Origin of the sequence: Abyssibius alkaniclasticus, from assembly GCF_020447305.1 — a bacterium.
GTDB lineage: Bacteria > Pseudomonadota > Alphaproteobacteria > Rhodobacterales > Rhodobacteraceae > Abyssibius > Abyssibius alkaniclasticus.
In genome coordinates this window covers 1702744-1757757 of sequence record NZ_CP095732.1, presented here as the reverse complement: position 1 = coordinate 1757757, position 55014 = coordinate 1702744, and the positions used below count along the sequence as shown (strand labels likewise).

At 60.6% G+C, this 55014-nt stretch carries 57 protein-coding genes and 3 tRNA genes (2 of these 60 cut by a window edge); 33 read left to right on the top strand and 27 right to left on the bottom strand.

Features of this window, described 5'->3' with window-relative positions; translation table 11 throughout:
- The 4 genes in view from LGT41_RS08765 to LGT41_RS08750 are tightly spaced (at most 39 nt apart) and all read left to right on the top strand, a layout consistent with a single transcriptional unit that may run on beyond the window.
- Positions 1-562: the 3' portion of a ceramidase domain-containing protein gene (locus LGT41_RS08765; protein WP_274126492.1), read on the top strand. The gene continues 95 nt to the left of window position 1, outside the view; the window shows 562 of its 657 coding nt (coding positions 96-657); its start codon lies off the left edge, out of view; it ends in the stop codon at positions 560-562.
- A 39-nt stretch (positions 563-601) separates the two neighbouring features.
- Entirely contained in the window at positions 602-889 is a 288-nt protein-coding gene (gene gatC / locus LGT41_RS08760; protein ID WP_274126491.1) for an Asp-tRNA(Asn)/Glu-tRNA(Gln) amidotransferase subunit GatC, read from the top strand.
- On the top strand, positions 889-2376 hold the full coding sequence (gene gatA / locus LGT41_RS08755) for an Asp-tRNA(Asn)/Glu-tRNA(Gln) amidotransferase subunit GatA (RefSeq protein ID WP_274126490.1): 1488 nt from the start codon (positions 889-891) through the stop codon (positions 2374-2376). Before gatC ends, gatA begins: the two co-directional genes overlap by 1 nt.
- A gap of 10 nt (positions 2377-2386) precedes the next feature.
- A complete protein-coding gene (locus LGT41_RS08750) occupies positions 2387-3022 on the top strand; it encodes a hypothetical protein (protein WP_274126489.1) in 636 nt (211 codons plus the stop codon).
- Positions 3023-3058: 36 nt separating this feature from the next.
- On the opposite strand, the gene LGT41_RS08745 is transcribed toward LGT41_RS08750, so the two are convergent.
- Positions 3059-3262, bottom strand: a complete 204-nt coding sequence (locus tag LGT41_RS08745) for a cold-shock protein (protein WP_274126488.1) — start codon at positions 3260-3262, stop codon at positions 3059-3061.
- Positions 3263-3484: 222 nt separating this feature from the next.
- Between LGT41_RS08745 and LGT41_RS08740 the strand changes: the two genes are divergently transcribed.
- The 7 genes from LGT41_RS08740 to LGT41_RS08710 all read left to right on the top strand — a co-directional run bounded on the left by LGT41_RS08740 (position 3485) and on the right by LGT41_RS08710 (position 9942).
- Positions 3485-4288: a TerC family protein gene (locus tag LGT41_RS08740; protein WP_274126487.1), complete on the top strand. Its 804-nt coding sequence runs from the start codon at positions 3485-3487 to the stop codon at positions 4286-4288.
- Between the two features lie 59 nt (positions 4289-4347).
- The gene (locus tag LGT41_RS08735) at positions 4348-4473 is read left to right on the top strand and encodes a hypothetical protein (protein WP_274126486.1); all 126 of its coding nucleotides are present in this window, start codon (positions 4348-4350) and stop codon (positions 4471-4473) included.
- Positions 4473-5372 carry a 5-bromo-4-chloroindolyl phosphate hydrolysis family protein gene (locus LGT41_RS08730; protein WP_274126485.1) on the top strand — a complete coding sequence of 300 codons (900 nt, stop codon included), beginning with the start codon at positions 4473-4475 and terminating at the stop codon, positions 5370-5372. The genes LGT41_RS08735 and LGT41_RS08730 overlap by 1 nt, the downstream gene beginning before the upstream one ends.
- A gap of 15 nt (positions 5373-5387) precedes the next feature.
- Positions 5388-6575 carry a toxic anion resistance protein gene (locus LGT41_RS08725; protein ID WP_274126484.1) on the top strand — a complete coding sequence of 396 codons (1188 nt, stop codon included), beginning with the start codon at positions 5388-5390 and terminating at the stop codon, positions 6573-6575.
- A 110-nt stretch (positions 6576-6685) separates the two neighbouring features.
- The gene (locus LGT41_RS08720; protein ID WP_274126483.1) at positions 6686-7630 is read left to right on the top strand and encodes a hypothetical protein; all 945 of its coding nucleotides are present in this window, start codon (positions 6686-6688) and stop codon (positions 7628-7630) included.
- Between the two features lie 77 nt (positions 7631-7707).
- Positions 7708-8847: an SPFH domain-containing protein gene (locus tag LGT41_RS08715; protein ID WP_274126482.1), complete on the top strand. Its 1140-nt coding sequence runs from the start codon at positions 7708-7710 to the stop codon at positions 8845-8847.
- A 12-nt stretch (positions 8848-8859) separates the two neighbouring features.
- Positions 8860-9942, top strand: a complete 1083-nt coding sequence (locus LGT41_RS08710) for a TFIIB-type zinc ribbon-containing protein (RefSeq protein ID WP_274126481.1) — start codon at positions 8860-8862, stop codon at positions 9940-9942.
- 216 nt (positions 9943-10158) lie between these two features.
- On the opposite strand, the gene LGT41_RS08705 is transcribed toward LGT41_RS08710, so the two are convergent.
- The 4 genes from LGT41_RS08705 to LGT41_RS08690 all read right to left on the bottom strand — a co-directional run bounded on the left by LGT41_RS08705 (position 10159) and on the right by LGT41_RS08690 (position 14317).
- The gene (locus tag LGT41_RS08705) at positions 10159-10860 is read right to left on the bottom strand and encodes an SOS response-associated peptidase (RefSeq protein ID WP_274126480.1); all 702 of its coding nucleotides are present in this window, start codon (positions 10858-10860) and stop codon (positions 10159-10161) included.
- A 9-nt stretch (positions 10861-10869) separates the two neighbouring features.
- Positions 10870-12090, bottom strand: coding sequence for an MFS transporter (locus LGT41_RS08700; RefSeq protein WP_274126479.1), 1221 nt, complete (start codon positions 12088-12090; stop codon positions 10870-10872).
- 78 nt (positions 12091-12168) lie between these two features.
- A complete protein-coding gene (locus tag LGT41_RS08695) occupies positions 12169-12594 on the bottom strand; it encodes a DUF5983 family protein (protein ID WP_274126478.1) in 426 nt (141 codons plus the stop codon).
- Between the two features lie 145 nt (positions 12595-12739).
- Positions 12740-14317, bottom strand: coding sequence for a bifunctional metallophosphatase/5'-nucleotidase (locus tag LGT41_RS08690; RefSeq protein ID WP_274126477.1), 1578 nt, complete (start codon positions 14315-14317; stop codon positions 12740-12742).
- 204 nt (positions 14318-14521) lie between these two features.
- On the opposite strand from LGT41_RS08690, the gene LGT41_RS08685 reads away from it, so the two are divergent.
- Genes LGT41_RS08685 through LGT41_RS08675 form a run of 3 tightly spaced genes read left to right on the top strand, consistent with a single transcriptional unit; the run spans position 14522 to position 16933 of the window.
- Positions 14522-15439 (top strand): DMT family transporter, encoded by a 918-nt coding sequence (locus LGT41_RS08685; protein ID WP_274126476.1) that lies wholly within the window; start codon positions 14522-14524, stop codon positions 15437-15439.
- A gap of 37 nt (positions 15440-15476) precedes the next feature.
- Complete coding sequence (locus LGT41_RS08680) at positions 15477-15815, top strand: DUF952 domain-containing protein (RefSeq protein ID WP_274126475.1); 339 nt, start codon at positions 15477-15479, stop codon at positions 15813-15815.
- Positions 15812-16933 carry a quinone-dependent dihydroorotate dehydrogenase gene (locus tag LGT41_RS08675; RefSeq protein WP_274126474.1) on the top strand — a complete coding sequence of 374 codons (1122 nt, stop codon included), beginning with the start codon at positions 15812-15814 and terminating at the stop codon, positions 16931-16933. The genes LGT41_RS08680 and LGT41_RS08675 overlap by 4 nt, the downstream gene beginning before the upstream one ends.
- Here LGT41_RS08675 and LGT41_RS08670 read toward each other — a convergent pair.
- Genes LGT41_RS08670 through LGT41_RS08660 form a run of 3 tightly spaced genes read right to left on the bottom strand, consistent with a single transcriptional unit; the run spans position 16858 to position 19165 of the window.
- Complete coding sequence (locus tag LGT41_RS08670) at positions 16858-18213, bottom strand: MATE family efflux transporter (protein ID WP_274126473.1); 1356 nt, start codon at positions 18211-18213, stop codon at positions 16858-16860. The genes LGT41_RS08675 and LGT41_RS08670 overlap by 76 nt on opposite strands.
- Positions 18210-18725, bottom strand: a complete 516-nt coding sequence (locus tag LGT41_RS08665; protein WP_274126472.1) for a PaaI family thioesterase — start codon at positions 18723-18725, stop codon at positions 18210-18212. The genes LGT41_RS08670 and LGT41_RS08665 overlap by 4 nt, the downstream gene beginning before the upstream one ends.
- Positions 18725-19165 (bottom strand): PaaI family thioesterase, encoded by a 441-nt coding sequence (locus LGT41_RS08660; protein WP_274126471.1) that lies wholly within the window; start codon positions 19163-19165, stop codon positions 18725-18727. Before LGT41_RS08660 ends, LGT41_RS08665 begins: the two co-directional genes overlap by 1 nt.
- Positions 19166-19362: 197 nt before the next feature.
- Here LGT41_RS08660 and LGT41_RS08655 point away from each other — a divergent pair, with 197 nt between their 5' ends.
- The 7 genes from LGT41_RS08655 to LGT41_RS08625 all read left to right on the top strand — a co-directional run bounded on the left by LGT41_RS08655 (position 19363) and on the right by LGT41_RS08625 (position 26348).
- Complete coding sequence (locus LGT41_RS08655) at positions 19363-19710, top strand: MerR family transcriptional regulator (protein WP_420720177.1); 348 nt, start codon at positions 19363-19365, stop codon at positions 19708-19710.
- A gap of 141 nt (positions 19711-19851) precedes the next feature.
- Entirely contained in the window at positions 19852-20247 is a 396-nt protein-coding gene (locus tag LGT41_RS08650) for a MerR family transcriptional regulator (protein WP_274126469.1), read from the top strand.
- Positions 20248-20257: 10 nt separating this feature from the next.
- Entirely contained in the window at positions 20258-22036 is a 1779-nt protein-coding gene (locus LGT41_RS08645) for an acyl-CoA dehydrogenase C-terminal domain-containing protein (RefSeq protein WP_274126468.1), read from the top strand.
- On the top strand, positions 22036-22272 hold the full coding sequence (locus LGT41_RS08640; protein ID WP_274126467.1) for a hypothetical protein: 237 nt from the start codon (positions 22036-22038) through the stop codon (positions 22270-22272). Before LGT41_RS08645 ends, LGT41_RS08640 begins: the two co-directional genes overlap by 1 nt.
- Positions 22265-22906 carry a glutathione S-transferase family protein gene (locus LGT41_RS08635; protein WP_274126466.1) on the top strand — a complete coding sequence of 214 codons (642 nt, stop codon included), beginning with the start codon at positions 22265-22267 and terminating at the stop codon, positions 22904-22906. Before LGT41_RS08640 ends, LGT41_RS08635 begins: the two co-directional genes overlap by 8 nt.
- An 11-nt stretch (positions 22907-22917) precedes the next feature.
- Complete coding sequence (locus tag LGT41_RS08630; protein WP_274126465.1) at positions 22918-24129, top strand: acetyl-CoA C-acetyltransferase; 1212 nt, start codon at positions 22918-22920, stop codon at positions 24127-24129.
- Between the two features lie 17 nt (positions 24130-24146).
- Positions 24147-26348 (top strand): 3-hydroxyacyl-CoA dehydrogenase NAD-binding domain-containing protein, encoded by a 2202-nt coding sequence (locus LGT41_RS08625; protein ID WP_274126464.1) that lies wholly within the window; start codon positions 24147-24149, stop codon positions 26346-26348.
- On the opposite strand, the gene LGT41_RS08620 is transcribed toward LGT41_RS08625, so the two are convergent.
- Both LGT41_RS08620 and LGT41_RS08615 read right to left on the bottom strand, forming a co-directional pair.
- The gene (locus LGT41_RS08620) at positions 26315-26977 is read right to left on the bottom strand and encodes a Type II secretory pathway, pullulanase PulA (RefSeq protein WP_274126463.1); all 663 of its coding nucleotides are present in this window, start codon (positions 26975-26977) and stop codon (positions 26315-26317) included. The two genes, LGT41_RS08625 and LGT41_RS08620, sit on opposite strands and share 34 nt — an antisense overlap.
- A complete protein-coding gene (locus LGT41_RS08615) occupies positions 26974-27891 on the bottom strand; it encodes a DMT family transporter (protein WP_274126462.1) in 918 nt (305 codons plus the stop codon). The genes LGT41_RS08620 and LGT41_RS08615 overlap by 4 nt, the downstream gene beginning before the upstream one ends.
- Before the next feature lie 131 nt (positions 27892-28022).
- On the opposite strand from LGT41_RS08615, the gene LGT41_RS08610 reads away from it, so the two are divergent.
- The gene (locus LGT41_RS08610) at positions 28023-28970 is read left to right on the top strand and encodes a hypothetical protein (RefSeq protein WP_274126461.1); all 948 of its coding nucleotides are present in this window, start codon (positions 28023-28025) and stop codon (positions 28968-28970) included.
- Here LGT41_RS08610 and betA read toward each other — a convergent pair.
- The 4 genes from betA to betI all read right to left on the bottom strand — a co-directional run bounded on the left by betA (position 28967) and on the right by betI (position 34299).
- Positions 28967-30628, bottom strand: a complete 1662-nt coding sequence (betA, locus tag LGT41_RS08605) for a choline dehydrogenase (protein WP_274126460.1) — start codon at positions 30626-30628, stop codon at positions 28967-28969. The two genes, LGT41_RS08610 and betA, sit on opposite strands and share 4 nt — an antisense overlap.
- 133 nt (positions 30629-30761) lie before the next feature.
- Positions 30762-32225, bottom strand: a complete 1464-nt coding sequence (gene betB, locus LGT41_RS08600) for a betaine-aldehyde dehydrogenase (RefSeq protein WP_274126459.1) — start codon at positions 32223-32225, stop codon at positions 30762-30764.
- Complete coding sequence (gene betC, locus LGT41_RS08595; protein WP_274126458.1) at positions 32225-33721, bottom strand: choline-sulfatase; 1497 nt, start codon at positions 33719-33721, stop codon at positions 32225-32227. The genes betB and betC overlap by 1 nt, the downstream gene beginning before the upstream one ends.
- A complete protein-coding gene (gene betI, locus LGT41_RS08590) occupies positions 33718-34299 on the bottom strand; it encodes a transcriptional regulator BetI (protein WP_274126457.1) in 582 nt (193 codons plus the stop codon). Before betI ends, betC begins: the two co-directional genes overlap by 4 nt.
- Positions 34300-34432: 133 nt before the next feature.
- On the opposite strand from betI, the gene choX reads away from it, so the two are divergent.
- The 3 genes from choX to choV all read left to right on the top strand — a co-directional run bounded on the left by choX (position 34433) and on the right by choV (position 37296).
- Positions 34433-35353 (top strand): choline ABC transporter substrate-binding protein, encoded by a 921-nt coding sequence (gene choX / locus LGT41_RS08585; RefSeq protein WP_274126456.1) that lies wholly within the window; start codon positions 34433-34435, stop codon positions 35351-35353.
- 72 nt (positions 35354-35425) lie between these two features.
- Positions 35426-36271, top strand: a complete 846-nt coding sequence (gene choW / locus LGT41_RS08580) for a choline ABC transporter permease subunit (protein ID WP_274126455.1) — start codon at positions 35426-35428, stop codon at positions 36269-36271.
- 2 nt (positions 36272-36273) lie between these two features.
- Positions 36274-37296: a choline ABC transporter ATP-binding protein gene (gene choV, locus LGT41_RS08575; RefSeq protein ID WP_274126454.1), complete on the top strand. Its 1023-nt coding sequence runs from the start codon at positions 36274-36276 to the stop codon at positions 37294-37296.
- A gap of 36 nt (positions 37297-37332) precedes the next feature.
- Here choV and LGT41_RS08570 read toward each other — a convergent pair.
- The 6 genes from LGT41_RS08570 to tgt form a co-directional block, all read right to left on the bottom strand.
- A tRNA-Asp gene (locus LGT41_RS08570) sits at positions 37333-37409 on the bottom strand.
- Between the two features lie 22 nt (positions 37410-37431).
- A tRNA-Asp gene (locus LGT41_RS08565) sits at positions 37432-37508 on the bottom strand.
- 101 nt (positions 37509-37609) lie between these two features.
- On the bottom strand, positions 37610-38194 hold the full coding sequence (locus LGT41_RS08560; protein WP_274126453.1) for a histidine phosphatase family protein: 585 nt from the start codon (positions 38192-38194) through the stop codon (positions 37610-37612).
- 17 nt (positions 38195-38211) lie between these two features.
- Positions 38212-38287 (bottom strand) — tRNA-Val (locus LGT41_RS08555).
- 191 nt (positions 38288-38478) lie between these two features.
- On the bottom strand, positions 38479-40875 hold the full coding sequence (gene lon, locus LGT41_RS08550; protein ID WP_420720211.1) for an endopeptidase La: 2397 nt from the start codon (positions 40873-40875) through the stop codon (positions 38479-38481).
- A gap of 130 nt (positions 40876-41005) precedes the next feature.
- A complete protein-coding gene (tgt, locus tag LGT41_RS08545; protein WP_274126451.1) occupies positions 41006-42151 on the bottom strand; it encodes a tRNA guanosine(34) transglycosylase Tgt in 1146 nt (381 codons plus the stop codon).
- Between the two features lie 73 nt (positions 42152-42224).
- Here tgt and LGT41_RS08540 point away from each other — a divergent pair, with 73 nt between their 5' ends.
- The 5 genes from LGT41_RS08540 to tpiA are packed head-to-tail and all read left to right on the top strand — an operon-like array spanning position 42225 to position 44442.
- Positions 42225-42590 carry an SUF system Fe-S cluster assembly protein gene (locus LGT41_RS08540; protein ID WP_274126450.1) on the top strand — a complete coding sequence of 122 codons (366 nt, stop codon included), beginning with the start codon at positions 42225-42227 and terminating at the stop codon, positions 42588-42590.
- The gene (locus LGT41_RS08535; protein ID WP_274126449.1) at positions 42590-42967 is read left to right on the top strand and encodes a hypothetical protein; all 378 of its coding nucleotides are present in this window, start codon (positions 42590-42592) and stop codon (positions 42965-42967) included. The genes LGT41_RS08540 and LGT41_RS08535 overlap by 1 nt, the downstream gene beginning before the upstream one ends.
- 1 nt (position 42968) lies before the next feature.
- A complete protein-coding gene (locus tag LGT41_RS08530) occupies positions 42969-43319 on the top strand; it encodes a HesB/IscA family protein (RefSeq protein WP_274126448.1) in 351 nt (116 codons plus the stop codon).
- The gene (locus LGT41_RS08525; RefSeq protein ID WP_274126447.1) at positions 43319-43642 is read left to right on the top strand and encodes a TfoX/Sxy family protein; all 324 of its coding nucleotides are present in this window, start codon (positions 43319-43321) and stop codon (positions 43640-43642) included. The genes LGT41_RS08530 and LGT41_RS08525 overlap by 1 nt, the downstream gene beginning before the upstream one ends.
- 56 nt (positions 43643-43698) lie before the next feature.
- Positions 43699-44442, top strand: a complete 744-nt coding sequence (gene tpiA / locus LGT41_RS08520; RefSeq protein WP_274126446.1) for a triose-phosphate isomerase — start codon at positions 43699-43701, stop codon at positions 44440-44442.
- Positions 44443-44507: 65 nt separating this feature from the next.
- Here tpiA and LGT41_RS08515 read toward each other — a convergent pair whose 3' ends face one another.
- The gene (locus LGT41_RS08515) at positions 44508-45581 is read right to left on the bottom strand and encodes a DUF6456 domain-containing protein (RefSeq protein ID WP_274126445.1); all 1074 of its coding nucleotides are present in this window, start codon (positions 45579-45581) and stop codon (positions 44508-44510) included.
- 258 nt (positions 45582-45839) lie between these two features.
- Here LGT41_RS08515 and LGT41_RS08510 point away from each other — a divergent pair, with 258 nt between their 5' ends.
- Positions 45840-46121 carry a DUF6477 family protein gene (locus LGT41_RS08510; RefSeq protein ID WP_274126444.1) on the top strand — a complete coding sequence of 94 codons (282 nt, stop codon included), beginning with the start codon at positions 45840-45842 and terminating at the stop codon, positions 46119-46121.
- Here the strand turns inward: LGT41_RS08510 and LGT41_RS08505 are convergent.
- The 4 genes from LGT41_RS08505 to guaA form a co-directional block, all read right to left on the bottom strand.
- Complete coding sequence (locus LGT41_RS08505) at positions 46099-46980, bottom strand: DMT family transporter (protein WP_274126443.1); 882 nt, start codon at positions 46978-46980, stop codon at positions 46099-46101. The two genes, LGT41_RS08510 and LGT41_RS08505, sit on opposite strands and share 23 nt — an antisense overlap.
- 2 nt (positions 46981-46982) lie before the next feature.
- On the bottom strand, positions 46983-47264 hold the full coding sequence (locus LGT41_RS08500; protein WP_274126442.1) for a putative quinol monooxygenase: 282 nt from the start codon (positions 47262-47264) through the stop codon (positions 46983-46985).
- 105 nt (positions 47265-47369) lie between these two features.
- The gene (locus tag LGT41_RS08495) at positions 47370-48491 is read right to left on the bottom strand and encodes an OmpP1/FadL family transporter (RefSeq protein WP_274126441.1); all 1122 of its coding nucleotides are present in this window, start codon (positions 48489-48491) and stop codon (positions 47370-47372) included.
- Positions 48492-48691: 200 nt separating this feature from the next.
- Positions 48692-50254 carry a glutamine-hydrolyzing GMP synthase gene (gene guaA / locus LGT41_RS08490; RefSeq protein WP_274126440.1) on the bottom strand — a complete coding sequence of 521 codons (1563 nt, stop codon included), beginning with the start codon at positions 50252-50254 and terminating at the stop codon, positions 48692-48694.
- Between the two features lie 156 nt (positions 50255-50410).
- Here guaA and LGT41_RS08485 point away from each other — a divergent pair, with 156 nt between their 5' ends.
- A complete protein-coding gene (locus tag LGT41_RS08485) occupies positions 50411-51967 on the top strand; it encodes a trimethylamine methyltransferase family protein (RefSeq protein WP_274126439.1) in 1557 nt (518 codons plus the stop codon).
- Between the two features lie 24 nt (positions 51968-51991).
- On the opposite strand, the gene ygfZ is transcribed toward LGT41_RS08485, so the two are convergent.
- Positions 51992-52756, bottom strand: coding sequence for a CAF17-like 4Fe-4S cluster assembly/insertion protein YgfZ (ygfZ, locus tag LGT41_RS08480; protein ID WP_274126438.1), 765 nt, complete (start codon positions 52754-52756; stop codon positions 51992-51994).
- 56 nt (positions 52757-52812) lie between these two features.
- On the opposite strand from ygfZ, the gene LGT41_RS08475 reads away from it, so the two are divergent.
- Positions 52813-53514 carry a TIGR04283 family arsenosugar biosynthesis glycosyltransferase gene (locus LGT41_RS08475; RefSeq protein ID WP_274126437.1) on the top strand — a complete coding sequence of 234 codons (702 nt, stop codon included), beginning with the start codon at positions 52813-52815 and terminating at the stop codon, positions 53512-53514.
- Here the strand turns inward: LGT41_RS08475 and LGT41_RS08470 are convergent.
- Positions 53484-55014 carry the 3' portion of an ABC transporter ATP-binding protein gene (locus LGT41_RS08470; RefSeq protein ID WP_274126436.1) on the bottom strand. 194 nt of this gene lie beyond the right edge of the window, so 1531 of the gene's 1725 nt are visible here — the last part of the coding sequence; its start codon lies off the right edge, out of view; its stop codon occupies positions 53484-53486. The genes LGT41_RS08475 and LGT41_RS08470 overlap by 31 nt on opposite strands.

Genomic DNA, 55014 nt, shown 5'->3' with positions numbered 1-55014 from the left:
GCTGGCCGCAGCACTGGTCTGGCGGCGCACAAGGCCCGATGGCCTGGCGCGCGCACTGGCGCTGATCCTGTTCATCATCGGCCTTGGCTCGCTGGCCTTTCACGGTTTTGCCCAACGCTGGGCGGCGCTGGCCGATGTTCTGCCCATCCTTGCCTTCATTCTGGTCTATATATATGCCGCCACAACGCGGTATCTGCACCAGACCTGGTGGCTGGGGCTGGTGGTGACGCTGGCCTTCATCCCCTTCGCAATGCTGCTTGGCCGTGGCATGGCGGCGCTGTTCGGCCCGCTCAACGGCTCGGTCAGCTATATGCCGGTGCTGGCCATGATCCTTGCCTATGCCGCATTGCTGGCGCGCAAAGCCCCCGCCACGGCACGCGGTCTGGCCATTGGCGCGGGCATACTGGCCCTGTCGCTGACATTCCGCACGCTCGATGCGCCGCTTTGCGCCGCTGCGCCGATCGGGCTGCATTTCATGTGGCATATCCTCAACGCCATCATGCTTGGCTGGATGATCCTTGTGCTGTTGCGCCATCCGCGTCTTGCACCCTTGGCGCGCTAAGGCTAAACCACGTCAAAACCCACGCCGACAGGAAACCGCATGTCAATCGACGAAAAAACAGCGCGCCGCGTGGCGCATCTGGCCCGGATCGAGGTGAGCGACGCACAGCTTGCCCCGCTGGCTGCCGAGCTTTCCGGCATTCTGAACTTCATGGAACAGCTCAACGAGGTGGATGTTGCGGGCGTAGAGCCGATGACCTCGGTCACGCCAATGGCGCTGAAACGCCGCGCCGACATGGTGGATGACGGCGAGAAGCGCGATGATGTTCTGGCCAATGCCCCCGATGCCCGCGAAGGGTTTTTCGCTGTGCCAAAGGTGGTTGAATAATGGCCGAATTGAACAAATTGACGATTACCGCCGCGCGCGACGGGTTGCGCAAGGGCGAGTTTACCGCTGTTGAACTGACCAGCGCCTGCCTTGACGCCGCCAAAGCCGCCGCCCCGCTGAACGCTTGGACCGTGCTGTGCGAAGAGGCCGCACAGGAACGCGCCAAACTGGCCGATGCCGCATTGGCCAAGGGCGACGCCCCGGCGATGACCGGCATTCCGCTGGGCATCAAGGATTTGTTTGCCACCAAAGGCGTTCAAACGCAGGCGGCCTCCAACATTCTGGCGGGCTTCCAGCCGCCCTATGAATCCACCGTCACGCAAAACCTGTGGGACAATGGCGCCGTGATGATCGGCAAGCTGAACATGGACGAGTTTGCGATGGGCAGCTCGAACGAAACCTCGGCCTATGGCCCTGTCACCAGCCCCTGGCGGCGCAGCGGCAGCAATCTTGCCCTGACACCGGGCGGCAGTTCGGGCGGCTCCGCAGCGGCGGTGGCGGCCGATAGCTGCCTTGCGGCAACCGGCACCGATACCGGCGGCTCCATCCGCCAGCCAGCCGCCTTTGTGGGCATTACCGGCGTCAAGCCAACCTATGGCCGCTGTTCGCGTTGGGGTGTCGTCGCCTTCGCCTCCAGCCTCGATCAGGCCGGCCCGATGACCAAATCGGTGCGCGATGCCGCCATCATGCTGGGCGCGATGGCAGGTCATGATGCGAAAGACAGCACCAGCGCCGATTTGCCCGTGCCCGATTTTGAAGCCGCGCTGACCGGCGATATCCGTGGCAAGAAAATCGGCATTCCGCGTGAATACCGACTGGATGGAATGCCCGCGGAGATTGACAAGCTGTGGGATGAGGGCCGCGCCATGCTGCGCGATGCGGGGGCAGAGATTGTCGATATCTCGCTGCCGCACACCAAATACGCGCTGCCCGCCTATTACGTGATTGCGCCCGCCGAAGCCTCGTCCAACCTTGCGCGCTATGATGGGGTGCGCTACGGCCATCGCGCCAAAATCAAGGCGGGCGAAGGCATTACCGAAATGTATGAGCGCACGCGCGCCGAAGGTTTTGGCCGCGAAGTGCAGCGCCGCGTGATGATCGGCTCTTATGTGCTTTCGGCCGGGTTTTACGATGCCTATTACCTGCGCGCCCAAAAGGTGCGCACGCTGATCAAGCAAGACTTCGAGACAGCGTTTGACGATGGGATTGACGCTATCCTGACCCCGGCCACACCCTCGGCCGCTTTCGGGCTGGGTGAGATGGCCGATGTCGACCCGATCCAGATGTATCTGAACGATGTGTTCACCGTCACGGTCAACCTGGCTGGCCTGCCCGGCATTGCCATTCCCGCCGGTCAAAGCCGCGAAAACCTGCCGCTTGGCCTGCAAATCATTGGCCGCCCCTGGGATGAAGGCGGCATGATGAATGTTGCCTATACGATGGAAAAAGCCATAGGCTATGCGGCGAAACCCGAAAAATGGTGGTAGGAACATGGCATTGACCCGGAAAATCTTTACAGCCGCGCTGCTGGTCGGGCTTGCGGGCGGCATATCTGCCTGTCGGCAGGAAGCCGGGTTCAACGCCGATTTTCCGGCAATCGGCCTGCCAAGCGCCTATCCGCCCGATGGCAACCGCGCCAACCAGTTGCCGCCAGCCAGTTTTGAACAGGTGGAAGATTTCGCCGCCGATGACAGCATTGATGAAAGCCGGCTCGAACCAATTCCCGGCGAAACACCCGGTGCCGCCGCCACTGTGGAAGCCGAGGTTGCAGCCGCCCCAGCCGCGCAACCAGCACCCGCGCCCGCCCCTGCACCAGCACCGGTGGCGGCTCCCGCGCCTGCCCCGGTAGCGGCCCCGGCCCCAGCCCCGGCTGCACCGGCAAATGTGAATGTCAACCGCGATGTGCTGGCCACCTATGCGCGTGCCACGGGCAACAATGTCGGCGAAAAGCTCTACCGTCGCTTGCAGATCTCGCGTGAGGATGCGCGGCGCGCATGTGCGCAATACGCCAATGCAGATGCGGCGCAATCGCTGTTCTTGCAGCGTGGCGGCCCGGCGGAAGACCCGCTGAACCTTGACAGCGACGGCGATGGTTTTGCCTGCGCCTGGTCGCCCGTTCCCTTTCGGAATTGATAAAGCGCCTGGGCGGCGCTTTACCCTGCTGCGGGCCTAAACCTTCAAATCTCCGGCGCTTTTGCGCCCGTCGCGCCCGTCGGTCAGCTCATATTCAATCGGCTGATTTTCCTTCAACGTGGTCAATCCGGCCTGCTGCACGGCAGTGACATGCACAAATATGTCATTCCCGCCATCCTCCGGCTGAATAAAGCCATAGCCTTTTTCAGTGTTGAACCACTTAACTGTACCTTTTGCCATTCCTGACAATCCCCAATAGATGGCCGGTGCAGGTTGCCCCGGCTTCTGCGTTGCCGAGCATTCAAGACACGCAGACCGTAAAGCACAGCGGGTTATTGACCTCGAAAACAGGCCGATATTACATGAATCAGGCCGCCATTTCAACGAAAACGGGCTGATTGCCGGGTTGCGCGCCAACCCCCTAGGCAGGTAAGGCTTGCAAAACAAAACGGGAGACGCGCAATGGACGAGCTACTGACACTGGCCAATCTGGGAAACCTGGCGGTTTTGATATTTTTGCAGGCCGTGCTGGGCTTTGACAATCTGCTCTATATCTCGATTGAGAGCCAACGCGCCCCGCTGGAAAGCCAGAAATCCGTGCGCCGCTGGGGCATTCTGATTGCGGTGGCCGCGCGCATTATTCTGCTTTTCGTCATGGTCAACCTGATCGAGGCGCTGCAAGCACCGTTTTTCAGCATCAACCTGCCCGGTTTCATCGAGGGTGAGTTCACCTTTGCCGTGCTGGTGTTCTTGTTTGGCGGTGTGTTCATCATGTATACGGCCATGAAAGAGATCGGCCATATGATGGCGATCGAGCATCTGGGCACCGATATTGAAGACAAGGGCCGGAAATCGGCCGCGCAGGTGGTGGCCACGATCGTGTTGATGAATCTGATATTCAGCTTTGATTCCGTCTTGTCGGCGCTGGCCATTACCAAGGTGTTTGCCTTGCTGGCGCTGGCAATCATACTGTCGGGCGTGGCCATGCTGGTGCTGGCCGATGGCGTGACGGAGTTCTTGAAGAAAAACCGCATGTATGAGGTGCTTGGCCTGTTCATCCTGCTGATCGTGGGCGTCGTTCTGCTGGGCGAAGGCGGGCATCTGGCGCAGTTGAAACTGTTTGGCTACAGCGTCGATGCGATGAGCAAAACCACCTTCTATTTCTCTGTTGTGGTGCTGGTGCTGGTGGAGCTTGTGCAAAGCCGCTACCAGCGCAAACTGGCGGCGGAACGCAAGGCGGTTGCAGGCAACAAGGTTGCGCACTAGCGCAACTGCCCGCACCCACCTATATTACCCCCGAGTTAACGGATAGGATTGCAGGCCAGATGTTCGGAAAAACCAGCCAGAATTTTGCCTATATGATACTGTTGGCGCTGATTGCGACCACGGGCTTCGGGGCCTGGTTCGGGGGCTGGGGCAGCGTTGATCTGGCCGGGCTGGGGGCATTCTGATGGCGCAGCGTTTTGGCGGCGAGCATAGCCCAAAGCCCAACCCCGCAACCACGCAGCCCCGCGCGCGCGCCTTTGCAGGCCGAGCCGCGCAACCTTCGCGCATTCGCGTTACGCTCATTTATATAGCCGCCATGCCGTTGCTGCTTGCCGCGCTGTTTCGCATGTTTGGCGGCAACGCCTTTGCCATGCTGGGCGATCTTGCGGGCTTTGCGCTAGTCGTTGGGGGTGCTGCGCTTTTGGGCGAAGGTATTAGGGCCGAAGCCGCCTATAACGCCCGCAAAATGGCGCGCCCCCCTGCCATTCCGCGCAAAGTGTTTGGCAGCATTTCCATTGGCCTTGGCATTTGCGTTGCGGCGCTGTTTGGCTGGGGTCTTGGCGTGTTCAGCGCACTTGCATTTGGCGGGGTTGCCTTTGGCGCAAGCCTGCTTAGCTTCGGGTTCGATCCGATGCGCAAAAAGGGCATGGCCGGGGTGGATGATTTTACCGTAAACCGCGTGGCCACGGCTGTTGAGCAGGCCGAAGTGACCGTGCGCCAGATGATTGAGGCTGCCGCGCGCATTCCCGACCGGGTGCTGGAGGGCCGCATCGATGCGCTGGCCGTGGCCGCGCGCGAAATGTTCCGTGTGGTGGAAGATGACCCGCGTGATTTGTCGGCCGCGCGCAAATTCATGACCGTCTATCTGGCGGGCGCGCGCGATGCCACGCTCAAATATGCCGATCTTGCGCGCCGGGGCAGCAATGCCAGCGCGCGCGCCGATTTTGAAGCCCTGCTTGGCGACCTTGAACAAAGTTTTGAAGCCCAGCGCGAAAAGCTGCTAGAAGATAACCGCAGCGATTTGGACGTTGAAATAGAAGTATTACGCGAAAGATTGCAACGAGAGGGCGTTAACGCCCAATAAAACAGGGGGATTACCATGTCCGAAGATATCCGCGCCAAGGCCGAAACCGCATTGGCCGAGGTCGAAAAAGTGACCAAGGTGCTTTTGCCCGAACCCAAGGGCGAATTGATCGTCATCGATCAGGCATCGGATGATGAAAAGGCCGCCATTGCCAAACGCATTGCCGAACTGGACATGAGCAACACGCAATCCATCATCGCCTTTGGTTCGGCCGCGCAAAGCGAATTGCAGGTCATATCGCAAGAAATGCTGGCCGGGGTGCGCAACAAGGATGTGGGCCCGGCGGGGGCATCTTTGCGCGAAATGGTCACAAGTCTGCGCGGCTTTTCGGTCGATGAACTGGACCCGAACCGCAAGCTGAGCTGGTGGGAACGCCTGCTTGGCCGCGCCAAGCCCGTGGCCGAGTTCATGGCGCGCTATGAAACCGTGCAGGGCCAGATCGACAATATCACCAACCGCCTGCTGGAGCATGAACACGGGCTGCTGAAAGACATCAAATCGCTCGACAAGCTCTATGAAAAGACCCTCGATTTTTATGACGAGCTGGCGCTTTACATCGCGGCTGGCGAGGAAAAGCTGAAAACCCTTGACGAGACGGACATCCCCGCCAAGGAAAAAGAGGTCGAGGCCGCGCCCGAAGATGATGGCGTGATCCGCGCCCAGGAGTTGCGCGATTTGCGCGCCGCGCGTGATGATCTGGAGCGCCGCGTGCATGACCTGAAACTCACCCGTCAGGTGACGATGCAATCGCTCCCCTCGATCCGGCTGGTGCAGGAAAACGACAAATCGCTGGTCACCAAAATCAACAGCACATTGGTGAATACCGTGCCACTGTGGGAAACCCAGCTTGCCCAGGCCATCACCATCCAGCGTTCGCGCGATGCGGCCAAGGTCGTGCGCGAGGCCAATGACCTGACCAACGAGCTGCTCACCAAAAACGCCGAAAACCTGAAAATGGCCAACCGCGAAGTGCGCGCGGAAATGGAGCGCGGGATTTTCGATATCGAGGCCATCAAGAAGGCCAATGCCGACCTGATTGAAACGATCGAGGACAGCCTGCGCATTGCCGATGAAGGCAAGGCCAAGCGCGCCGAAGCCGAAAAAGAGCTGCAGGTCATGGAGTCCGAGCTGAAAAACACGCTCGCCGCGGCCAAGGCCAAAGGCAGCGCCTCGGGTTATAATATCGGCGAAGCTGCCGGCTGAATTTGCAAGCTTGATGCGATGGCCCCGTCGGTTTTCCAATCGACGGGGCTATTGTTTGCGCGATGACTTTGTGCCAGCATCCGCCATATTTCAATTCAGGGGGAAATTTCATGGCCAAGGAAATAGATAAGTTCAACAAGGATGCCGCTCCGCTTCTCAAGGCGGCCACAAAAATTGCCACCGATTATACGCGCCAGACAACCAACGCCCAGCACCATCGTGACATGTTGTGGGAAGCCGCCGCCGAAATTGGGCGTGAAGTGCAAAAATCAAAAGACAATGGCGTTGTCGGCACGGACCTTAAAGATTTTCTCAAAGAAGCCGGCGTATTGAGCGTTATGAAAGCCGTGCAAACCACATTGGGGGCGACCGCCAAAGAGGAATCCGTTCTTACCAAGATCAAGTCGGACAGCGAGTCTACGCTGGCAGATATTGATAAACTTGTGGCCAAGATCGGCAAGGAAATCGACGATCGCAAAAAGAAGAAAGACCGCAAATTGCTGGCGGTTGATTCCAAATCACTTCCGGAAATGGAAAAACTTCTGGCTTCACTTCAAAAGGCGCGCACGGCGCTGTTTGACAATGTCATCACCGATATCAAGGGCACGAAATGGTCGCTTGCCAGTGTGCGCAGATCGTTTGACACCCAGGTCGCCAAGGAAATTTCCAAAACCAAGGCCGACCGCAAGGCAGGTGACCAGGCCGCAAACGACAACCGGGCGCTGGACCTGCGGCTTGTCAAAAAAGCCTATGACATAACGGTCAAGAACCTGACCGAGGCGCGCGACTCTCTGGCCAAGGCGGAAAAGCATTTCAAGAATCGCCAATTGACGGAAGCAGATAGCTGCATTTCAGATGCGATGGCGAATTTGACCAATATGAAAAAAGCCCACGCGCCATATGCCCGCGAAATCGGCAAAACCAACGCGCATGACCTGAAAACCATGCAAGGCAGCAAAGATGGCAAGTATATCCTGACCTCGGTTGAACAAATGGGCAAAGCCATCGAAGGCCTGACAAAGCTGATCAAGAAAACCGCGCGCGCCAGCGTTTAGCCTGAAAAATTAAACGCGGCCCTAGCAACGGGCCGCGCAACCCCTTACATTCCTGCAAAAGATGCAGGGAGTTCCAGATGGGTATTTTTGATTTTCTCGCCGGCCAGTTTATCGACGTCATTCACTGGACCGACGACACGCGTGACACGCTGGTATGGCGGTTCGAGCGCGAAGGCCACGAAATCAAATACGGTGCAAAGCTGACGGTGCGCGAAGGCCAGGTCGCCGCCTTTGTGCATGAAGGCCAGATGGCCGATGTGTTCACACCCGGGCTTTACATGCTCGAAACCAACAACATGCCGATCATGACATCGCTGCAAAACTGGGATCACGGGTTCCAGTCGCCGTTCAAATCGGAAATCTACTTCATCAACACCACCCGTTTCCAGGATTTGAAATGGGGCACGAAAAACCCGATCATCTGCCGCGATCCGGAATTTGGCGCCGTGCGGCTGCGCGCCTTTGGCACCTATACGATTCGTGTCAAGGATGCCGCCAAGTTCATGACAGAGATTGTTGGCACCGATGGTGAATTCACCACCGATGAAATTACCATGCAGATCCGCAATATCATCGTAGCGCGGTTTTCGGCGGCGATTGCGGGCAGCGGCATTCCGGTGCTGGATATGGCCGCCAATACCGAAGACCTTGGCAAGCTGATTGCCGACAAGGTCAGCCCGGAACTGGCCAATTTCGGGCTGGAAATGCCTTCGTTCTACATCGAGAATATTTCACTGCCGCCCGAGGTTGAAGGGATGCTGGACAAGCGCACCTCGATGGGGATTGTCGGCGATCTGAACAAATTCGCGCAGTTTTCGGCAGCCGAAGCAATGGGCACCGCTGCTGCCAACCCCGGCGGTGCCGGCGCTGGCATGGGCGCCGGGCTTGGCATGGGTATGGGCATGGCAATGGCCGGTGCAGCCGGCCCCTGGGGTTCGGCCCCTGCCGCCGCCCCGGCCCCGGCCCCAGCTGCGGCGCAACCCGCCCCACCACCGCCGCCCCCGGCCGAACATGTGTGGCATATTGCCGAAAATGGCGAAACGCGCGGCCCGTTTTCCAAGGCGGCGCTGGGGCGCATGGCCGGGGCTGGCAGTTTCGCGCGCACAACGCTTGTCTGGACCGCCGGACAGGATGGCTGGAAGCCCGCCAATGAGGTGGCCGAACTTGCGCAACTGTTTACAGTCATGCCACCGCCCCCACCCCCGCCCGCAGCCTGACGGGCTATCAGGATGAGCGAACAAGAGGCTGAACACCGCTTTCCTTGCGTGGAATGCGGATCGGATTTGCGGTTCAACCCCAGCCGTGGCGCGCTGACATGCGACTATTGCGGCGCAGAAGCCCCGCTTGAGCCGCTGCTCAGCCTTGAAGACTCGCGCGAGGAGCTGAGCTATTCGGCAGCCATTTCAGCCGAAATTCCGGAATCCGAAATTGAAGTGACCCGCATTGTAAAATGCGAAAGTTGCGGCGCGCAGGTCGAGCTTGGCGGCCAGGACCATGCCGCCGAATGCCCGTTCTGTGCCAGCCCCATTGTGGTTGGCACCGGCACCAACCGCCATTTGAAGCCCCGCGCCGTGCTGCCCTTTCACGTGGCCGAAGATACCGCGCGCGACAGTGTGGGCGCATGGCTTGGCCGGCTTTGGTTTGCGCCAAACGGGCTTAAGACCTATGCCCGCAAGGGGCGCCGCCTGCAGGGTATCTATGTGCCCTATTGGACCTATGATTCAGAAACCGACAGCCGCTATACCGGCGAGCGTGGCGACCATTATTATGTAACCGTAACCGTAAACGGCAAAACCCAGCGCCAGCGCCGCACCCGCTGGAGCCGCCGCAGCGGCGAGGTTTCGCGAAGATTTGACGATGTGCTTGTATTGGCCAGCCAAAGCCTGCCCAAACGCTATGCCGACAATCTGGCCCCCTGGAACCTGGGCGCGCTGGAGCCCTATGCCCCGGCCTATCTGGCAGGGTTTCGGGCCGAAGCCTATGCTGTGGATGTCGAGCAGGGTTTTGGCGAAGCGCAAGACATTATGGATGCCGTAATTCGCGGCGATGTGCGGCGCGATATTGGCGGCGATGTGCAGCGCATCCATTCGCTTGATACCACGCATCGCAACGTCACCTTCAAGCATATTCTGCTGCCGATATGGCTTGCAGCATACAAGTATCGTGGCAATACCTATCGGCTTGTCGTGAACGGGCTTACCGGCAAGGTGCAGGGCGAACGACCCTATTCGGCCTGGAAGATTGCCTTTGCGGTTGTTTTGGGGCTGATTGTGGCGGGCGGGCTGGCCTATGTCTACAGCCAGGGCCGCTAGCGATGCGGGCGCGGGGCGAAACCCTACTCAGGCACAAAACGCTGCCCCGCGCGCATCATATTCTCGAATACTCTTTAATAAATGGTGCGCACGAAGCCGGAACTCACTGACGGCGGCACTCGCTAAAATTAGCCCCGTGCGCTGGAATAAGGTTTAGGCAGCAACTGGGGCGGAAATGTGGCTCAAATTGGGACAAATAAAGGCATTTCGCCCTATTCACAAATATGCAGTCGCCCGTGGGTTGCCGTTTGCAATTAGAGGGCGAGTATAGTCACGATCATCGGTTTTTGCACCGTTGATGGCGCGATCGACACGATGATAGTCCAAAAGCTCTTCGGCGCCGGGCTGCATGAGACGGGCCGCGCCATGCCCAGCCTCGCCCAGCCAAAGCGCATAGTTTTCCGGCGAGATGACCAGCGGCATTCTTGCGTGCAGGTTACTCATGCGCGCATTGGCAGCGGTCGTCACGATCGCGCAGCCCTCGTAAAGCACGCCGTCCGGGCTGCGCCATGCCTGCCAGATACCGGCAAAGCCCATGACCTGCCCGCCTGCGGCGTGAATGAACCACGGGTCCTTGCCGCCATCATCCTCGGAACTTGTCCACTCGTAATATCCATCGGCGGGAATCAGGCAGCGGCGGTGGCGCACGGCATCGGCAAAGGCGGGTTTGGCGGCAATGGTTTCGGCGCGCGCATTCATGATCGGCGGGCCATCGTTCAGCGCCTTGTACCAATGCGGTGTAAAGGCCCAGCGTAGCAGCGACAGGCGGCGCTGGCCATTGGCGCTGCGCACGGCCACAAGCGGTTGCGTGGGGCGGATGTTGCGACGCGGCGGCTGTTCGGGCACATCATCGCCAACGGCGTTGAACCATTCGATCACCGCCTGTTTGGGTGTGGTCAGAACACTGCGATAGCACATGGCCGAAGTTTAGGCGCGCGCGCGCCGCGTGCCAAGGGCGACAATGGCCAGCAGCAGGCAACCCGCAAGGGCCATGCCAGACATGATGTAAAGCTGGCTTTCATAGCGCAGCCCGGAATCAAGCCCGATGCCGCTGAGCAAGGGGCCAAGCGCGGTGGCAAACACCATGATCGCTGTGGCCAGCGAGCGGATGGCGCCAAGATTGCGCGTGCCATAATATTCGGGCCAGAACACGCCTGAAACCGTGGTGCCCGCGCCCTGCATGATGCCCAGCAGCACAAGGCCGATGGCGGCGTGCTGCAACCCGTCGCCCTGGACGACCACGACCATGCCAAGCGCCAGCGGCGCCAGATAGAACGGCATGATCCAGGAAATGCGCACACGATCGGCCAGCACGCCGAACACGAAAACCGAAACAAGCCCGGTCAGCGAATAGAGCGGAAAGAGTGCTGCAAAATCGGCCAGCGCCCAGCCCTTGATTTCCACCATATGCACCTGTTGAAACATGAAGACCGTGCCAACCATCGGCTGCACCAGAAAGGCCGGGAACCCCACCCAGAACACCCAGTTGCCAAGCATGGTGCGCCGGGTCCAATGCACATTGTTCATGCCGGTCTGGCGCTGCGGGTTTGCGCCATTCGCGGCGGCTGGCTGGCGTTCAACCCGCATCAGGCGGGCCAGCAGCAGCCCAAGCGCCAAAAGAACAGCCGCCGCCACCAGCCATGCCGAACGCCAGCCGAACGCGCCCATGACAAGCACAAAGACAAAGGGAAAGATGGATTCGCCAAGCGAGAACCCGACCGAGGCGATGGCCACCACCTTGCCGCGGCTGCTGACAAACCAGCGCCCGGCAAAGACCATTGCCAAAAGCCCCATCATGCCCTGCCCGCAAAAGCGCAGCCCGAAAATGACCACCGGCAGCGCCCAAACCGCAGGCAGCCCCGCCATTGCCCCGGCTGACAGCGCAAACAGCACGATGACCAGCAGCGTTATGCGCCGGGCCGGCAGCCGGTCGGCCATGCCGCCAACCAGCATCATCAACAGCGCCGAGGCAAGCGTGCCACCGGCGTAATATCCGCTCCAGGCGCTATGGCTCAGGGCATATTCGGTGCGAATTTCACCCGCGAAGAGCGAAATGAAAAACGTCTGCCCAAAGCCGGAACCAAAGGTCATGAGGCTGGGCACAAGCAGCCAGCGCGCATTCTGAGTGAGGAAGTGCAACCGCTGCATATCGGCCCCTAAAGGGCGGGCAGCACAGGCCTCCCGCACGGGGCATGTTTAGGAACGGGATTGCCCGAGGTCAACCAGCTAATAGTCCATTCCCGACCCGTCGCTTGCCAGATCGTTCAGCAACAGGCTGCGCAAGGTCAGCGGTTGTGCGGCGCGCATGTCTGGCGGCGGGTCCACATAAGGTTCCTGCCCTTCATCGCCATACCAGGCCAATGCCTCATGGCGCTCGGCGTCGCGGTCAAACAGGATATATTCACAGCCCAGGCGCAGCGCCAGTTCGTAGCATTCCACAATATCCGACGGATAGGGCTTGGTGGCGCAATGCCGCTCGGCTGCGCTGCGCACATCGATGAACCAGCCAAAACTGGACCCTTTCACCGTAAAGGGCAGGCTGCAGGGCTTGCCCAGGAAATAGTTGCGCGCATCGGCATCCATCCGGCGGCGGGTTTCCTCCGTGAGATGATAGATCGAAATATCGAACAGGGCTTTGATGAAGTCGGACATGGGCAACCGTGGGTTATGGCCCCGCCAGACTGCGCAATCGGGGTTAGCAAGCCATGAACAACGCGCCACGAAATCTGTCGCATTTTGTGTAAATAAAATGAAAACGGCGCCGAAATGGCGCCGCTTTCCGAAGTTTCAGACCCGCCTATTTCTGGGTGATACGCCCGTCGGTATAGGGGGTGTATTCCCCCGATGCGGCCAGAAAATCGGCCACGACATTTTCAAGGTTGGGGCCAAAATCATAGGGGTTCATCGAGTTTTGGGCGAAGGTTGAATACCCGTCGCCACCGCCGCGCACATAGTTGTTGGTGACAACGCCGTATACGGCTTCAGGGTCGATCGGCACCCAGCCATCGCCATCGGCAACCATGACATCGCTCACGCGTGAGCCTGGTTCCATCGACAGATCGAAGCTGAACTTCAACCCGGCAACCTGCGGGAAGCGGCCAGCGCCATCTTCCACCTGGCTGACGCCGTTTTCCAGCGCCTCGATGACATAGGCGCCGGTCAACTGCATTGTGGCCAGCGTGTTCTGGAAGGGCAGCACGGTCAGCACTTCGCCCATCGTAATTTCGCCCGCATCGATGCTGGCGCGCAGACCGCCACCATTGGCAATGGCAATGGTCACGCCCTGGCCTGCAACGCGGTCAAGCATGGCATCGGCCACAAGGTTGCCCATCTCGCATTCAACGGCGCGGCAACTGGTGCGATCACCATCAATCGCCGCGCTTGTTCTGGCCACAACCTGGTTGCGGATATCTTCGAGCGGTGCCGCAAGTTCGGCAATCCGTGCAAGCGCGGCGGCATCTTCTGGCACATTGCCATCCATCACCAGCGGCCCGCCAGAGGCTTCCGTGATCACGCCGTTATCATCAAAAGTAACATTCAACTCGCCCAGATATTTGCCATAGGCATAGGCCGAGACGATGGCTGTGCTGCCAACCATTGTGGGATAGGGGCCATCGGCATCTTCGTCATTGCTGTTAAGATAGGTATTGGTATGGCCGCTCACGATAACGTCAACCGAAGGGTTTGCCGCTGCCACGGCCATATCGACCGCATAGCCCGAATGGCTAAGCACGATGATCTTGTTCACACCCATCTCTTCAAGCATGGCCACTTCGCTGGCCACCGCATCGGCCGGTTCGGTGAAGATGACATTCGGGCCGGGGCTTGCCAGTTCATCCGTGTCACGCGGGGTCAGCCCGATCAGGCCGATCTGCTCGCCACCACGTTCGATTATGGTCGATTTCGCAAGCTTGCCCGCCAGCAGCGGTTCGCCCGAATAATCGGCATTGGACATCAGCACCGGAAATTCCAGCGAATCCATGAAGCCGCGCAGCACTTCGGGGCCATCGTCAAACTCGTGGTTGCCAGCTGTCATGGCGTCATAGCCCAGCATATTCATGAATTCGGCCGCCATCGCTCCCTTGTAATAGGTGTAAAACAGCGTGCCCTGAAACTGGTCGCCCCCGTCAACAAGAATGGTATTATTGCTGCGCGCACGCGCCTCCGCCACGGCCGTGGCCAGGCGCGCTGAGCCGCCAAAGCATTCTCCTGCCGCATTATCTTCAGCCGAGCAGGGGCCGTCATAGGCCGAAATAGGTTCGAACCGCGCGTGAAAGTCGTTGGTGTGTAAAATGGTCAGCGAATACTGGGCGGTCGCAGCAGTCGCGCCAAGTGCAGCAAATGATGCCCCCATCAATAGGTTACGAATTATCATGACATTATCCTCCGTTAATTTATTGGCTACGCAGCATTGCGCCGAGTCGGGTCCATCTGCTGCGATCACGGCGCAATCCTAACGGGGTTTAGCCACTTACTGCAAAGGATTCGTGACGACAGGGCATTCGCGCGCATTAATCGCTCGACAATTCCGGCGCGAGTCTCATAGTCGGGGCATGAATACCTTCCCCGGCACAGGCCCATGAATCCGCTGCGCGGTATATTTCTGAAAATCGCCTCGGTTGTGGTGTTTACCGCAATGGCCACCGCGATCAAGACCGTTGCCGGCGATGTGCCACCGGGGCAGACGGTGTTCTTCCGCTCGCTTTTTGCCATGCCCGTCATACTGGTCTGGCTTGCCTATAGCGGGCATCTGCGCGACGGGCTGGCCACCAAAAACCCGATGGGCCATGTCTGGCGCGGGCTGGTCGGCACAATTGCAATGGGCTGCGGGTTTACCGCGCTTGGCCTGCTGCCCTTGCCCGAGGTTACGGCCATAGGCTATGCCTCGCCGTTGCTGGTGGTTGTGTTCGCCGCAATGTTTCTGGGCGAGCAGGTGCGGGTGTTCCGCATTTCAGCCGTGGTTCTGGGAATGATCGGCGTGCTGATCATCGTTGGCCCGCGGCTCAGCGTTATCGGCACCGACCAGCTAGATGCGCTGCAAACGCTTGGCGTGGTCATCACGCTGGCCGGGGCGACCTTTGCCGCCTTGGCACAGATTTTCGTGCGCAAGCTCATCACCAGGGAAAGCACACCGGCGATTGTGTTTTACTTCTCGCTGACCGCAACGGTGCTGTCCCTGGTCACATTGCCTTTCGGCTGGGTCTTGCCCAATGCCAGCCAGGCCATGCTGCTGGTTCTGGCGGGGTTGGCCGGCGGGGTGGGGCAAATCCTGCTTACCAACTCCTACCGCCATGCCGATGCTTCGGTCATTGCACCGTTCGAATATTCCTCCATGCTGCTGGCCATTGTCATTGGCATGTTCCTGTTTGACGAGGTGCCAACGCCAACTGTGCTGGCGGGCGCGTCAATCGTGGTGCTTGCAGGGCTGCTGATCATCTGGCGCGAACGCCAGCTTGGCCTTGCCCGCAGCAAAGCCCGCCAATCGATGACACCTTAAGGCTTGACGGCAATGCAAACCCGCGCGACATAGCGCCATGCGCATTTACAAAATTCTTCACCCCGCTGAAATGCAGGCGCTGGATGCGAGCGGCGAAACCCGCGGCGCGCCGGTCGATCTGGCCGATGGCTTCATCCATTTTTCAACCGCCGCACAGTTGGGTGAAACTCTGGCGCGGCATTTTGCGGGGGCCTCGCCACTGGTGCTGCTCGCCTATGAGGCCGATGATCTGGGCGATGCCTTGAAATGGGAGCCCTCGCGCGGGGGCGATTTATTCCCGCATCTTTACGCGCCTTTGCGGCGCGATCAGGCGCTTTGGGCCAAGGCGATCATCCATGACGGGCAGGCACATGTGCTGCCAGACGGTGTGGCATGAAGCGGCTTTTGATGGCGCTGGGGATGCCGGTTTTACAACGGATGGAGCCTGAACTTGCGCATGGTTTCGCCATATCCGCGCTGCGGCGCGGGCTGGTGCCAACGCCCGGCGCCTTTTCCACCCCGCGGCTGGAAACCAGGCTTGCCGGGCTGAACCTGCCCAACCCCGTTGGCCTTGCGGCCGGGTTTGACAAGAACGCACGGGCCATTGCGCCGCTGCTGCAATCGGGCTTTGGCTTTATTGAACTTGGTGCCGCCACCCCGCGCGCGCAACCAGGCAACCCCAGGCCGCGCCTGTTTCGGCTGCGTGAAGATCAGGCAGTGATCAACCGGTTCGGTTTTAACAATGACGGGGCCGAGGCAATTGCGGCGCGGCTGCGGGCCCGCCCCAAAGCTGGCCCCGGCACTGGCCCCGGCACTGGCCCCGGCACTGGGATTGTCGGGCTGAACCTTGGGGCCAACAAGGACAGCGCCAACCGCGCGGCCGATTTCGCCCAGGTGCTGCGCATTTGCGGGCCGTATGTCGATTTTGCCACCGTCAATGTCTCCTCGCCCAATACCGAAAAACTGCGCGATTTGCAGGGCAAGGCGGCGCTTTCGGCGCTGCTGGCAGGCGTTATGGAGATGCGCGCCACCCTGCCCCGCCCTATCCCGGTCTTTCTCAAAATCGCCCCCGATCTGGATCTCGCCGCACTTGACGATATTGCCGAGATTGCGCGCGAAAGCGGGCTGGATGCGGTGATCGCCACCAACACGACACTGGCGCGCAACGGCTTGACCTCGCCCCAAAGCGCCGAGGCGGGCGGGCTTTCCGGCGCGCCCTTGTTCGTGCCCTCCACCCGCATATTGGCAGAGCTGTCGCAGCGGCTTGATGGGCGCATTCCGCTTGTGGGTGTGGGCGGCATTGCAACTGGCGCGCAGGCTTATGAAAAAATCCGCGCCGGGGCCAGCGCCGTGCAGCTTTATTCCGCGCTGGTCTATGGCGGAATCGGGCTGGTCAACACCATCGCCCGCGACCTTGATGCGCTTTTGCAGCGCGATGGCTATGCGTCGGTTGCCGATGCGGTGGGCAGCGGGCGCAGCGCCTGGCTTGCGGCGGCCAACTCTATCGCGGGGTAGTGCCACGCCAGCGTGATTGCGCGCGCGGCAAACAGCACGAGCATGGCCAGCCACAGCCCGTGATTGCCCCAGAGCGGCACAAGCACCACCAGCGCCACGGCGTAAATGAGCGTGGATTGCAGCATGGCAATGCGCATGGCGCGCGTGGCGGTTGCACCAATGAACACACCATCCAGAAACCAGCTTGCAAAGCCAACCAGCGGCGCAAGCACCATCCAGATGAGGTATTGCCGCGCGGCGTCACGCACGCCCTCATGGGTTGACATCACATCGATCAGCCAGGGGCCGAAAACCCAAAACCCGAACGACAGGAGCAAAGCGCCGATCAGCGACCAGATGGCACACAGCAGCACCGCGCGGCGCAGCGCGGCCAGCGCGCCCGCGCCCAGGGCCGCCCCCACCAGCGCCTCGACCGCGAAGGCAAAACCGTCCAGCGCATAGGCGGTGATGTTCATGAACTGCATCAGCACCTGATTTGCGGCAAGCGCCTCGTCCCCCAGCCCGGCGGCGGTGAACAAAAAGGCCTGGAATGCGGCCAGCAGCAGCACCGAGCGCACCATGATATCGCCATTCACCACCAGCATTCGTTTGATGCGCAGCCGGTCGAAAATACGCGCCCTGTCGCGCCAGGCACGGCCCGAAAAGGCATCGCGGCACAGATACAGTCCAAGCGAAAGCCCGGCCATTTCGGCCAGAACGGTGGCGAAGGCCACGCCCGGCACGCCCCAGTCCAGCCCCAGCACAAACCACAGATCGAGCCCGATATTGCTGAGATTCATGACAAGTTGCAGCACCAGCACGGCGCGCATCCGTTCCTGCCCGATCAGCCAGCCGGTAATGGCATAAATGCCAATGGCCGCAGGCGCCGACCAGATGCGCACAGCCAGATAGGTTTGCGCAAGGCTTTCTACCTCGGCGCTGGCCGGGGCAATTTTGAAGGCCAGCCAGAACAGCGGCAGTTGCAGCGCAACCAGCGCAAGCCCGGCAACGCCGCCCACGATCAGGCCACGCATGAGCAGCGCGCTTGCCTCAACCCGGTTGCCTGCCCCGACTGCTTGCGCCACCAGCCCGGTGGTGCCCATGCGCAAAAAGCCGAACACCCAGTAAAGCGAGCTGAGGATGATCGCACCAATGCCCACCGCGCCAATGGGGGCTGCTGCGCCAAGCTGGCCGATGACCCCGGTATCGACCGCACCCAGAATGGGCACGGTGGCATTGGACAGGATGATTGGAATCGCCGCCTTGAGAATGCGGCGATGGGTTATGCTTTCGGGCGTCACAACGGGCCGTCGGGCGATGGTGGCATCAGAAAATGGCCAACCGCCATTGCAAAGGGCCGGTCACGATTGTCTTGCCACGCCTCGACCTGCACCGAGGCATAGCGCCGCCCCTGCCGGTTGACGCGGGCGCGCGCATAGGCGTCGCGCGGGCGGCCGGAGCGCAGGTAATCCACCGTAAAATCAATGGTTTTCGGCATTTGCGGAAAGGTTTCAGCTGGAAGCGGCGCATCATGCGCGCCCTCTTCCATGACCGCCCAAAGCATGGACCAGCTCAGTTCGATCTGCGCTGCGATCTCCAGAAACGCACCCACGGCCCCGCCATGCAAGGCCGGCAGAAGCGGGTTGCCGATCAGCCGTTCGGCAAAGGGCAGCCGCGCGGTCAACTCATCGCCGCGCCGGTCAAACTGCACATCCAGATGCCGCGCATAGGGAATGCGCTGCACAAGCCGTTCGAGCGCCGTGTCGCGGCGCAGTTTGATCTGCTGGACGGGTTCGGCATGTGGGTGCTTCATCAATCCCGCCTCTCAATCGTAAAGGCACCGGCGGCAGTGGCGACCGGGCCATCGCCACCGTCGCTGGCAGTGGCGCGCACAAAGGCCACGCTGCGCGTGACACGGTAACATTCGGCCCGCGCGACGATGCGATTGCCGGGCCGTGCCGGGCGCATATAGTCGATGCGCAAATCCAGCGTTGCGGTGGAAAGCGGATGGCTGTCATGCGCCATAACGGCAGCCCCGGCGCTGGTATCCAGCAAAGCCGTAACAACGCCGCCATGCAATACACCCGATTCCGCATCGCCAACAAAACGTTCGTCATAGCCGATGCTCAACACCGCCTCGCCCGCGCCGATTGATTCAATCTGCATTCCAAGCTCGCGCGAATGCGGTATCGCCTCGATGAACTGGCGCGCAATACGTGCCTTTTTGTCTGCACCATCTGCCTGGCTGGCCATGTCTTCTCCTGCATGTTGGGCGCATATCACTAAGCATAACCGGAAATGTCAAAGCCTAATGCGGCCAGCCCACGGCACGGCTTGGCCTTGGGTTTTGGGGAATCTGCTTGCCTGAAACCCCGGAAAGGGCGTAAAATTACGTTACGTCAACTATTGGATGTGGAGCCGTGGAACCGCAACGATTGACGCTAAAGGAGATGTGCGCCCGATTTGAAGTAACCCCGCGCGCGCTGCGATATTACGAATATATCGAGCTTCTGTCTCCGGAACGTGTTGGGCGCGCGCGCTATTATGGCCCGCGCGAGCAGGCGCGGTTGACCCTGATTTTGCGCGCAAGGCGGCTGGAATTTCCGCTCGAAGACGTGCGCCAATGGCTTTCGCTTTACAATTCCACCGAAGGCAACACCGAGCAGCTTACCGACCTTATCGAACGCGCCAATGAACAGCGCGAGGTTTTGCAATCGCGCATCGCGCATTTACGCGCCGCAATCGAGGAATTGCAGCAGTTCGAAAGCTGGGCGAAAGACAAGCTTGCGAAAGGTTAGCGGCGCAATTCGCGCCAAAAGGCGGGGTTCCGGGTGGGTAACGTCGCGTAAAGCTAACGTTTACGTCAAGGTTAAAGCTTGATCGAATCGCCCCGCACCCCCATCCTGTTTACATTGACGTAAGCAGGAGGTTTTTTGAATATGCCTGATGAAGTTATGACGATCGGCCAGATGTGTGCCGAGTTTGGTGTCACCCCGCGCACCTTGCGCTTTTACCAATCCAAAGAGCTGATTTTTCCCATCCGCCAGGGCCAGCGCCGCCTGTTCACGCGCGCCTGCCGGGGCCGGATGAAGCTGATCATGCAAGGCAAACGCTTTGGTTTTTCGCTGGAAGACATTCGCCAGTTGCTGAACCTTTACAATGTCGATGACCAGCAAACCACGCAGCTGACCCGCACCTGCGAAAAAGCGCGCGAACGGTTGGCGGAAATGCAGGCCCAGCGCGACGAGCTTTCCGGCGCCATTGCCGAGCTTTCAGCGCAGCTTGCCCAGATCCAGAACATTTTGGCCCAGCGTTCGGCCGAAGCCGCAGAATAAGGACAGCCCGATGCCCATCTATAACGCCCCGCTCAACGATCTTGGCTTTGTGCTGCACGAGGTGCTGAAAGTGCAAGACAGCGCCCTGCCCGGCTATGAAGACCTGACCGCCGATTTTACCTCGGCCGTGCTGGAAGAAGCGGGCAAGCTGGCGCGCGATGTCTTTGCGCCGCTCAACGAGGTGGGCGACCGGCAGGGCTGTGTGCTAGAAAACGGTGTTGTGCGCACGCCCGAAGGCTTCAAGGCGGCGTTTGACACCTTGCGCGAAGGCGGCTGGACGGGGCTGGATTGTGACCCCGACTATGGCGGCCAGGGAATGCCGCATGTGCTGTCGACCGCCGTGGGTGAACTTTCGGTCGCCTCGAACATGGCGTTCAACATGTATGCCGGGCTGACGCATGGCGCCTATTCCGCCATCCACGCCCATGCTTCAGACGCGCTAAAGGCCAAATTCCTGCCCAAAATGGTTACATGCGAATGGACAGGCACCATGAACCTGACCGAGCCGCATTGCGGCACCGACCTTGGCCTGCTGCGCACCAGGGCGGAACCGCAAGACGATGGCAGCTACAAGATTACCGGCCAGAAGATTTTCATCTCGGCGGGCGATCATGACATGGCCGACAACGTCATCCACCTCGTGCTGGCCAAAATTCCGGGTGGGCCGGAGGGCGTGAAGGGCATCAGCCTGTTCATCGTGCCCAAAATCATGGTGGGCGATGATGGCGCGCTTGGCGCGGCCAACAACCTGTCTGTCGGCAAGCTCGAAGAGAAGATGGGCATCCACGGCAATGCCACCTGTGTCATGAATTACGACGGGGCCACCGGCTATTTGTGCGGCGATGCGCATAAAGGGCTGCGCGCCATGTTCACCATGATGAACGAGGCCCGGCTTGGCGTGGGCCTGCAGGGGCTTGGGCAGGCGGTTGTGGCCTATCAGAACGCCGCAGCCTATGCGCAAGATCGTTTGCAGGGCCGCGCAGTAACCGGCGCCGAAAACCCCGATGGCCCCGCCGACCCGCTGATCGTTCACCCCGATATCCGCCGCATGTTGCTTGACCAGAAAGCCTTTGTCGAAGGCGCGCGCGCCTTTGCGCTGTGGGGGGCAACCATGCTCGATGATTATAAATCGACCGGCAGCAAAGATGCCGATGGAATGCTTTCGCTGCTGATTCCGGTGATCAAGGGCTATCTGACCGACAAGGGTTTTGACAGTGCCGTGAAGGCCCAGCAGGTGTTTGGTGGCCACGGCTATATCGAAGAACAGGGCATGAGCCAGTTCGTGCGCGATGCCCGCATTGCGATGATCTATGAAGGTGCCAACGGCATTCAGGCGCTCGACCTTGTGGGCCGCAAGCTGGCCAGCGATGGCGGCAAGCACGCTATGGCCTTCTTTGAAATGGTGAAGGATTTCCTGAAGGACAACGCAGCCGATGCCGAGCTGAAAGAGCAGTTCCTTGACCCGCTGAAAGCCGGCAGCAAGGATTTGCAGGCCGCGATGATGTATTTCATGCAGGCCGGGATGAAAGACCCGAATGCCGCGCTGGCAGGCTCGAACGACTTCATGCACATGTTTGGCCATGTCGCCCTTGGGCTGATGTGGGCGCGCATGGCGATTGCCGCCAAGGCGGCACTGGACGCAGGCACGGGCGATGCCGCCTTTTACAAAGCGAAACTGGCCACCGGGCGCTATTTCATGGCGCGGATCATGCCAGAAACGCAGCTTAATCTGGCGCGCATCATGTCGGGGGCCGCACCGGTGATGGACCTGCCGGCCGAGGCATTCTGATGGCCAGGCCGCTCCCCCTGCCCGTGCGCCGCAGCATGAACCTGACGGAGGACGCCTATACGCGCCTTCGGGGGTTGAGCGCGCGTTACGGGCTGGGGAACAACTATCTGCTGGTGGTGCTGCTCGAACAGCTCGACCAGTTTGCCGACCCCGACAAGCTTGATGCCGCCTTTCGGGATTTCATTGCGATCTACGGCGCGCCGACATCCGGCGAAAAGGGGAAGACCGATGACTGATTACACGCTCTACTGCTTTGCCCAAAGCGGGCATTCCTACAAGGTTGCAAGCTATCTGAACCTTGCCGGCCTGCACTGGTCGCCGCGCTTTGTGGATTTCTTCGCGGGCGAGGCGCGCAGCCCGGAATATCGGCAAATCAACAGCATGGGCGAATGCCCTGTTCTGGTGCATGGCGATGTCAAGCTTAGCCAATCGGGCGTGATACTGGATTATCTGGTTAAGGAAACCGGGCAGTTCGCCCCGGCAAACGAGGCCGATGCGCGCGAAGTTCTGCGCTGGGTGCTGTGGGACAATCACAAAGGCTCCAGCCAGTTCGGCACCACGCGCTTTATGCTCAACTTCCTGCCCGAAAAGCACCGCAACGAGGCCGTGAACAGCTTTCTGCTTGGTCGCTGCAAGGCGGCGCTGACCATTCTGAACAATCATTTGAACGGGCGTGGCTGGATGGTTGGCAGCGCGCCGACTCTGGCCGATCTGTGCTGTTCTTCCTATCTGTTCTACCCGGAACCCTTTGGCTTTGAGCGCGCAAACCTGCCGCATATCGATGCCTGGCTTACCCGCCTTGAAGCCCTGCCAAACTGGCAACACCCATACGACCTTATGCCCGGCCACCCGTTGCCCGGCACCGCCTGAAGGAGACCCCGATGACCGAAGCCTATATTTACGATGCAATCCGCAGCCCGCGCGGCAAGGGCCGCCCCGATGGCAGCCTGCACGAAGTCACCTCGGTGGCGCTTTCGGCGCGCGTGCTGAACGCATTGAAAGACCGCAACGGCCTTGATGGCCATGCGGTGGAAGATGTGATCTGGGGCAATGTCACGCAAGTGGGCGAACAGGGCGGCTGCCTTGCGCGCTCCGCTGTGCTGCTGTCGGACCTCGATGAACGCATTCCTGGCCTTGCGATCAACCGTTTTTGTGCGAGCGGCATGGAGGCCGTGAACCTTGCCGCCAATCAGGTGAAGGGCGGGGCCGGCATGGGCTATATTGCTGGCGGGGTTGAAATGATGGGCCGTGTGGCAATGGGCAGCGACGGGGCTGCGATTGCCGTGGACCCAAGCCTTGCCATGAAAACCTATTTCGTGCCGCAGGGCATTTCGGCCGATATCATCGCCACCGAATACGGGTTTTCCCGCGATGATGCCGATGCTTTGGCCGTTGAAAGCCAGCGCCGCGCGGCGGCGGCCTGGGCCGATAACCGCTTTGCGAAATCGGTTGTAACGATCAGTGACCAGAACGGCCTGCCGATCATCGAGCGCGACGAATACATGCGCCCCGGCACCGATATGCAAAGCCTCGGCGCGCTGAAACCCAGCTTCAAGGATATGGGCGAGATGATGCCCGGCTTTGATAAAATCGCCCTGCTGAAATATCCACACTTGGAGCGGATCAACCATATCCACCATGCCGGCAACAGCTCGGGCATTGTGGATGGCTCGGCCGCTGTGTTGATCGGCAACAAGGAATTTGGTGCGAAATACGGGCTGAAAGCTCGCGCGCGCATCCGCGCCACCGCCAAAATCGGCACCGATCCGACGATCATGCTGACAGGCCCCGTGCCCGTGACCGAAAAAATTCTGGCCGATAGCGGGATGAGCATTTCGGATATTGACCTGTTCGAGGTGAACGAGGCCTTCGCCTCGGTCGTGCTGCGCTTCATGCAGCGCTTCAACGTCGATAGCGACAAGGTCAACGTCAATGGCGGCTCTATCGCTATGGGCCACCCGCTGGGGGCAACGGGCGCCATTCTGATCGGCACCCTGCTGGATGAGTTGGAGCGCAGCGGCAAAGGCACCGGCCTTGCCACGCTGTGCATCGCATCCGGCATGGGTGCGGCCACAATCATCGAACGCGTTTGAGCCGGGGGAGAGATAACATGGCTGATTTTACCTATAAGCTTGGCGCCGATGGTGTTGCGATCATCACCTGGGATGTGCCCGACAAATCCATGAACGTGCTTTCCATGCAGGGCTGGGCGGAGCTTGATGCCTGTATCGACCAGTTGCTGGCCGATGCGGGGGCCAAGGGCGGTGTCATCACTTCCGGCAAGGCTGATTTTGCAGGCGGGATGGATTTGAACATCATCGCCAAAATGAAGGAAGCGGCGGGCAACAACCCGGCCAAGGGTGTCTTTGAAGGGCTGATGCAGATCCACGGCATTCTGCGCAAGATCGAGCGCGCCGGGATGGACCCCAAAACCAACAAGGGCGGCAAGCCGATCGTCGCCGCCCTGCCCGGCACGGCGCTTGGGATCGGGTTGGAAATTCCGCTGGCCTGCCACCGGATCATTGCCGCCAACAACCCGAAAGCGAAAATCGGCTTTCCGGAAATTCAGGTTGGCATTTTCCCCGGCGCGGGCGGCACGACGCGGCTTTCGCGCAAGCTTGGGCTGATGGCCTCGTCGCCCTTCCTGCTGGAGGCCAAATTGCTTGACCCGGCGCGCGCGGCTGCGGCGGGCATCATTGACGAGGTTGCCGATGACCCGGTTGCCGCCGCCCGCGCCTGGGTGTTGGCGGCGACCGATGCCGACATTCTGAAACCCTGGGATGCCAAGGGCTTCAAAATGCCCGGCGGTGCGCCCTATCATCCGGCTGGCTTCATGACATTTGTCGGCGCATCGGCAATGGTTCATGCCAATACCAATGGCGTATACCCCGCCGCCCAGGCCATGCTGGCCGCCGCCTATGAAGGCGCGCTCGTGCCGTTTGACACCGCCATTCGCATCGAAGCCCGCCATTTTACCAGCATCCTGTGCAACCCGACCTCCTCTGCCATGATCCGCAGCCTGTTCATCAACAAAACCGCGCTTGAAAAAGGCGCGGTGCGCCCGGCTGGCATTGGCGATGAAAGCGTGAAGAAGCTTGGCGTGCTGGGGGCGGGCATGATGGGGGCCGGTATTGCCTATGTCGCCGCCAATGCGGGCATAGAGGTTGTGCTGATCGACGCCGAACAGGCTTCGGCCGAGCGCGGCAAGGCCCATGCGGCGGGAATTCTCGACAAGGGGATGCAGCGCAAGAAGGTCACGGCTGAAAAGAAGGAACAGGTGCTTGCGCGCATTCTGCCCACCACCGATTACGCAGCTCTTGCAGGCTGTGACCTGGTCATAGAGGCGGTGTTTGAAGACCCCGGCGTGAAGGCTGAGGTGACTGCAAAGGCCGAGGCGGTTATCGGCAAGGGTGCGGTTTTTGCGACCAACACCTCGACCCTGCCCATCACCTCGCTGGCCAAAGCCTCCTCCCGCCCGGATGATTTTATCGGCATCCATTTCTTTTCGCCGGTTGATAAAATGGCACTGGTCGAAATCATCAAGGGTAAGGGCACGGGCGATCGTGCGGTGGCCAAGGCGCTCGACTTCGTGCGCCAAATCCGCAAAACCCCGATTGTGGTGAATGATGCGCGGTTCTTCTACGCCAATCGCTGCATCATCCCCTATATCAACGAGGGTGTGATGATGGTGGCCGAGGGCGTGAACCCCGCGCTGATCGAACATGCCGCCCAGCAGCTTGGCCTGCCCGTTGGCCCCTTGCAGCTGAACGACGAAACCTCGATCGACCTTGGTGTGAAAATCGCCAAGGCGACAAGGGCCGCGATGGGTGCGGATTACCCCGAAGCCGCCGCCAGGGCCGATGAGGTGCTGTTCAAACTCTATGAACTGGGCCGCCTTGGCCGCAAATCGGGGGCGGGTTACTACGACTATGACGACAAGGGCAAGCGCAGGCAGCTTTGGCCCGGTCTGGCCGAACACTGGCCACAGGCAGCCGAGCAGCCCGATTTTGCCGAGGTGAAGAACCGCCTAGTTATGGTGCAAACGCTGGAAGCCGTGCGCGCATTCGAACAAGGCGTGCTGACCGATATCCGCGAAGGCGATGTCGGTGCCATTCTTGGCTGGGGCTATCTGCCCTGGTCGGGCGGCCCGTTCAGCTGGCTCGATATGATCGGTGCCGCCAAGGCGGTTGAGTTGTGTGACAGCCTTGAGGCGGCACATGGTGCGCGGTTCAAAGCCCCAGCCTTGCTGCGCGAATTGGCCGAAAAGGGCGAAGGCTTCTATACCCGCTTTGCGCCGGCCGCTGCCGCCTGAAGGCGCGCCGCATCGTCAAACTCATAGCCATGATCGGATATGTCGACTGCGCAAATATCGGCCACAAGCGCACGGGTTTCGTTGGAATAATAGGGCCGCCAGTCACGCTGGCGGCCCGATGCGTTTATGCGTTCGGGTGCAGAAAGGTCTACCCCCAAGGCCGCACCAAGCCCGGCCAATCCTTCACCCAGATTCTCAGCAGCAAGCGTAAAATCCGGCGTGGCGATATAGTTGCGATAGGGCGCGGTGCGAAAGCTGTTCTGTATGCGCCGATGCCGCAGAAACCCCGCAAAGTCATGTTCTTTGGCGATTTTGATTTGGATATGCTCGAAATCCTGCACCCGCGCCCAGTGGTAGAACGACACCATCCTGTCCCAGGAATTGCGCGTGCTTAGCACCCGTCGATACTCGGAAATATCGCTCCAGATGGTCCGCGCCTTCAGCATGGCCAGCGGGGCGTGTTTGCCAAGCCCTTTCAAAGCCTCAGGCTGCGCATAGCTTGCGCCCGGCCAGTCACCGATCTGCGCATCATCCGGCCCGCATAACGCGCCAAGCGCCACAGAAACTGCCGTGCCCGCGGTTTTTGGCGGGTGGATGTAGATGAAGCGGTGGCTGTGGCAGATGATCATGAAACAGCGGCCCGCCGTTCGGCGCTGTAAGCGGCAATTGCGCCTGCTGCAATGATCAGCGCAAGGCCAAGCGCCCCGCGCATATCGACCACCTGATCATTCAACTGCCAGCCCCAGAAGCTGGCAAAGAGCAGGAAGGAATATTCAAAGATCGTCACATAGCTGGTATCGGCGCCCTGATAGGCGCGCGTGGCCAGCCCGACGGCCAGCAATGAACCGACCGCCTGCACCAAAGTCCACCACCAGAAAGCCGGGGTTGGCGGCGCGTAGCCGCGCATCAGAAAAGCGGCGGGGTCGGCCATATCGGGGTGCAGCGGCACAAGGGTCAGCACCAGCATGGCGCCGGCACCAACAAGGCCAAGCGCCGCGAATGATCCGGCCAGAACGCCAAGCGTGGGCTCGTCGGCACACCAGCGCCGCGCCAGAATATTGGCCAGCGCATAAAACGCCCCCGCCGCCACGGGCATAAGCGTGAACACCGAAAAATTCGCCGCATCGGGCCGCATGATGGCGATGACCCCAAGGCTGCCAATGGCCACGGCAACCAGCCGCCTTGGGCCGATACGCTGGCCAAACAGCAGGGCAGAAAACACCAGCACCCAAATGGGCGCGGTAAACAGGCCCGCCCCCGCCTGGGCAATGGGCATCAGCGGCAGGCTGCCAAAATACAGCATCATCGAAATGGCCAGAACAAGGCTGCGCAAGCCCACACGCCAAGGCCGTTTCGGGCGCGTTGCAAGCTTCAGGAAGCGCGCGACAAGCCAGATGAGCGGCAGGCTGAGCAATGTGCGAAAAGCATGAAACTGCCACAGGCTCGCCTCGCGCATGATGATGAAAACGAAGTTGTCGATCAGGCCAATTATCGCCATGCCCGCAACGATCAGCATACCGCTGCGCAAAACCGCGCTATTCATAACTGCTCTCCTGCATTGGCGTGAACGGCCCGCCGGCCCAGAAAGTGACGTTTTGGCACAACTTGTCAACGCCAGCCTTGCAGCATGGCCCCGAATGCGGCTAGTCAGGGCAAGGCTTAGGATGAGTATGAATGACCGCGTTGCGAAAGTTTGAACGGCTGGAAGCCATCGGCCATTGGCGCGCCGAGCCCGATGCGCCCCTGCGTGAGGTTGTGGTCGGTTTTGGCAAGGCCACGCTGAACATCACCTCGTTACAAGACGAAACGCTGGCTCATTGGGCGTTGTCGGCGCTGCGCCGCATCGCCCAGGATGAAGAGGCCAGCCTCTATGCGGTTGATGATGATGCCGAAGAAACTTTGCTGATCACCGATCCGCTGATGATCGAGGCGATTGAAACCGTCTCCGCTGCGCTGAACCGCCCGAAGCCCAGGCGCAAAACCCCGGTCTGGAAAACGCTGATTGCCTGCGGACTGGTCGTGGCCATCGGGCTGGGCGTGGCCAAGGTGCCCAACATGCTGCGCGCCCAGATCGCCAGCAACACACCACCCGTGCGTGCGCGCGCCCTGTCGGACAAGCTGGCCGAGCGTTTGGGGCGGCAATGCGAAACCGTGCAGGCCAGCCGCGCCCTGGCGCTTCTGTCATCCCGGCTTTACCCAGGCAGTGCCCCGCGCGCGATCGTGTTCATCGAAGGGGCTGGCCCCGCCCTGCTTGCCCTGCCCGATGGCACCTTCGTCATTGGCCGCAAACTGATCGAGCGGCTTGCAACCCCTGAAGCGCTGGCTGCCGAAATTGCCTTGGCCGAAACCAGCGGCGCGGGCGACGACCCCATGCGCAAACTGCTCGACGGGTTGGATTTGTGGCAGGTCATGGGCTTTTTGCTGCGTGGATGGCCCGATGACCAGGCGCTGCTGGCGGCGCTGCATAGCGCCCCGCACGGCCATAACCCGGCGCGTGCCGCCGAGATGCTGCGCGCCGCGCGCATAAGCACGGCCGCACTGGGAATAGAGGATGAAACCCCCCAGCCGCTGGCACTGGACGATCAGTCATGGGTCGCCCTGCAAGGCGTCTGCGATCTTTAGCGGTCCGCCTCTTTCCAGCGCGGGTTGATCCAGGGTTCGTCATTGCTGGCTGGCAGCAAGGCTTTGCCCAGAATATGGTCTGCCGCCTTTTCCCCGACCATGATCGAGGGCGCGTTCAGATTGCCGTTGGTTATGCGCGGAAAGACCGAGCTATCGGCCAGACGCAGCCGCTCGACACCAATCACCCGGCATTCCGGGTCGACCACGGCCATCGGGTCATCTGCCCGGCCCATACGCGCCGTGCCGCAAGGATGATAGGCGCTTTCGGCATGGTCGCGGATAAAGTCATCAAGCGCGTCATCGCTTTGCACATGCGCACGCGGCTGGATTTCTATGCCGCGGAACTCGTCAAACGCCGCCTGGCCGAAAATTTCGCGCGTCAGGCGGATGCAGTGGCGAAAATCGGCCCAATCCTGAGCCTTGCTCATATAATTGAACCGGATGCGCGGTGCGGCCTTCGGGTCGCGGCTGGCCAGGGTTACCGCCCCGCGTGATGCGCTGCGCATCGGGCCGACATGCGCCTGATAGCCGTGGCCTTCCGCCGCCGCCTTGCCATCATAGCGAATGGCCATTGGCAGGAAGTGATACTGGATATCGGGATATTCGACTCCCGCAGCCGAACGCACAAAGGCAGCACTTTCAAACTGGTTCGACGCGCCAAGCCCGGTTTTGGTAAACAGCCATTGCGCGCCGATAAAGGCCTTGGAAACAAGGTTCCAGTGCTTGTAAAGCGTTATGGGCTTGGTGCTGGCCTGCTGGATGTAAAGCTCCAGATGGTCTTGCAGGTTCTGGCCCACGCCGGCGCGGTCGGCCAGCACATCAATGCCGTGTTCGGCCAGGTGCGCGGCAGGCCCGACCCCCGAAAGCATAAGGATTTTGGGTGAATTGATGGCCGAGGCGGCGATAATCACCTCACGGTTGGCCCTGATCACCTCGATCTTGCCGCCACGCTCAACCTCTACCCCCGTTGCGCGACCCTCTTCAATGATCACGCGGCGCACGAAACAGCGCAGAAGGTTGCAGTTTTTGCGCCTGAGCGCCGGGCGCAGATAGGCGTTGGCCGCCGACCAGCGCCGCCCGCGCCACACGGTCTGCTCCATCGGGCCAAAGCCTTCCTGCTTCTCGCCATTATAATCGTCGGTGCGCTCGAACCCGGCCTGTTCTCCCGCCTTTACAAAGGCTTCAAACAACGGGTTCTTGCGCGGACCACGCGTAACATGCAGCGGGCCGGACGTGCCGCGCCAGGCGGGATTGCCGCCATGCCCGCCCTCGTGCCAATGCTCCATGCGTTTGAAATAGGGCAGCACATCGGCGTAAGCCCAGCCATCGGCGCCCAGTTCTGCCCAATGGTCAAAATCGCGCGCATGGCCGCGCACATAGACCATGCCGTTGATGGAGGATGACCCGCCAATCACCTTGCCGCGCGGGGTTGCAAGGCGGCGCCCCCCCAAATGCGGCTCCGGCTCGCTTTCAAAGCCCCAGTCATAGCGGCGCATGTTCATCGGGTAGGACAGGGCGGCAGGCATCTGGATGAAGGGGCCAATATCGCTGCCGCCAAACTCCAGCACCAACACCGAATGCGCGCCATCCTCGCTTAGCCGATAGGCCAGAGCCGAGCCTGCCGAGCCTGCCCCGATAATCACAAAATCCGCGTTCATCGTCTGATCCTAACACCTGGACTGTCTTGGCAGATTGCGCCCGCGCGCAATCTGCCCGGCCCAACCGCGGGCCTGCATCTTGGATGCAGTTTCCGTGGGCGGGAGAGCCTCGTTTCCCCTTGGCGCGGCACCCTTACCAGGGCGCATCCACGCCACCCATACCGACATAAACCGACTTGACCTGGCTATAATGCTCAATCGCCGCGCGCGCATTCTCGCGCCCCACACCCGACATTTTGCTGCCACCAAAGGGCATTTCAACGGGCGCAAGATTATAGGCGTTGATCCAGCAGGTGCCTGCCTCAAGCTGGCCAATCACCCGGTGTGCGCGGGTCAGATCGGCGGTAAACACACCGGCCGACAGGCCGAATTCGGTGTCATTGGCGCGGGCAATCACCTCGGCCTCATCCTCGAAATCCAGCACGCACATGACGGGGCCGAAAATTTCCTCGCGCGCGATGCGCATAGTATCCGTCACGTCGGCAAAGACCGTGGGGGCGATGAAGCAGCCCGCCTCGAAGCCGGGCAGCTTCGGGGCGGTGCCGCCTGCAACCAGCCGCGCGCCCTCTCCCTTACCAATGGCGATATAGTCCATCACCTTGGCCTGCTGCGCGGCAGAAACCATCGGCCCGAAATTCACGGCCTCATCCATCGGGTCGCCCATAATCATGGCGGCGGTGCGCTCTGCAAGCCGCGCCAGGAATTTCTGCTTGATGCCTGCCTGCACATAAACCCGCGTGCCGTTGGAGCAGACCTGCCCGGCAGAATAGAAATTGCCCAGCATCGCACCGCCAATCGCGGCTTCGATATCGGCATCGTCAAACACGATCAGCGGGGATTTGCCGCCAAGCTCCATTGTCACATGCTTCATGCCGCCCGCCGCCAGCGCGGCCACCTTTTGGCCTGTCGGCACCGAGCCTGTAAGCGAAACCTTGTCAACGCGTGCATCGGAAATGAGCGCCGCGCCAACATCGCCATAGCCCTGCACGACGTTGTAAAGCCCGGCGGGCAAGCCAGCCTCGTGCAGAATTTCGGCGACCTGCAGCGCGCATAGCGGGGTGGTTTCCGAAGGTTTGAAGATCATCGCATTGCCGCAGGCCAGCGCCGGCGCGCCCTTCCAGCAGGCGATTTGCGTGGGGTAATTCCAGGCGCCAATGCCCACGCACACGCCAAGTGCTTCGCGCATTGTATAGGCAAAATCACCGCCAAGCGGGATATAGTCGCCGGTGACACTGGCAATCATGCCGCCATAAAACTCCAGCGCCTCGGCACCGGATGTTGCATCGGCGACCAGGGTTTCTTGCAGCGGTTTGCCGGTGTCCAGCGTTTCCAGCACCGAAAGGGCGTGGTTGCGTTCGCGCATGATGGCGGCGGCGCGCTGCAGAATGCGCCCGCGTTCCACAGGTTTGCGCGCGGCCCAGTCAGCCTGTGCGACCCTGGCGGCTGCAAGCGCGCGTTCAACCACGGCAGGCGTTGCGGCATGCAGCCTGGCAACCACCTCGCCGGTAGCCGGATAGATGCATTCGATCACGCGGCCTGCCGTGTCTTCGACATATTCGCCATTGATGAAATGGCTGGCTTTGGGTTGTGCGCGCATTATTCGCCCCTTGGAAATCGGTTGGAAGATTCGACGATGTTCAAATCCATATGGTTGCGCATATACCGCTCGGATGCTTTTTGAAGCGGCTGGAAATCCCACGGGAAATAGGCGCCGTTGCGCAAAGCCTCGTAAACAACCCAACGGCGCGCCTGGCTGGCGCGCACGGCATCGTCAAAGGCTTGCAAATCCCATTTCTCGGCCACGAAAGCGGCCAGTTCTCCAGCTTCATCGGCGCGGCTGGTCAACTCGTGCGGGTCATCGGCCAGGTTGAACGCCATCGGCGCATCGGCCCAACAGGCGCTGTATTTCCAATCGCCATCCACCACACACACCAGCGGGGCGATGCTCGCCTCGGCGGCATATTCCATGCAAACCGGCCCATGCCCGCCCGTGCCGCGCGCCAGCGGCAGCAGGCTTTCGCCATCGCTCCAGGGCATCACCTCGGCCAGATCAATACCCGCCAGATCGGCCAGCGTCGGGGTGACATCCATTGTAGAGACGGGCGTGTCGATGCGTTGCGGTGCAAGCCCCGCGCCGGCAATCATCAGCGGCACGCGCGATGAACCTTCAAAGAAGTTCATCTTATACCAAAGCCCGCGTTCACCCAGCATGTCGCCGTGGTCCGATACGAACAGGATGATGGTATTCTCCTCGGCCCGCGTGCCGCGCAGCGCCTCCATCACCTCGCCGATCTTGTCATCCAGATAGCTGATATTGGCGAAATAGGCGCGGCGCGCGCGGCGGATATGTTCATCTTCGATTGTATAGCTGCGCCAGTCATTCGCATCGAAAATGCGCTGCGAATGGCTGTCATGGTCGGCATAGTCCAGTGCCGGAACCTGGGGCAGCAAATGGGCGCAATCCGCATACATGTCCCAGTATTTGCGCCGCGCGACATAGGGGTCATGCGGGTGGGTGAAGCTGACGGTCAGCATCCACGGCCGCTCATCCTTGCCGCGCGCAAGGTCATACACCTTGGCGCGGGCATGAAAGGCGACCTCATCGTCATATTCCATCTGATTGGAAATTTCGGCGACACCGGCGCCGGTGACGCTGGCCATATTGTGATACCACCAGTCGATCCGCTCGCCGGGTTTGCGGTAGTCGGGCGTCCAGCCAAAATCGGCGGGGTAAATGTCGGTCGTCAGGCGCTGCTCGAAACCGTGCAACTGGTCGGGGCCAACAAAATGCATTTTGCCCGACAGGCAGGTCTGATAGCCCGCGCGGCGCAGATGGTGCGCATAGGTCGGGATATCGCTGCGAAATTCGGCGGCATTGTCATAAACCCCCGTGCGGCTGGGCAATTGCCCCGACATGAAGCTCGCCCGCCCCGGCGCGCAAAGCGGGCTGGCGGTGTAGCTGCGCGCAAAACGCACCGAACGAGCGGCCAATGCCTTCAGGTTCGGGGCGTGAAGCCAGTCGGCAGGGCCATCTGGAAACAGCGTGCCGTTCAACTGGTCGACCATGAATATCAGAATATTCGGCTTGTTCATTGCGCCCCCCGCAGCGACATTTCCACAAAATTCTCGACCATCCGAATGGCGGCAACACGGTCGGGCGCCTGCCCCGAAAGCCCCTGGCGCAGATAGACCCCGTCGATCATCGCGCCGATGGATTCGGCAATCGCACCCGCCCGCGCCCCCGCCAATGGCCGCAGCGAAACCACAAGGTTCGAGCGCAAGCGCCGCACATAAATGCGCAACAGCCGTGCGGCGGGCGCGCTGCCCTGCGCCTTGACATAAAAATTCAGCCAGCAGGAAACGGTTTCGGCGCTGAACTGCGTTTCATCGAAATTCGCGTTGATGATCGCCGAAATCCGCGCCCTGGGCCCGCGCGCATTTACCTGCGCCTGGCGCAAGGCCTGGCCAAGCTGCACAAGCTGGTGGCGCATGGCGGCCAAAATCAGGTCTTCCTTGCCACCGAAATAATGGTGGGCCAGCGCGCTTGAAACACCCGCCCGCGCCGCGATCTGCCCCACAGTCACATCCAGCGACCCCTTGGCATGAATCGCCTGAAGCGCGGCGCCAATCAGGGCTTCGCGCCTGATTTTTTCCATCCCGAGCTTTGGCATTTCACGTTTTCCTTCATGACAGGGGTTTTTGCTTGACTGACTGATCAATTAAAAACATGCTAACGCTAATCGCTTCACCCTGCCGCGTCAATGCTGCTAAGGTGGACAAAACAAACTTATGGGAGATGACCTGATGAAAACCTATCTTGGCGCGACCGCGCTTAGCCTGACGCTTGCAACCGGCGCCTATGCCGAATGCGGCACCGTGCGTTTTTCCGATGTTGGCTGGACCGATATTACCGCCACCACCGCCGTCGCCACGACATTGCTGGAAGCCCTTGGCTATGAAACCGATGTAAAACTCCTGTCGGTGCCAGTGACCTATGTTTCAATGGCCGAGGGCGATATCGACGTATTCCTTGGCAACTGGATGCCAACAATGGAAGGCGATATTGCCCCCTACCGCGAAGCCGGCACCGTTGACACTGTGCGTGAAAACCTTGAAGGCGCGAAATACACGCTGGCCGTGAACAGCTCGCTGGCCGAAGCCGGGCTGACCGATTTTGCCAATATCGCCGCGTTTGCCGACCAGTTGGATGGTAAAATCTACGGAATCGAGCCGGGCAATGACGGCAACCGCCTGATCATGGACATGATTGCCGCAAACGCATTCGGGCTGGAGGGTTTTGAGGTGATCGAAAGCTCGGAACAGGGGATGCTGGCACAGGCTGAACGCGCCGCGCGCGGCGGTGAGGGAATTGTGTTCCTGGGCTGGGAGCCGCACCCGATGAATGCCAATATCGACATGACCTACCTGACCGGCGGTGATGACTGGTTCGGCCCCGACCTTGGCGGCGCGACCGTTTACACCAATACCCGCGCCGGCTATGCCGAAGAATGCCCGAATGTGGGCGCGCTGCTGGGCAACCTGAAATTCACCCTCGCGCTTGAAAACGAGATCATGGGCGCGATCCTGAACGATGGTGCCGACCCCGAAGCGGCCGCAGCCGCCTATCTGGCTGCCAACAGCGATGTGCTTGGCCCCTGGCTGGACGGTGTGACCACCCATGATGGTGGCGATGCGATGGCCGCGGTTGCGGCGGCGCTGAACTGACCCACCCCCCTCAAACGCGCCGGGCAAAACCCGGCGCGTTTTGCTTTGGCACAATTCAGCAAGGACAAACCCATGCTCGAAAGCATTCTTGACGCGCTGACCGATACGAAAATTCCCATCGGCCGCAGCGCAAAGCAGCTTGTGGACTGGATGATCGACAATGTCGGCTGGCTGTTTGATGCTATGGCCAAATACATGAACTACCTGATCGAGGGCATTTTGTGGCTGCTGCAAACCCCGCATCCGCTGATTGTCATTCTGGTCATGACTGCCATAACCTACGGGCTGCGCCGCAAGATCGGCACAGCGGTAATGGTGTTGCTTGGCCTGCTGTTTGTGGTCAACCAGGGCTATTGGGACGAAACAACCGAAACGCTGACTCTGGTCTTTACCGCCTGCCTTGTTTGCATGGCAATCGGCGTGCCCATCGGCATTTACGCCGCACACCGCCCGCGGTTTTATGCCTTTCTGCGCCCCGTGCTTGACCTGATGCAAACACTGCCGACCTTCGTCTACCTTATCCCCGCCATCATCTTTTTCGGCCTTGGCCTGGTGCCCGGCCTGTTTGCCACCGCCATTTTTGTGCTGCCTGCCCCCATTCGCCTAACCCAGCTCGGCATTTCCGCCACCCCAAAAGACCTGCTGGAGGCCGGGCAGGCTTTTGGCTGCACGAAGCGCCAGCTTTTGTTCCGGGTCGAGCTACCCTATGCGATGCCACAAATCATGGTCGGGCTGACGCAAACCATCATGCTGTCGCTCTCGATGGTCGTGATTGCCGCGCTGGTCGGTGCCGCCGGCCTTGGCGCCCCGGTTGTGCGCGCGCTCAACACCGTCAACACCGCGCTTGGCTTTGAATCCGGCCTTGTGATTGTGGTGCTGGCCATTTTGATGGACCGGGTTTTCCGGCGGAGTGAATGAACATGGCCATGATTGAGTTTGACAAGGTCAACATCGTTTTTGGCGACAACCCCGCCGCGGCCCTGCCCCTGATGGACAAGGGCATGAGCCGCGAGGACATCAAGGATAAAACCGGCCAGATTTTGGGCGTGCATGACTGCTCGCTTAAAGTGCAGGAAGGTGAAATTGCCGTGCTGATGGGCCTGTCAGGCTCGGGTAAATCCACTTTGCTGCGTGCCATCAACGGGCTGAACCCCGTGGCGCGCGGGCAGATGTGGGTTCATGACGGCACCGAAATGGCCGATATTGCCAAGGCCACGCCCGCCGCATTGCGCCGTTTGCGCCAGAACCGCGTGTCTATGGTGTTTCAGCAATTCGGCCTACTGCCCTGGCTGACCGTGCTGGACAATGTGGCCTTCGGGCTGGACATTGCCGGTGTTCCTGCCGCCGAGCAGCGCGAGCGCGCTATGGTGGAACTTGCGCGCGTGAACCTGACAGACTGGGCGCCCTGCAAGGTGCGCGAGCTTTCCGGCGGGATGCAGCAGCGCGTGGGGCTGGCGCGGGCCTTTGCCACCAATGCGCCGATTTTGCTGATGGATGAACCGTTTTCAGCACTCGACCCGCTGATCCGCGCCAAGCTGCAAGACGAGCTGCTCGAACTTCAGGACTCGGTGCGGCGCACGATTGTCTTTGTCAGCCATGACCTTGAAGAGGCCGTGAAAATCGGCAGCCATATCTCGATCATGGATGGCGGGCGCATCGTGCAATCGGGCACACCCGAAGACATTGTGCTGCACCCTGCAACGCCCTATGTCGCCGAATTTGTAACCAACCTGAACCCCCTGCCGCTGATGCGCGCGCGTGATGCCATGAATGATGCCCCCGCAACCGAAGGCGCCCCCAGCGTGCCGCCCGATATGCGCGCCGCAGATCTGGCGGCTTTGCTGCAAACCCACGGTGGCAAACGCCTGGCGGTTGTTGAAAACGGCAAGCATCTTGGCAGTATCGGTGCCGAGGATGTTCTGGCGCGGCTGGCGGCGCGCTAGGCCGGCACAGAAGCGGTGCGTTTGAATATGTGAAAGTGGCGCGGTTGACGGGGCTCGAACCCGCGACCCCCGGCGTGACAGGCCGGTACTCTAACCAACTGAGCTACAACCGCGCATTTTCAGATTTCAAAGCAATGGCGCGGTTGACGGGGCTCGAACCCGCGACCCCCGGCGTGACAGGCCGGTACTCTAACCAACTGAGCTACAACCGCTCATTGCATTCGAAATCCGCCCTGGCAATGCCAAGGCGTGAGAGGGTGTTTAGAGAGGCGCGCGCCAAGCGTCAAGCGGATATCGGGGAAGATTGGCGAAATTAAACATCGCCGCCATGTCGCGTCTGCTGCCCGGAATGGAGCTGATGGACAACACCCTGCCCGCCGTCCAGATGGCGCATCGCATCCGGCCCAATGCCAAGCCAAAGCCCGCGCAGCACGCGCAAGAAAACGCCGTGCGCAATCACAACGGTCGGCTGGCTCAAGCCATCCAGAAAGCTTTGCGCGCGCCTGGCCATATCTTCGAACCGCTCGCCACCGGGTGAACGGAAGTTCCATGCAAACGGGTCGTGCCTGTCAGCGCCCAAGGCGGGCCATTTTGCGGCAATCTCATTCGCGGTCAGCCCCTGCCACGCCCCAAAATGCACCTCGCGCAAGCGGTCATCAAGGCGCGGCACCAGCCCTGTATCTGCCAGCGCGATTTTGGCCGTTTCAACCGCGCGCCCCAACGGGCTGCACGCCGCCTGCCAGCCCTTCAGGTTCATCCGCGCCAGAATTTCGCCCTGCTGGCGGGCTTGCGCAAGGCCAAGCGGTGCAAGCGGCGAATCAAGCTGGCCCTGATGGCGCCCCGCGGCATTCCATTCGGTTTGGCCGTGGCGCAAAACGAGCAGGTCGGGAAAGGGCATCGCAGATCCGGGGGAAATGGTGGGTCGTGAGAGGCTCGAACTCCCGACATCTTCGGTGTAAACGAAGCGCTCTACCAACTGAGCTAACGACCCGGTGGCGGCTAATTAGCCCGAAACGAAACCCTTGGCAAGGCTCGTTTGCGCATTCTTTCCAAGAAATTCATCCCCGCAGATCCTGCCCGGAATACGGCAGAAATTTCCTGCAAAATCAGGGGGGCGGCTGCGGTTTGGCATGAAAAGGGGCGCGCAGTTGCCCGCGCGCCCCGATCTTGCATAAATCCGGCCTAATGTGCAGTGGCACCCGCGGCTGGCGCGCGGGCCGCCGCGGCGGCGGCTTCTGCGGCCTCGTCCCATTCAATCGGTTCGGGCTGGCGCACAAGCGCGACTTTCAGCACGTCCGACACATGGGCGACGGGAATAAGCGTCAGCCCGTCCTTCACCACATCGGGCACCTCGGCGAGGTCTTTTTCATTCTCCGCCGGGATCAGCACGGTCTTGATACCGCCGCGCAGCGCCGCCAGAAGCTTTTCTTTCAGCCCGCCAATCGGCAGCACATTGCCGCGCAGGGTAACTTCACCCGTCATGGCCACATCGCGGCGCACGGCAATGCCTGTCAGCACCGAAACAATGCTTGTGACCATTGCAACACCGGCGCTCGGGCCATCTTTTGGCGTGGCACCTTCGGGCACATGCACATGGATGTCGATCTTGTCAAATTCGGGCGGCTTCACCCCAAGCGACACCGATTTGGAGCGCACGAAACTTGCCGCCGCCTCGATGCTTTCCTTCATCACATCGCCAAGCTTGCCGGTGGTTTTCATCCGCCCCTTGCCGGGCAGTTTCAGCGCCTCGATCTGCAACAGATCGCCGCCAACCTCGGTCCAGGCCAGGCCGGTGGTTACGCCGATCTGGTCATCGCTTTCGGCAAGGCCGAATTTGAAGCGTTTGACGCCCAGAAACTCACCGATATTTTCGGCGGTGACCTTCACGCCAGCCACCTTGTCCTTGATGATCGTCGTCACGGCCTTGCGGCCAAGCTTGGCGATCTCGCGTTCAAGGTTGCGCACGCCCGCCTCGCGGGTATAGCGGCGGATGATCTCCTGCAAGGCACCGTCGGAAATTTCCAGCTCGCCCTTTTTCAGGCCATTGGCTTTTTCCTGCTTGGCAATCAGGTGCTGGCGGGCAATCGCGGCTTTTTCCACCTCGGTATAACCGGCAAGCGTGATGATTTCCATGCGGTCCAGCAGCGGGCGCGGCATGTTGTAGCTGTTGGCCGTGGTCAGGAACATCACGTCTGACAGGTCATATTCAACCTCTAGATAATGGTCGACAAAGGTCGCGTTCTGTTCCGGGTCCAGCACCTCCAGCATGGCCGAAGCCGGATCACCGCGAAAATCCTGCCCCATCTTGTCGATCTCGTCGAGCAAGATCAGCGGATTGCTGGTTTTGGCCTTTTTCAGCGCCTGGATGATCTTGCCGGGCATCGAGCCGATATAAGTGCGCCGATGGCCGCGAATCTCGCTCTCATCGCGCACACCGCCAAGGCTGATGCGGATAAATTCGCGCCCCGTGGCCCGCGCAACCGATTTGCCAAGGCTGGTTTTACCCACGCCCGGCGGGCCGACCAGGCACATGATCGGGCCTTTCATCTTTTTGCTGCGGCTTTGCACGGCCAGATATTCGACAATGCGTTCCTTGACCTTATCAAGCCCGTAATGGTCGGCATCCAGCACTTTTTGCGCGGCGTTCAGGTCTTTCTTGATGCGCGAGCGCTTGCCCCAGGGCAGCGACAACATCCAATCCAGATAGTTGCGCACAACCGTGGCTTCGGCCGACATGGGCGACATGTTTTTCAGCTTCTTAAGCTCGCCAATCGCCTTGTCTTTCGCCTCTTTGGAAAGCTTGGTTTCCGACAGGCGCTCTTCCAGCTCGGCCAATTCGCCTTCGCCTTCCTCGCCATCGCCAAGCTCGCGCTGAATGGCCTTCATCTGCTCATTCAGATAGTATTCGCGCTGGGTGCGCTCCATCTGGCTTTTGACGCGGGATTTGATCTTTTTCTCGACCCGCAGCACCGAAATCTCGCCCTGCATGATGCCGTAGATCCGCTCCAGCCGTTCGGCAATGTCGAGCATTTCCAGCAGGTTCTGCTTTTCCTCAAGGTCCACGCCCAAATGCCCGGCCACGGTATCGGCCAGCTTGGCGGCCCCCTTGGTTTCGGCAACCACGCTCAGCGCATCTTCGGGAATGTTCTTGTTCAGCTTCGAGTAACGGTCAAACTCTTCGGCGACCGAGCGTGTCAGCGCGGTCAGGGTGTCGGCATCGCCTTCCACCTCGTCCAGCACATCGGCTTCGGCCTCGAAATAACTGTCATTATCCAGGAATCTGGCAAGGCGCACGCGCTGGCGACCTTCGACAAGCACTTTCACGGTGCCATCGGGCAGTTTGAGCAATTGCAGCACATTGGCCACAACGCCAACATCATGAATGCCCTCTACATTCGGCTCGTCGTCGCTCGCATCAATCTGGCTGGACAGCAGGATCTGCTTGTCATCCTTCATCACCGCTTCGAGCGCATGAACCGATTTTTCGCGCCCCACGAAAAGCGGCACGATCATATGCGGAAACACCACGATATCGCGCAGCGGAAGCACTGGCAGGGTCAGTTTGGTGGGTTCGGTCATCATTTTTCCTTCATTAGCAAGCCGGGCGCCCCAAAGCGGCAGCACACGCGACTCCTCGGCCCTCAAAGATGGACCGTGGCGCGCCGGGTTTCAAGACGGTGGTGTTCATTTCACCACCTGTTGACCCTGTTCATTCAGCTTTTGCGCCAATTGGCGCAATATCGCCCGCTGCGCGCCGCGCATGGAAGGCGGCGGCAAAATCATCAAGCGTTCCGGCGGCGACGGCGGCGCGCAAACCGGCCATCAGCTCCTGATAATAATGCAGGTTGTGCCATGTCAGCAGCATACTGGCGATAATTTCCTGCGCCTTGTTCACATGGTGCAGATAGGCACGTGAATATTGCGTGCAGCAGGGGCAGCTGCATTCTTCATCCAGCGGGCGCGGGTCGTCCTGATGGCGGGCGTTGCGAATGTTGATCGCGCCCATGCGGGTTTGCGCCTGCCCCGTGCGGCCCGAACGGCTGGGCAAAACGCAGTCAAACATATCCACCCCGCGCTGCACTGCGCCGACAATATCATCAGGCTTGCCGACACCCATCAGGTAACGCGGCTTGTCATCGGGCAATTGGCCGGGGGCATAGTCAAGCACGCCGAACATCGCCTCCTGCCCCTCGCCCACCGCCAGCCCGCCAATGGCATAGCCATCAAAGCCGATGGCGCGCAAAGCTTCGGCGCTTTCTGCGCGCAGGTCTTGCGTTACCCCGCCCTGCTGAATGCCAAACAGCGCATGGCCGGGGCGGTCGCCAAAAGCCTCGCGCGAGCGTGCCGCCCAGCGCATCGACATGCGCATCGACTTGGCGACCACGTCTTCGGTTGCCGGCAGCGCCGGGCATTCGTCAAAACACATGACAATATCACTGCCCAGCAGGCGCTGGATTTCCATGCTGCGTTCGGGTGTTATTTCGTGCTTGGAGCCGTCGATATGGCTTTTGAACGTGACGCCTTTTTCAGTGAGTTTACGCAGGCTGGCCAGGCTCATCACCTGAAAGCCGCCACTATCGGTCAGAATGGGCTTGTCCCAGTTCATGAACCTGTGCAGCCCGCCAAGCCGGTCAATCCGCTCGGCCGTTGGGCGCAACATCAGATGATAGGTATTGCCAAGCAAAATATCGGCCCCCGTGGCCGCCACGCTTTCGGGCATCATCGCCTTGACTGTGGCCGCCGTGCCAACGGGCATGAAGGCGGGTGTGCGAATATCGCCGCGCGGGGTTTTCAGCACACCGGTGCGCGCCCGCCCGTCGCGGCCATGAATTTCAAAGCTGATATGTTTCGTCATTGCCACCTCTGGACCTTTTTGCCCCTATAACCTATATAATCTATCAGGAATTATCACAACGCGAGTTGATGGGATGAATGTAACACCCGAAACACCGATGGAAGGCGCGCCCCTTATCGCACCGTCTGATACCGACCATCCGCTTTATGATGCGATTGTCGAAGCCTGCCGCACGGTCCATGACCCGGAAATTCCGGTGAATATCTATGACCTTGGGCTGATATACACAATCGCAATCGACGATGAGGCAAATGTCGGCATCAAGATGAGCCTGACCGCCCCCGGCTGCCCCGTGGCGGGTGAAATGCCCGGCTGGGTTGCCGAAGCGGTTGAGCCGCTTCCGGGCGTCAAAACCGTGAATGTCGAACTGGTCTGGGAGCCGCAATGGGGCATGGACATGATGTCGGACGAGGCCCGGCTTGAAATGGGTTTCATGTGATGGGCGCACTTTTGTCGCGGATTACCATGTCGGCCATTATCGGCGCGCTGGTGGCCGGCGGTCTGGTGTATCTGAATATGAGCCAGGGCATGGGCCGGCTGGCCGATCAGACATCCGGTGCCGCAACAGCCGAAGCGCTAGAGGCGATGCGCGCGGAAAACGCCGCCATTCTGGGAGATCTGGAAAATGACATTGCCGAAATCGCCGCCGATCTGATGGCCGTGCGCCAGAATCTTGCCGCTGAAGATGCCTATAATTCCGGCCGTTTTGAAGACATGGCCGCAGCACTTGCGGCGATTCAGGACCGGCTCGAAACCCCGCTTGCGGCACCGCCAGCCAACCCGGCAGCGCCCCAACCCGCCCCAGTGGAGCAATGAGATGTTCGCCATTCCCGGAAAACCGCCCGTAACAATGACCAGCGCCGCCGCGGCGCAGATTCGCACGCTCATGCAAAGCGGCAACAAGGCCGGTCTGAAGATTGGCGTCAAGAAGGGCGGCTGTGCGGGCATGGAATATACGATGGATTACGTTGAAACCGCCGAGGCCCATGATGAGGTGGTCGAGCAAGACGGTGCGCGCATTCTGATTGCCCCAATGGCGCAGATGTTTCTGTTTGGCACCGAAATCGACTATTACGATTCATTGCTGGAAAGCGGGTTCCGCTTCAACAACCCGAATGTGACAGAAGCCTGTGGCTGCGGCGAATCCATCAAGTTTGAAGGCATGTAATGGCGGTTTCCGACGAAGAAATCGCCTTTTTGAAAGATCATTTTTCCGGCCTTGGCCATATCACAACGCGCAAGATGATGGGCGGGCTTACCATCTATGCCAATGGTCAAATTTTCGCGCTGCGCCGCTCTGACGGGCAGCTTTACATAAAAGCCAAAGGCGCCTTTGCCGACGAGCTTGCCGCCCTTGGCCAGAAACCGTTCACGATGGAGCGTGACGGCGTGACACGGTCGATGGGCTATTACACCCTGCCCGGCGAGGCGGTGGACGACCCCGACCTTGCGGTTGCATGGGGCCGCCGCGCGCTGGCCGCACTTGGCTGAATCGCTTTGCCCCGGCGGCCGGTTCTGCTAAACCCGATCACGACATTATCAGGAGTATGTGCATGACCCGACGCGCGCTTGTTGCCGGCAATTGGAAGATGAACGGAACCCGCGCCGCCTTGGGTGAGTTGGCGGCGCTCAAAGCGGCAATCGGCACGCCCGAATGCGATGTTCTGCTGTGCCCGCCCGCAACGCTGCTGGCAGCAATGGCGGCCGAATCCGGGCCGATCATGGTCGGCGGGCAGGATTGCCATGTCGCGGCTAACGGGGCGCATACCGGCGACATTTCCGCCGAAATGCTGGCCGATGCGGGTGCAAAGGCGGTTATACTCGGCCATTCCGAACGTCGCGCCGACCATTGGGAAACCAGCGCGCAGGTTTCAGCCAAGGCACAGGCCGCATGGCGCGCGGGCCTGCTGGCCGTGGTCTGCGTGGGTGAGACCGAAGCCCAGCGCCAGGCCGGGGCCGCGCTGGAAACCGTGGGCGAACAGCTTGCCGCCTCGCTCCCCGATGGGGTTGGCGCGGCCAATCTTGTCGTGGCATACGAGCCGGTCTGGGCCATTGGCACAGGGCTTGTGCCAACGCTTGCCGATATTGGTGAGATGCACGCCTTTATGCGCGGCCAACTCACCAGCCGCTTTGGTGCGGATATTGCCCAAGGGGTGCGGCTGCTTTATGGCGGCTCGGTCAAACCCGCAAATGCTGCCGAAATCTTCGGTGTGACCGATGTCGATGGCGCGCTGGTCGGCGGCGCCTCGCTCAAAGCCGCCGACTTTGCACCGATCATCGCGGCGGTCTGAACACGCGCAACCGCGCGGCGCGGCGCGGTTGGCAGGGTGCGGCACGCGCAACCTGTGCGCGCCGCCTAGCTTGCCTTGCGTTCAGGGGCGGCGCTTTGCAATCCGTAGTGGTTGGCAAGCCTTTGCAGCGCAATCTTCAGCACAACCTTGCCCGACCGCGCCGACCAGCCGAGCCGCTTTTCGGCCTTTTCCAGACCTTCGAGAAAACAGCATACCCGAAAGGCGATATCGGCCAGCCCCGGCCCCAATGCCGCCAAGGCACGCGCCACACGTTCGCGCGCATGGCTGGCCCCATCGCCGCCCGCGCTTTGCCCGAAATGCCCGCGCGCGCCCCCTGTCATGAATCGCTCCCAGTTTTGCGCCACGCGCGGGCCAAGCTGTGCAATCTCAAAATCTTCGCGCAGCCGCTCGCCAGCCTCGATCAGTTCCTCGCCCAAAAAGCTCAGCCCGTCGGCATCGCGCTTGCGGCCCAAAAGCGTAAGCGGGCTTTCGGCGATATTGCAGCGCAGACGGGTGATCTTGCTGCCATCGGCCTCCATCACATCGCGCTCGCCATACACGCGATGCTGGTCTTGAAAGCCGCCATCGGGCGTATCCTTGGCCAAGAGCCGCTTCAATGCAGCCCGCCCGACCGAGGTTATCTGATACCGGGTCAGTGCGCCAACCGCTTGGCCTTCGATCCAGTCCTGCAACACGAAGGCGCGGGCCACATCGCGCTTGACCGTGGCTATGCGGCGGCGCACACCATCGGGCAGATCGCGAAAGACAGCCGCCATTTCCAGATGTGGCGCCACCATCAGATAGGCATCTTTTTCACATAGTCGCCGCAAAATGCGCCGCGCTTCACGTTTTACGTGCAGATCCTCGGCAGGGGGTGTTTTGGCTGATGGCATGGGCAACGCTTCCTTTGCTGGGGGGGTGGGCGCGGTAAAATAGACATGGGCAATCTGGCTCAGCGCCTCATCCATCAGCGGATCGTCGCGGCGCAGCTCCAGTTTTCGCACCTGACGCAGCACGGTCGAGGCATGAATGCCCTTTTCGCGGGCGATTCGGCGCAGGGGCACGCCGCAATTCACATGGCTCAAATAGGTCTCTGCCATATCCGGAATCCAGTCGGGCAATGGCAATGCGAGTGGCATCAGGCCATCTGCTATCGGGGCGCGTGTTTTGGGGTCCGGGGCCGGGCAAAGGGCCATAACCTGTCGCCTCTATGTAAATTTTACCGAAAACTTTACCTAAAGGAGATTCCCTAAAATTCGCTTAATCTTTAGGGGGAGTCGACTGTAATTGCCAAATGTTATCAAAGGGTAACGATGCAGCGCGCAGCTTTGCATTCTGGCGCAACACCGCATTTTCGCCTGCATGATCCGGGTTCCACATGTTGAAAGGACCCGGAAATGACCCCGATTATCAATGAAATTGCTGCGCTGCGCCGCCCCAAATTGCTGATTCGCGCCGCCCGAATTGCCGCGCGCGATTACTGTCGCACCCGCGATCTGCCCGGCCAAGGCGCGCGCAGCGGTATTGCAATGCTGAACTGGCTGCTGGCGCAAGAGGCTGCCCTGAATGACGCCCGACAGGCCCGCGATGCTGCTTACAGCGCCGCTGAGCATGTGCGCCTTCTGGCGGCGCTTCTGGCCGAATCGCGCCGCCAGACTATGAGCGTCGTGCCGACATGATGTTGAGCAGGTTCGCAGCAACAATCAGCCCGGCACCCACGAACACCGCCCATTCCAGCGGCTCGCCATAAGCCAGCATCCCGATGCTGGCCATCACCGGCAGGCGCACAAACTCCATTGGGGCCACAACGGTTGCGGGTGCCGCCGCCAGCGCCGAGGTCAGGCAATAATGCGCCGAAAGCCCGCATAGCCCCACCAGCCCGACCCAGGGCCAAACTGCTTCCGATGGCCAAGTCACCCCATCGCCCAGCGACAGGGCCAGCCCCATGAGCATTTGCAAGAACACCATCCAGAACAGCACGCACAGCACCGTATCATGCCGCATGATCCGCTTTGTAAAAATGGTGTTGAGCGCAAATCCTAGGGCGCTGCCCGCCGCGGCGAGATGGCCGAGCGTCAATGTCACCTGACCCGGCCGCGCCACGATCAGAATGCCGATAAAGCCAAGCAAAACGCAAAGAATGCGCCGCCGCGTCCACCGCTCGCCCAGGGCTAAGGGTGCCAGCAGGGCCACCCAGATCGGGTTGGTGAATTCAAAGGCCACCACCTGCGCGAAGGGAATGACCGCAACCGCATAGAACCACATGTTCTGGCCCGCAAAATGCACAATATTGCGCTGGATATGCAGCCCGGGATGGCGGCTGCGAATATGCGCCCAACCCCGGCGTGACCGCATGATCAGCACCGAAACCACCATCAGCCCGATGGCAGAGCGGTAGAACATCAGCTCGAAGGTCGAAAGCTCGCTATAGGTAATGCGCCCGGCCAGGGCCATTGCGCTGAAAGAGGCGACCGCACCCATCATCCATGCCGCCGCCAGCAGCGGGCGGGCATGTTCGGCCTCGGCGACCGGCGTCACGCCTATTCAATCCGTTTGGTGTAGCGGCGTTCCAGCATTTTCGTGGCCTGCCCCCATTCGCTGGCCGCCGCCCGCGCCTGATGCGCGGCAAAAGCCTCTTCGGTTTCATAAATTTCCGAGACGATATAGTGATACGGGTTGTTGGCGTCGGGATAGACCTCGAACTTCTCACAGCCCGGCTCGGCGCGGGACAGCGCGATATGGTCGTCAAGATACATCTCGATCACGGCCAGCATGGCTGCGCTGTTCACAACCAGTGTGCCGTCCAGATAAACTTTTGGCATTGCCCAAACCCCCATGTCTGGCGCGATGCTAGGGGTTTAGGCGGACGACGTAAAGCGACAAGCGGTGCAAATTCAAGCATCTGCACCGCAAATCGAAATGACAGATCAGAATGGGTAGCCGATCTTGACACCGACACCCAGCGCCGTATTTCCGCTGAACACAGCGCCGTTATGCGTGGTCGCATCGCCCAGCCAGGTGTAGTTTACACCGCCCGTGATGGTCACCCCGGAAGCGAGCGTATAGCGCCCGCCCACCGTGACGCCGAACTTGCCGTTGGTTGGTGTCAGGTCAGACACGGTGCCAGGCGCGCCCGGCTCGTAGGTCAGCGTAAGCGAGCCCGAGAAGCTGTCGGAAAATTTGCGCCCAACACCAAGGCTGTAGGTCATCACGTCATCGGTCAGATCGACCAGCGAGTCACCGCCGTTTGCGGCTGCATAGCCAGCGGGCGTCACATCGAACACCGACCATTCCGACCAGCGCACCGAGGCGGTAAGCAGCGTATTGGCCGCAATCCCGGTTTGCAGGTTGAAGGCAATGGTCTGCGGCATTGTCACATCAAAATCCAGCGACGGGGCCGTGCCGGCCGAACTGCCTTCGCGCGTCTCCATTGTATGGGTAATTGCCGAATTATACACAAGCGATGCGCGCAGTGCGATGGCTGGAATTTCATAGGCAACACCGGCGACATAGCCAAACGAGCCGCTGTTGGATGCGGTCATTGCATAGTCGCCACCCGCACCACCAAAGGCCAGAACCGCAACATCTCCGCTGATCGACTGGTGGCGCAACCCGCCGATCAGCGAAAAGCGCGGGGTCAATTGATACTGCGCCAAAAGCGTGATGGCGGTGGTGTTCACGGTTGCATATGTGCCGGCCAGAAAGTAATCAGCCGTTGGGTCGTAAGATGTATTTGCGCCGTAAGGCTCGTCAACAATGACAGCAAGACCAATGTTTTCGGTGATCTGCTGACGCAGCCCGAAGCTGAGCGAGGAATAGGTCGAAACCATATCGCCCGACGCGCCAAGCCCGCTCATCGTGGCATTTGCCCCCACGCCGGAAACCGACGGCATGACCAAACCAAAACTCAACTCGGCATATCCGCCATCCTGAAAAAGGATGCTGATATCCTGATACGAACGGTCAAGCCCGCCTGCATGAACAGCCGAGCCAAGCACGGCAAACGTGCTTGCAAACGCCAGTGCGGAAACCTTGCTGTGCAATCTCATTTTTTCCTCCCGATGAGCGCGCATGTCTCAACGGATAGGAAAAGGGTCTTGTTCCGGTCAATTCTGCCGCCACGTCAGTTTGGCAGAGCTTACGCAACGGAAACGCAATAATGCTGCTAAAACCGGCTGAAACCGGCAATTTTGCTGCGAGTGCGAAGGGTGTTGACGCGGCGAAATCGCTCCAAATGCGGTGGCGGCACCTATTCCCATTCAATCGTGCCGGGCGGTTTTGAGGTAATATCGTAGGTCACGCGGTTGATGCCCTGCACCTCGTTGATGATTCGCGTGGCGGTTTCGCCCAGAAACTCGTGGCTGAACGGGTAGTAATCGGCGGTCATGCCATCAACGCTGGTCACGGCACGCAAAGCGCAGGCAAAATCATAGGTGCGGCCATCGCCCATCACGCCCACGGTGCGCACGGGCAAAATGGCCACAAAGGCCTGCCAGATCTCGTCATACAGCCCGTGTTTGCGAATCTGGTCGATATAAACCGCATCGGCCTTGCGCAGAATTTCCAGCTTTTCGCGGGTAATTTCACCGGGGCAGCGAATGGCAAGCCCCGGGCCGGGGAAGGGGTGGCGGCCAATAAAGCTGGCGGGCAGGCCAAGCTCGCGGCCCAGGGCGCGCACTTCATCCTTGAACAACTCGCGCAGCGGCTCGACCAGTTGCAGCCCCATCTTTTCGGGCAGGCCACCAACATTGTGGTGGCTTTTGATGGTCACCGAAGGCCCGCCGCTGAAGGAAACGCTTTCAATCACATCGGGGTAAAGCGTGCCTTGCGCCAGAAACTTCGCGCCGCCAACCTCGCCCGCATGTTTTTGAAATACATCAATAAACAGCCCCCCGATGATCTTGCGCTTGGTTTCGGGGTCCGATTGCCCGTCCAGCGCGCCCAAAAACAATTCCTGCTCATCGGCATGGATAAGCGGCATGTTGTAATGGTCGCGGAACATTTTCACGACCTCATCCGCCTCGCCCAGGCGCAGCAGGCCGTGGTCGACGAAAACGCAGGTCAGCTGGTCGCCGATGGCTTCATGGATCAACACGGCGGCAACGCTGGAATCCACCCCGCCCGACAGCCCGCAAATCACCTTGGCATCGCCCACCTGGTCGCGGATCTTGCGAATGGCTTCCTCGCGGTAAGCACCCATCGTCCAATCGCCGGTAAACCCTGCAAGGCGGGTGAAATTCTCGTAAAACCGCGCGCCATTGGGCGTGTGATGCACTTCGGGGTGAAACTGCACGGCGTAGAAATTACGCTCCAGATCGGCGGTTATGGCAAAGGGTGCATTGGGGGAGGTTCCGTAAACCTCGAACCCCGGCGCAAGCGCCGAGACATGGTCGCCGTGGCTCATCCAGACCTGCTCGCGCTCGCCCTCGAACCAGCCGCTCAAAAACGCCGGGCGCGCGCCTTTGGGGGCAACAAAGGCCCGGCCAAATTCGGCGGTGCCGTGGCCGCGTTCAACCCTGCCGCCCAGGCAATGCATCATCACCTGCTGGCCATAGCAAATGCCCAGAACCGGCACGCCAAGCGTAAACACGCTGGCAGGCGGCATCGGCGCGCCATCGGCAAAAACAGACGATGGGCCACCCGACAGAATAACCGCAAGCGGCGCAAAATCGGCCAGAAACGCATCATCAACCCTGTTGAACGGATGAATTTCGCAATAGACATTCAGCTCGCGCAGGCGGCGCGCAATAAGCTGCGTAACCTGGCTGCCAAAGTCGATGATAAGCAGTTTTTGGTGTGATATATCGGTCATGTCCGGTCTTTAATTTAGCGCGCCCCGCTCTGCAAGGCGTTGCGGCCAAGACGGGCGCTAAATGTCGCGGAAAGCGAATAGCGGGGCGCATTCGGTAAGCGTTTGGCCAGGCACTGTTGCTATGGAGAGGCAACTTGCTTGCATAGGATGCTCATCATGGCCGCAGATACAGCCCCCCAATCCGAATCCCGCCGTGGCCGCACCGGTGGTGGCGCGGCCCGTCGCGCCGAGCGCACGGCCCCCAACACGACCTTCAACCGCTATATCGAGCGGAACATCCCAAATTTCGAGATTCTCACAGCCGAAGCGATCGAGGTGATCGAGGCCAATGCCGAAACGGTTTTGTGGGAAATCGGCGTGAAATTCGTTGACAACGCGCCCGCCCTTGCCAAGTGGAAGGACGCAGGTGCCGAGATCAAGGGCGAAACCGTGCATATTCCGCGCGGCCTGGCGCGCAAGCTTTGCGCCACCGCTCCAAGCCGCATTACGCAGCACGCCCGCAACCCCGAGCGCAATGTCGAGATCGGCGGCAAATCCTTGGTGCTGGCCCCCGTCTACGGCCCGCCCTTCGTGCGCGATGCCGAAGGAGGCCGCCGTTATGCCACAATCGCCGATTTCCAGAAATTCGTGAAGCTTGGCTATATGTCGAAATGGCTGCATCATTCCGGCGGCACCGTGTGCGAGCCGACCGATGTGCCGGTCAACAAGCGCCATCTCGACATGCTCCACGCCCATATGACGCTGACCGACAAGCCCTATATGGGCTCGGTCACCGAACGGTCGCGCTGCGTTGATTCGGTTGAAATGTCGAAAATCCTGTTCGGGGCCGATTTTGTTGACCAGAACACCGTGATGACCAACCTGATCAACATCAACTCGCCCCTGGTGTTCGACCCGATCATGATGGACGCGCTCGAGGTTTATGCCGCGGCCAATCAGGCCTGTATCGTCTCGCCGTTCATTGTGGGCGGGGCGATGGCGCCGGTTTCGGTGGCCGGCACGCTCACGCAGGTGCTGGCCGAGGTGCTGGCCGGTGTCGCCTATTCCCAGCTTGTGCGCCCCGGCGCGCCGGTCATTTTCGGCGCGTTCGTAACCTCGATCGACATGAACTCGGGTGCGCCGACCTTTGGCACGCCGGAAGCCAGCAAAATCCTCTGGGGGGCTGGCCAGTTGGCGCGGCGCATGAACCTGCCATTCCGCTCGGGCGGCGGGCTTTGTGGCTCCAAACTGCCAGATGCGCAGGCGGCTTATGAAACCGCAAACACGCTCAATGCCGCGCTGCTTGGCGGTGTCAACTTCATGCTGCACGCCTGTGGCTGGCTGGAAGGCGGGCTTGTTTCGAGCTTTGAGAAATTCGTGCTGGATGCCGACCAGCTTGGCGTTCTGCATTCTATCGCCAAGGGTGTGGATATTTCCGAAAACGGGCAGGCAATGGATGCGATTGCCGAGGTTGGCCCCGGCGGCCACTATCTTGGCTGCGCCCATACACAGGCCAATTTCAAAGATGCCTTCTGGCGCACCGAGGTGCTGGATTACAAACCGTTTGAAACCTGGGCCGATGATGGCAGCCGCGATTCCGTCGCCCTTGCATCAGCGCGGGTGAAAAAGCTGATGGCGGACTATGTGAAGCCGCCCATCGACCCGGCGGTGGAAGAGGCGCTTGACGAATTTGTCGCCAAGCGCAAATCGGAAATGCCCGACGCGTTTGTTTAAGGCTTCGGCCCTTTCGGGGGCCGGTTACGCCACTTCAAGCGCCAGTCTGGCATCGCCCGCAACCATATCCGGGCCGGCCAGATCGTGGCGCAGATAGGCCAGCGCATGGCCACCCGCCTGGGTGTAAACCTTGCCGATTGTGCGGCCATCGCGGCTGATATCGGCACCAATCGGGGCCGCGCCTTCAAGCTTCAGCCGCACCAATCCCTTGCGCAGTTCGGTCTTGTGCTTCATGCGCGCCGTCACCTCCTGGCCGACATAGCAGCCCTTCTTGAAGCTCACGCCATTCAGCCTTTCAAAGCCCATTTCCAGAATGTAGCTTTCGTTGCTTTGCAGCTCGATGCCCGCCTGCGGCACAAGGTTTTCCACCCGCGCCACATCAAAATACCCATCGGGCAGCTTGGGATAGTCGCCCGCCGGCACAAAGCCATGCCAGCCCATCGCGGCATGGCGCGGGTCGGGAAAGCCGCCATGCCGGGGCGCGCCAAAGCCGCGCAGCACGATCAGATCGCACGCCTCGACCGTGACCTTTGCGCGCAGCTTATACATGGTCAGCCGCGCAAGCAGCGCCTGAGCCGCGCTTGCTGCGACCTCCAGCAAAAACCCCTCACCATCGCGCATCGCAATAAAGTCAAACAAATACTTGCCTTGCGGGCTCAGGATTGCCGCATAAAACGGCGTGCCCGCCTTGGCGTCATTGGTGATCAGCCCTTGCAAGAAGCCTTCCGCATCTGCCCCGCGCACGGCCAAAATTGCGGCATTCGTGTCGTGATAGGCTGTGGTTTCCATTTCATCCCCGCTTCGGCTATGCAGGGTCAATATAGGCGCAGCCCGTCAGGTCAACAATGCCCGCACCGCTTTCTGTGATCATTCCCACGTTCAACGCCCTGCCCCGGCTGGGCCAAAGCGTTGCCGCGCTTGCCGAAGGGCTGGATACGGGGCTGATTGCCGAGTTGATCATCAGCGATGGTGGCAGTGTGGACGCGATCGAGACCGTGGCCGATGAGCTTGGCGCGGCCTTTCTGCGCGACGCGAAAGGCCGTGGCCAGCAGCTTGGTGCGGGGGCCGCGATGGCGCGCGCCGAGTGGTTGTTGTTTCTACATGCCGACACGGTGTTGCAACCCGGCTGGGCGGGCGCGGTTGCCGCGCATATCGCGCGCGGCCCCAACCGCGCCGCCTGTTTCAGGCTGCGCTTTGATGCGCCCGGCCTTATGGCGCGGCTTGTGGCGGGGGGTGCAAACCTGCGCAGCCGCGCGTTTGGCCTGCCCTATGGCGACCAGGCCCTGTTGATCTCGCGCAAGCTTTACACCGAAATTGGCGGCTATAAGCCCATTCCGCTGATGGAGGATGTCGCGATTGCGCGCGCCTTGCGCGGGCGGCTCACAATGCTGCCTGCCACCGCGCTTACCGCTGCCGATAAATACCAAAGGCAGGGTTGGCTGCGCCGCGCGGCGCGCAACCTGTGGCTGCTTGCCCGCTACCTATGCGGTGCGAAGCCCGAAAACCTGGCCGCCGCCTATGCGCCTTCGGAAAACTGCAAGCGGTAAAGCTCGGCATATAGCCCGCCTTCGGCCAGCAAATCGGCGTGTTTTCCGGTTTCCACCACGCGGCCACGGTCCATGACCACAATGCATTCGGCATCCAGAATCGTCGCAAGTCGATGCGCAATCACCAGCGTTGTGCGCCCTTTGGACAGCCCGTCGAGCGCGGCTTTGATCGCAGCCTCGCTTTCGGCATCCAGGGCGCTTGTCGGCTCGTCCAGCAGCAAGATCGGGGCATCGCGCAAAATGGCCCGCGCGATGGAAAGCCGCTGGCGCTCGCCGCCCGAAAACGCGCTGGCCCCGGGGCCGACCACGGTGTCATAGCCATCGGGCAAGCGCGAAATGAACCCATCCGCCGCCGCCGCCCTGGCCGCCGCGATAATCTCGTCGGGCGTGGCGCCCTGTTTGCCAAAGCCGATATTGGCGCCGATGCTGCCCGACAGCAGCACCGAATCCTGGCTGACCATTGCGATATTCTGGCGCAGACTGGCCAGCGTGTGGTCGCGCAAATCCAGTCCATCCAGCAGGATTGCACCCTCGGTTACATCAAACAGGCGCGGCAGCAGGTTGAACACGGTCGACTTGCCCGCGCCGGAGCGGCCCACAAAGGCCACCTTCTGCCCCGGTGCGATATTCAGGTTCAGATCATCCAGCGCCCCCTGCCCGGCAGGGTAGCGAAAACCGACATTTTTGAACTCCAGCCCACCCTTGGCGCGGCCAATGGTCGTCGCGCCCGGACGGTCGGCTATAAGTTGCTCCAGATCGAGCAGCGCGAAAATGCGTTCCAGCGCCGCCTCGCCCTGCCGCGCCAATGCAAAGGTTTTGCCCAGATGGCGGGCGGGCTGGCTGATCACGCCAAAGCCGGTCATCAGCGCCATGAAATTCGCAAGGCTCGTGGCCCCGGCATTCAGCCGCCATCCGACAATCACCAAGAGGCCCGCAATCGCAAGGCCGGAAAAGGTTTCCATCATCGGGGCGATGCGGCTTTCTGCCGAAATCAGCCCCAGCTTCAACTCGCGCAAGCGCCCAAACACTCCGCGCGCGCCGCTCTGCAAATGCTGTTCCAGCTGATAGGTGCGCGCCATGCGGATACCGTCCAGCGCCTCGGCCACATCGCCGGTAAGCTGTGCCACCTGCTTTTGTGTATCGCGCGAAAGCAGATGCGCGCGCGTGCCCAGCCGGTTGACCGGCAGCACGGCCAGCGCGAACAACGCGACCAGCGTGGCCGTTGTAATCGCATCAATCGTGAGCATGGCAAACACGGTGAACACCAGGATCAGCACCGAAGATATACCCTGAAAGATCTGCGCCACCGACAGGCGCACAAGCTGAATGTCGGCGGTGAAGCGGCTGGCCAGCCCGGCGGGAGCTTCGGTTTGCAAACGGTCAAGATCGGCATTCACCAGCTTGGCATACATATCGCCCTGCAAATCGGCCTCGGCGCGGGCCAAGGCCCCGCCGCTTGACCATTGGTAAAGCCATGTGCCCATGCCTTTGGATGTGGTC

Bases quoted from the DNA above. Each gene is read 5' to 3' on its own strand.
- gatC (WP_274126491.1), top strand. From the start codon at position 602: ATGTCAATCGACGAAAAAACAGCGCGCCGCGTGGCGCATCTGGCCCGG.
- gatA (WP_274126490.1), top strand. From the start codon at position 889: ATGGCCGAATTGAACAAATTGACGATTACCGCCGCGCGCGACGGGTTG.
- LGT41_RS08745 (WP_274126488.1), bottom strand. From the start codon at position 3,262: ATGGCAAAAGGTACAGTTAAGTGGTTCAACACTGAAAAAGGCTATGGC.
- LGT41_RS08740 (WP_274126487.1), top strand. From the start codon at position 3,485: ATGGACGAGCTACTGACACTGGCCAATCTGGGAAACCTGGCGGTTTTG.
- LGT41_RS08735 (WP_274126486.1), top strand. From the start codon at position 4,348: ATGTTCGGAAAAACCAGCCAGAATTTTGCCTATATGATACTGTTGGCG.
- LGT41_RS08730 (WP_274126485.1), top strand. From the start codon at position 4,473: ATGGCGCAGCGTTTTGGCGGCGAGCATAGCCCAAAGCCCAACCCCGCA.
- LGT41_RS08725 (WP_274126484.1), top strand. From the start codon at position 5,388: ATGTCCGAAGATATCCGCGCCAAGGCCGAAACCGCATTGGCCGAGGTC.
- LGT41_RS08720 (WP_274126483.1), top strand. From the start codon at position 6,686: ATGGCCAAGGAAATAGATAAGTTCAACAAGGATGCCGCTCCGCTTCTC.
- LGT41_RS08715 (WP_274126482.1), top strand. From the start codon at position 7,708: ATGGGTATTTTTGATTTTCTCGCCGGCCAGTTTATCGACGTCATTCAC.
- LGT41_RS08710 (WP_274126481.1), top strand. From the start codon at position 8,860: ATGAGCGAACAAGAGGCTGAACACCGCTTTCCTTGCGTGGAATGCGGA.
- LGT41_RS08705 (WP_274126480.1), bottom strand. From the start codon at position 10,860: ATGTGCTATCGCAGTGTTCTGACCACACCCAAACAGGCGGTGATCGAA.
- LGT41_RS08700 (WP_274126479.1), bottom strand. From the start codon at position 12,090: ATGCAGCGGTTGCACTTCCTCACTCAGAATGCGCGCTGGCTGCTTGTG.
- LGT41_RS08695 (WP_274126478.1), bottom strand. From the start codon at position 12,594: ATGTCCGACTTCATCAAAGCCCTGTTCGATATTTCGATCTATCATCTC.
- LGT41_RS08690 (WP_274126477.1), bottom strand. From the start codon at position 14,317: ATGATAATTCGTAACCTATTGATGGGGGCATCATTTGCTGCACTTGGC.
- LGT41_RS08685 (WP_274126476.1), top strand. From the start codon at position 14,522: ATGAATCCGCTGCGCGGTATATTTCTGAAAATCGCCTCGGTTGTGGTG.
- LGT41_RS08680 (WP_274126475.1), top strand. From the start codon at position 15,477: ATGCGCATTTACAAAATTCTTCACCCCGCTGAAATGCAGGCGCTGGAT.
- LGT41_RS08675 (WP_274126474.1), top strand. From the start codon at position 15,812: ATGAAGCGGCTTTTGATGGCGCTGGGGATGCCGGTTTTACAACGGATG.
- LGT41_RS08665 (WP_274126472.1), bottom strand. From the start codon at position 18,725: ATGAAGCACCCACATGCCGAACCCGTCCAGCAGATCAAACTGCGCCGC.
- LGT41_RS08660 (WP_274126471.1), bottom strand. From the start codon at position 19,165: ATGGCCAGCCAGGCAGATGGTGCAGACAAAAAGGCACGTATTGCGCGC.
- LGT41_RS08655 (WP_420720177.1), top strand. From the start codon at position 19,363: ATGTGCGCCCGATTTGAAGTAACCCCGCGCGCGCTGCGATATTACGAA.
- LGT41_RS08650 (WP_274126469.1), top strand. From the start codon at position 19,852: ATGCCTGATGAAGTTATGACGATCGGCCAGATGTGTGCCGAGTTTGGT.
- LGT41_RS08645 (WP_274126468.1), top strand. From the start codon at position 20,258: ATGCCCATCTATAACGCCCCGCTCAACGATCTTGGCTTTGTGCTGCAC.
- LGT41_RS08640 (WP_274126467.1), top strand. From the start codon at position 22,036: ATGGCCAGGCCGCTCCCCCTGCCCGTGCGCCGCAGCATGAACCTGACG.
- LGT41_RS08635 (WP_274126466.1), top strand. From the start codon at position 22,265: ATGACTGATTACACGCTCTACTGCTTTGCCCAAAGCGGGCATTCCTAC.
- LGT41_RS08630 (WP_274126465.1), top strand. From the start codon at position 22,918: ATGACCGAAGCCTATATTTACGATGCAATCCGCAGCCCGCGCGGCAAG.
- LGT41_RS08625 (WP_274126464.1), top strand. From the start codon at position 24,147: ATGGCTGATTTTACCTATAAGCTTGGCGCCGATGGTGTTGCGATCATC.
- LGT41_RS08620 (WP_274126463.1), bottom strand. From the start codon at position 26,977: ATGATCATCTGCCACAGCCACCGCTTCATCTACATCCACCCGCCAAAA.
- LGT41_RS08615 (WP_274126462.1), bottom strand. From the start codon at position 27,891: ATGAATAGCGCGGTTTTGCGCAGCGGTATGCTGATCGTTGCGGGCATG.
- LGT41_RS08610 (WP_274126461.1), top strand. From the start codon at position 28,023: ATGACCGCGTTGCGAAAGTTTGAACGGCTGGAAGCCATCGGCCATTGG.
- betA (WP_274126460.1), bottom strand. From the start codon at position 30,628: ATGAACGCGGATTTTGTGATTATCGGGGCAGGCTCGGCAGGCTCGGCT.
- betB (WP_274126459.1), bottom strand. From the start codon at position 32,225: ATGCGCGCACAACCCAAAGCCAGCCATTTCATCAATGGCGAATATGTC.
- betC (WP_274126458.1), bottom strand. From the start codon at position 33,721: ATGAACAAGCCGAATATTCTGATATTCATGGTCGACCAGTTGAACGGC.
- betI (WP_274126457.1), bottom strand. From the start codon at position 34,299: ATGCCAAAGCTCGGGATGGAAAAAATCAGGCGCGAAGCCCTGATTGGC.
- choX (WP_274126456.1), top strand. From the start codon at position 34,433: ATGAAAACCTATCTTGGCGCGACCGCGCTTAGCCTGACGCTTGCAACC.
- choW (WP_274126455.1), top strand. From the start codon at position 35,426: ATGCTCGAAAGCATTCTTGACGCGCTGACCGATACGAAAATTCCCATC.
- choV (WP_274126454.1), top strand. From the start codon at position 36,274: ATGGCCATGATTGAGTTTGACAAGGTCAACATCGTTTTTGGCGACAAC.
- LGT41_RS08560 (WP_274126453.1), bottom strand. From the start codon at position 38,194: ATGCCCTTTCCCGACCTGCTCGTTTTGCGCCACGGCCAAACCGAATGG.
- lon (WP_420720211.1), bottom strand. From the start codon at position 40,875: ATGACCGAACCCACCAAACTGACCCTGCCAGTGCTTCCGCTGCGCGAT.
- tgt (WP_274126451.1), bottom strand. From the start codon at position 42,151: ATGACGAAACATATCAGCTTTGAAATTCATGGCCGCGACGGGCGGGCG.
- LGT41_RS08540 (WP_274126450.1), top strand. From the start codon at position 42,225: ATGAATGTAACACCCGAAACACCGATGGAAGGCGCGCCCCTTATCGCA.
- LGT41_RS08535 (WP_274126449.1), top strand. From the start codon at position 42,590: ATGGGCGCACTTTTGTCGCGGATTACCATGTCGGCCATTATCGGCGCG.
- LGT41_RS08530 (WP_274126448.1), top strand. From the start codon at position 42,969: ATGTTCGCCATTCCCGGAAAACCGCCCGTAACAATGACCAGCGCCGCC.
- LGT41_RS08525 (WP_274126447.1), top strand. From the start codon at position 43,319: ATGGCGGTTTCCGACGAAGAAATCGCCTTTTTGAAAGATCATTTTTCC.
- tpiA (WP_274126446.1), top strand. From the start codon at position 43,699: ATGTGCATGACCCGACGCGCGCTTGTTGCCGGCAATTGGAAGATGAAC.
- LGT41_RS08515 (WP_274126445.1), bottom strand. From the start codon at position 45,581: ATGCCACTCGCATTGCCATTGCCCGACTGGATTCCGGATATGGCAGAG.
- LGT41_RS08510 (WP_274126444.1), top strand. From the start codon at position 45,840: ATGACCCCGATTATCAATGAAATTGCTGCGCTGCGCCGCCCCAAATTG.
- LGT41_RS08500 (WP_274126442.1), bottom strand. From the start codon at position 47,264: ATGCCAAAAGTTTATCTGGACGGCACACTGGTTGTGAACAGCGCAGCC.
- LGT41_RS08495 (WP_274126441.1), bottom strand. From the start codon at position 48,491: ATGAGATTGCACAGCAAGGTTTCCGCACTGGCGTTTGCAAGCACGTTT.
- guaA (WP_274126440.1), bottom strand. From the start codon at position 50,254: ATGACCGATATATCACACCAAAAACTGCTTATCATCGACTTTGGCAGC.
- LGT41_RS08485 (WP_274126439.1), top strand. From the start codon at position 50,411: ATGGCCGCAGATACAGCCCCCCAATCCGAATCCCGCCGTGGCCGCACC.
- ygfZ (WP_274126438.1), bottom strand. From the start codon at position 52,756: ATGGAAACCACAGCCTATCACGACACGAATGCCGCAATTTTGGCCGTG.
- LGT41_RS08475 (WP_274126437.1), top strand. From the start codon at position 52,813: ATGCCCGCACCGCTTTCTGTGATCATTCCCACGTTCAACGCCCTGCCC.